The organism is Chitinophagales bacterium (assembly GCA_013816805.1).
Lineage (GTDB): Bacteria > Bacteroidota > Bacteroidia > Chitinophagales > UBA10324 > MGR-bin340.
The window spans coordinates 57,672-108,606 of sequence record JACDDS010000014.1; the positions used below are offsets into that span (position 1 = coordinate 57,672).

The following is a 50,935-nucleotide window of genomic DNA, read 5'->3' on the forward strand; positions in this document are numbered from 1 at the left end:
TTTGGTGGTTTTATTTCTATTACTGGTTATAAAGTATGGCGCAAAGCTGTGGGAGGTATTATGGATGAAGCTGATTATGACCTTTTAAGCACTATAATATCGAGGGTAAATGAACACCGACGGGAGCCCTGGATGGATTTGCACAATATGAGAGTGATCAAATATGGCAGTGTGCTGCACATTGATTGTCACTTAACAGTGCCGTGGTATTTCACTATAAGGGAAGGTCATAATGAAGTAGACCGTCTTGAAGCACTTATAAAAAATGAACTGAAGAATCCTGTAGAACTATTTATCCATACTGACTATTGCGTGCCTCCGTTTTCTTGTACCATTTGTATTATGAGTAACTGTAATGTTCGGGAGGCTGTTTTTCAAAAACGTATTGAATGGGATCTTAAAAATGTATTGCAGGATAAAAAGCACGGACTGTAAATTTGCTCTGTCTGAACATCCATTGCAAACCCTTGCTTAATTTATAATTCACGATCAGATCATCAGTTCAAATCAATTCTTTATATGGCATTTTACTCTCATCAATCCCTAATTTATTCCTTTGAAATAATATTAATCAACATGAATCCCTCAGAGTAAGTCATATTTTCTGAATACTGATTTCAGGAAAATATTGTCTCTTTGTTTCCAATTTAAAAAGTTATGCGCATATTTTTTTTACTTCTCTTCTCTATTATTTTTCCCCTGGTTTCATTGCATGCGAATGCTACTTGTAATCCCGAACCACCAAAGAATTTATATACTACCAATATCTCTTCCTCCAGCATAACCCTCCACTGGTCACCGGTTAAGCATGCTGATTATTATAAGGTGAAGTATAAAACTGAAAATGGGTCATGGATAAACATCAAGGATAAAATCTATGATACATTATATTCTTTTAAAGAATTAGGGGTTGATACCAAATATACATTAGGAGTTAACAGCTACTGTCCTGACGGTTCTAAAAGCAGTTATTCAACAATTAACGAGGTAACTTCCGGATGCGAGATCCCTTCACTGAATCCGGTAAAATCAGACCCTGATAATAACGTAACAGTTAGCTGGTTTACACGTTCGCCTGCTAATACCAATTTTATCCGGTACAGCTTTGGAAAAGGATCTCAGTGGATTACTATTGCCACAGGCAACAAACAGTATTATACTTTTATAAATGTGCCTGAAAAAATATCTTTTTATTACCAGGCATCTGCTTGCAGTGATACTCAAAGCTGGTCGAAGCTGGATTCATTTCGCCTAAGCCTCTTGCCTAATATATTGCTGATAATACTTGATGACTCCCGGAATGATTCATACAGCTGTAATGGTGGCCCTGATTTTTACAATTCGCCCAATATTGATTTTATTGCAAATGAAGGCGTGAATTTTAAAAATTCTTTTGCTACTTATTCTTTGTGTGCTCCGGGAAGGGCAGCAATTTTCACAGGATTGTATCCACATAACAACGGAGTTCTCAATAATAATATGAACCTGGATACTTCTTATGCAACCATTTCAAAAATCCTGCATGGTGTTGGTTACTATACTTCTCTAGTCGGGAAATACCTTCATCCAACCTTAATAAATACACCTCAGCCCGGCTGGGATTTCTGGATGGCCAAAGATGGAGGAGGTAAGGTAAATCCCTTCTATAATTACAATGGAGAAGAGATAGAGATTAACGGCCACGAGCTGGATATTGTTACCGATACAGCCATCCGTGTATTTTCATCGCATCTGAATAAGCAACCTGTGATGATGGTTGCGGCATTCAGCACCCCGCACAGCCCTTACGTGCCGGAAGACCGGGATAAAGGAACTTTTGCAGGTGATTCAATGCCATTCCCTCCAAATTTTTTTAAGCCCTTGAAACCGTATCCCAGCTATTTTCAAAATGGAATTAATTACTATGCTGATTCAATCAACTGCCGAAATGATATTCAAGCCTATTATGAATGTTTGGTAGGCTTAAACCGTGTAATGGGTCAGCTCCGTGATACCATTTCAAAGCTTGCATCGCTCGATAACTTTTTGATTTTATTCACCAGCGATAACGGCTTTATCCTCGGTGAGCACATGATAAGCGGAAAGCAGCTTGCCTACAATAACTCTGTTCGCATCCCTATGTTTCTGCGCTATCCTAAATGGTTTTCAGGGGCTGTAAATTATAAAGACATGGCGCTCAATATTGATTTTGCCCCCACCATTTTAGAAGCGGCAGGAATTAAAAGAGACTATCATATGGATGGTATTTCGCTTCATCAATTTTACACCGGCAAGGCACACCGTGATGTAATTTTTGTAGAAGATTTGCCATCCGGCGCAAATCCAGATATAAATTCAGTACGGACTAAAGACTATTTGTACAATTGGTATTCCTGCAACAGCCTCACGGAAGAATTCTATGATCTGACAGTAGATTCATTAGAGGATTTTAACCAGATAAATAATCCTGCATACGCTTCCCTGATCAATGAATACCGGAATAAAAAAGACAGTCTGAAGAATGTATTTAATTACACTCTAAAGCCTGACACTAAAACATGCAATCTTATAACCAATGAACCTATTGCCCGGAAATCGACAGTTGAAAAAAACCTCATTCATATTTTCCCAAACCCGGCAGATCAGGCATTTTATTTAACTATTTCACCTGTGAGTGATGCGGCAACTGTGCAAATTTTGAATAGTAGGGGAGCCGTATGTTTGTCAGAAACCATTCAGCCTTTGGATCTTTTACAAACCATTACATTTAATACTGCCTCCTTTTCAGATGGTGTTTATTTTATTTCATTGAAAAGCAAGGCTCAGAATAAATGGCAAAAAATGGTAATTGCGCATTGATATGATCCTAAAAAGCATTTTAACAGCGAATTAAAATTTAAAAAAGGCGATAAAATAAAGTCCTTTGAATATGTGTCAAGATTCCTTATTTTTGTTTTTTAAATGAATCGTCTTTTTATTTATGTATTAGGAAGCATAGTGATGGCAAGCTCGGTTTTTGCCACCTACGGTTTATTATTTAATATCAAGCAGCAAACTATAAATCACCGCTCCGTAATAAGTAACCAGGCAGATCAGCTAAAGCATACTGATTTAATTGTTATCACACTACAACAGTACAATTTACTACCTAAATCTATAAATGGAAAATTGAAGGAGGTTAATTGGAATGGGAATCGTTATGATATTCTTGATATTCATATAAAGAATGGAAATGTTTATCTGGCGTGCTTTAATGATATTACAGAAAAAAGATTACTTGATAGCGCATCTTCCATTGCCAATGACTTTGGCAATCCTGAATCTGCAAAAAATTTTCCCTGCAATTTAAAAATAAAGATTCCTGATTTTTTCTTTGAGAAAGGAACCTCTGCTTTATCCACCCCAATTAATGCTATTGCTATAAATGCTTTGCCATTACAGCAATTTACACAGGGTAATTTTAATTTTTACCACAGCCCTCCTCCTAAAGTTTAGCCCCCATTCTGAATAGCTTTCGGCTATTAAAAACTGATTCTGTCTTAAAAAGCAGTAGAGATGGTTTCCATTTCCTTAATTGCTAAAAAAAATGTACCCGGAAAAGTCTGGATTGTATTTGGTTACTCTAATAATGCTGCTGGCATTTGTAAGCCATTGCAGCATCCTGCAGGGACAGAACATCTTAAGCGGAACCATTACTGATTTGGATTCTCAAGAACCAGTACGGGACGTAAGCATTTTTATTCCTGAGCTTAACCTTACTACTTCTTCTGATTCTAATGGAAACTATAAATTATCATCAATTCCTTCTGGAGAAATTACTATAAGGTTTGCCAAAATCGATTATCACTCCGTTATTCTTACAGTAAACATTAAGCAAGATCAGTCCCTGAATGTTTCGATGAGTGTTTCGCCGGTAGAGGCACAGGAAATTGTAGTTACCGGTATACGTCAAAGCTCAGCAGAAGAAACATCATTGCAGGTAACCTCAGTGAGTCAGATTCAGATGCGGCAAACAGGATCTTTCAGCATTTCAGATGCACTTGCAAAAATGCCGGGTATAAGCCAGTTAACTACCGGAGCCGGAATTTCTAAACCAGTAGTCCGGGGTCTGTTTGGCAATAGAGTGCTTATTTTACTTTCAGGTCTTCGGTTTGATAATCAGCAATGGCAGGATGAACACGGATTAGGCCTTTCAGATGTGGGTGTGGACCGTGCAGAGGTAATTAAAGGCCCGGTATCATTGCTTTATGGTTCTGATGCTGTTGGAGGAGTAATTAACGTAATAGAAGAAAAAGCTGCGGAAGAGAATAGTAAAACAGGTGATGTAAGCGCCCGCCTGTTCAGTAATACACTTGGCGGGGAAACAGATTTTGGGTTTAAAGGTAACAATAGTAAAATGCACTGGCGGATTCGCGGCGGCGCAGAATCCCATGCTGATTATAAGGCTGGAAATGAAGTACGAATAGTTAATTCACGCTTTAATACATTTACAGGAAAAGCTTCGCTGGGATGGAATAACAGGTCCCAGGCCCATGAGTTCAATTATTTTTTCTCCCGGAATTACTACGGATTCATAGCTGGTAACCTTTTGGAATCTCTTGATACGGATGCGCGGTTTAGTCGCAGCATGGAGGGACCACATCATGTGGTAATGCTGAACACCTTATCTTCTCAAAATACCTGGTTTTATAGTGGCTCCAAATTAGTTTTTAATGCTGGTTTACAGTCTAATCTGCGGCAAGAGCAGGAAGGGGGAAATAAAATTTCTCTCAACATGCACCTGTTCACGGTGCCTTATAATATTCATTGGGAAAAACAGCTGACTGAAAAAACCGATTTAATACTCGCGAGTGACGGCATGGTTCAAACTAACCGTAACCTTGGATCACGTGTAATAATCCCCGATGCCAATACGGTAGAAGGTGGTATATCTGTTTTTTTAAAGAGAGAATCAGGCAGGTTTATTCTCGAAGGTGGTATTGGCGGGTTGGTCCGAAATGTTAAGACATTAACAACAAAGAATTTTAACGCTCCCGATGACGGCATCAGCCGTCCATCGGGAGATTCTTTATTTCCTTTTACTTCCACACTCCCGTCCGGCAATGCTTCAGTTGGAATGGTGGCATCACTGATTAAAGGTTTTCACCTTAAGATCAATGTCGGAACGGGTGTGCGGTCGCCTAATCTCGCCGAGCTGTCATCGAATGGCCTGCATGAAGCTACCATTCGCTGGGAAATAGGTGATCGTGATTTAAAAGATGAACAAAATATCAACCTTGAAACCTCTTTGCAATATGATCTTTCCTGGCTATCAATAACTGCCACGGCCTATTACGATCGCTTTTTTAATTACATCTATCTTCAAAAATCTGCCCAGCAATTTGTTGGATTCGATATCTACAATTATGTTCAAAAAGACGCTTATCTACGGGGAGGAGAGGCCACTCTTGACTTTCGCGTTCCAGGTTTGGAATGGTTGGACTGGAATGCAACGTATGCAACTTATTACGGTGTTTTAGTCAATGATAATGGCCACCTCCCTTTTATTCCTGCAGATAAATTTACTGCCAATTTAGCAATAGATTTCAAGGATGGAAAAAGAATTACCCAGTTGAATCTCAGCTTCGGCGGAGATTTTGTAATGGCTCAACGCAACCCTGGGCAATTTGAAACCGATACACCCAGTTATCAGCTTCTCAATATATCCTTGTCGGGAACGATTTACCTTGGAAACCAGGCATGCAATTTTAGCTTAACAGGCACTAATATTTTTAATGATGCATATGCCGATGCTCTTTCAAGATTAAAAGATTTTGGAATTAACAACATCGGCCGGGATGTCAATTTAAGTTTAAATTTTCCTTTTACATTTTAACCACAACTAATAAATCCATGAAAAATCAAATAAAGATTTTAACCTTAGTATTATCCATCTCATTGTTTTTTGTTTCAGTCGTATTTTTTTCCTGTAACAAAAATTCGGATCCGCGCCAGCCACCTGATATGAGCTTGCAAACAGGGGCTGGATATACTTTTACAGATGCTACCGTAGCATTGGGTGATACTTTGAAAGTTGGTGTTGTAGTTATAAAAACAGAGGATCCTTTAAATACGTTTAATGTATCTTATGTTTATGATGCCGGTTCTTCATCCACTACAGTTTTAAACCAAACCCTGACCGGAAGTGAACAGAATAATGGTTTCAGCCGCGACATTACCATTGCAACCCGCAACCAGGCAGGAGTTGAAAAATACACCTTTACTGTAGTAGACCGTGATGGTAATATTGCGTCAAAGTCACTCACGATTACAGTACAATAATTAACCGTAATAAGGGGGTACCTTAATTTTTATTGCATCATTAATCACTTCTTTCCAATCTTTAATCTCATAATCATTCATTGATTTTCCATACCCGATTCTTTCGAGTGCTTGTACGTTCCACTCCTGTTCAAAATGACTGGTCAGGCAAAGCATATATACTCCTTTTCCAAGGCCATGATAAATAGTTCCGTTACCTCCATGGCAAATCATAACATCAGCGATTGTCAATACCTCATCTATATTAATAAAATCATAAGAAATAATGTGAGTACCATTTAATATTCTATTCTTATCTCCGGCAGTTATGATTGTGTAACCTGCATAATCCCGGTGGTTCATGAAACTTAAAAAGTTCCAATTTCCTGTACTCCCCATAGTTATAAAAATCACTGGACGGAGAACAGAAAAATTACCAAAGCTTAGAAGCGAATGATCTGTATTGGAATAGATAAGCGGTGGGATATAGTTATAATCAGATGGCAGATTTTTTTGGGGGAACAAATTGGGAAGGTCGCAGATCAGGTTTTCATCTCATTCCATTTCTTCAAGGTAATCATGGGTTCTCTTTAAACCGTATTTTTTTCTAAGTGTCCGAAATGGACGATGGACTTTTCGGAAAGAAATTTTTTCAGCAAAATCAATTATTTTATTAAAAATGTTTTCAGGAACTAATTAGAATATTTATAAGCCCTATGTGTTCGTGAAAGCCTCCTTTAAGAAATAATTTCCTGTAATAATAATATGCAAGATAAACACCTCTTCTCGAGCTTACAGGCAGTTGTTTAAGTCCAGTAAGGGCCTCCTGGAAATCTGATTCAATTTCTGCTTGTATTTTTCCCTTTTCCAAAGCAGAAAAGCAACGAAAATTGATGTCAGGGAAATAAGTTCTTCCAAGAAGATAGTAATCTGAATTCAAATCTCTTAAAAAATTTACTTTCTGAAATGCAGCTCCCAGTTTCATCGCGGATGGCTTTAGCCTTTCATATAGTTCTATATTATTTTCTGTAAAGACACGCAGGCACATTAATCCTACCGATTCGGCAGATCCAAATATGTACTGATTGTACGTATCCATATTGTGTTCATTGCGATACAAATCCATTTCCATGCTTTTTAGGAAATCATCTATCAGCTCCCATTCAATATTAAACCGATGCACTGCTTCCTGAAAGCTGTTTAAAATAGGGTTCAGGCTGATTTTGAATTCCAAAGCTTCAATGGTATCTCTCCTGAACTTCTGAAGCAGGTAGTGTTTATTATAATTATGAAAGCTATCCACAATTTCATCTGCTAAACGCACAAAACCATAAATGCCATAGATCGACTTATGAAATTTTCTATGGAGAAAAGAAATGCCGAGCGAAAAACTGGTGCTGTAAGATCGTGTGGTTATTCTGCTGCAGGCTCCTGAAACGGTATCAAAGATTTCCTTCATGGTTACTGATTTAAATATTTTAATAATTGGTTTGCAGCAATCTCGCCTGAAATAATAGCTGGTGGAACACCGGGTCCGGGCACCGTGAGTTGTCCTGCAAAAAATAGGTTGTCCACTTTCTTGCTTTTCATTTTTGGTTTAAATATGGCAGTTTGGTAAAGCGTGTTGGCGAGACCATATGCATTGCCTTTATATGCATGGTAGTCAGCAGCAAAGTCTGAAATGCAATAGCTTCTTTTTTCTATAATATGGTTCCGGATCTCATTTCCAGTAAAGTTTTCTATTCTTTCTATCAATAGATTGAAGTAATATTCTCTTTTATCCGGTGAATCCTTTAACCCGCTTGCAATTGGCATAAGCACAAATAGATTTTCACATCCATCAGGGGCTACAGCCGGATCTGTTTTAGAAGGGGCGCATACATAGAACAGAGGTTTTTCAGGCCATTTTTTAGCTACATGGATATCATTAGCATGCTTATCAATATCCTCATCAAAAAATAAATTATGATGGTTTAAGTGATCAATTTTTTTATTGATACCCAGAAAAAATAGAAGCGCGGATGGTGCTAATTTTCTCTTTTCCCAATATCTATTTGAATACGACCTTTCAGACTCCGCAAGAAGATCATTTTCCACGTGATGGCAATCGGCAGCGCCTATTACACCATCTGTTTTCAATTTACCATGCCTGCTTTCAACCTCAACAATTTTACCTGAACTTATATTAAAGCATTCTACTTCATTATCTAAGAGCAAAGTCACACCTTGCTCTTCAGCAATTGTTTTAAAGGCTTTGACAACCTTACCAAAGCCCCCCATTGGATACAACGTTCCCTGCTTTAGTCCCGCATAATTCATTAGTGAATACAATGCAGGAGTACTTTCCGGCATGGCTCCTAAGAAAAGTATCGGAAATTCTATAAGTGCCAACAACCGCGGATTCTTAAAGAAGGCGCGGACATGTTTTTTGAAGGAAGAAAATAACTGTAGCCGAAATATTTCCTTTAAAACATCGAAGGTTATGTACTCCCTTATCGTTAAACCCGGATTAAATACAAGACTCCCCATACTTAGGCTGTATTTATGTTCGGCTTCCTTCATAAACGTTCTGAGCTTTTCTGCACTGCCCTCTTCAATCGATTCGAACAGGGAACACAGCTCCTGGAAGTTTGCCGGGATATCGATAGCATCATCTTTTCCAAAAATTATGGTAAATCCGGGGTCAAGCTTTATTAACTTATAGAAATCGGAAGCAGTATGGCCAAAGCAATTATAAAAACGTTCAAAAACATCAGGCATCCAGTACCAGCTTGGTCCCATATCGAATATAAACCCGTTGTTCTCATAAGTTCTGGCCCTGCCGCCGCATTGAATATTCTTTTCGTACAAGGTTACCTTATGACCGTGAGCTGCCAGGTAAGAAGAAGCACTAAGACCGGAAAATCCTGATCCTATAACAGCCAAATCTAAACTTTTGTTTAAAATTTTATTAGTTTTATTAAACATTCATCGGTCTTCTTTTATTTGTATTGAGATAGCGAATCTTCGTTTTACTATAAGTAATTAGTAAGCATAAATTCAGAGGTGCTGCTAATTCATTTTAATTATTGTTTAATAATATTCGAAAATACATAAACAAAACCTTAAAACAAAAGATATTGGATTTCATTATTGTGTTGATTAATTTCACAGATATTTTTATCCATTTTATCTGTTATTTAATTGATTTTTAAGGATCAAATATTAACGATTCAGATTAATGGTTAATTTGCTTATCTGCCTGCGGATTCGTTTCTTTGCACCCTATATATAGGAGTGATTTAATTTCTGATAATGATTTTTTTAGAGGCTAAAACGGCATCAGGTACTTCTGCAATCACTTATCTGCCTATACTACTTCAGTTTCTCTTTGCAAGCGGATTTGTCGCTACCACTATGGTGGTAACGCATCTTGTTGGGCCAAAGCTTAGCACGAAAAAGAAATTAAAATCCTTTGAAAGCGGCATTCAATCGGTTGGCAATGCACGTCAGCCATTTGCTATTAAATATTTCTTAACAGCCATACTATTTGTATTATTTGATGTGGAGGTAATTTTTCTTTATCCATGGGCAGTAAATTTTGATGTGCTTGGAATGCAGGGATTAATAACGATGGCACTCTTCATGGGTCTTTTATTGGCCGGATTTTTTTACATAATAAAGTCCGGTGCATTGGATTGGGAATAAAAGGTTCAGAATGAAACAAGTTGTATTCTGTAATTGTTACCCATTTACATAACAAAGAAATTGGAAACTATCACCATTTCGGACAAAAAAATTACCGTATCTGCATCGCCTGAAGGCCATGCAGGCTCCGGCTTTTTTGCTACCAAATTGGAGCAGGTAATTGGTTTGGCAAGGAAAAATTCTATTTGGCCATTGCCTTTTGCTACTTCTTGCTGCGGTATTGAATTTATGGCGACTATGGGATCTCATTATGATTTTGCGCGTTTCGGTGCCGAAAGGGTTAGCTTCTCTCCACGCCAGGCAGATTTGCTGATGGTGATTGGAACCATTGCAAAAAAAATGGGACCCATTCTCAAGCAGGTATATGAGCAAATGGCGGAACCTCGCTGGGTAATAGCCGTAGGCGCTTGCGCAACCAGTGGTGGTATTTTTGACACTTATTCCGTTCTTCAGGGAGTAGACAAAATAATTCCGGTAGATGTGTATGTCCCGGGATGTCCTCCACGGCCGGAACAGATCATTGATGGCTTGATGAAAATCCAGGAATTGATCCAGAATGAACCCCTAAGAAGAAGAAATTCTCCCGAATATAAAGCACTGCTGGAATCTTATGGAATTGAAGTAATTAAAGATTTAAATTAATACAATAGGCAATTAGCATAAAGTTATGGTTGATAATGAGCGGGTTCTGGAAAAACTAAAATCTGCATTTGGTGAATTGATACATTCTCCGGAAGAACCGTGGCAATTGCTTACTATCCGAACTGATCCACTGCACATTACTCCTATTATAGAATTTTTGAGCAAAGATGAAGAGCTTGCCTTTACATTTCTTACTGACTTATGCGGTATTCACTGGCCGTATCGCAACGAAAAATTTGAAGTAGTTTACCATCTTCATAGCTTCATCAATAACATTAGATTGAGAATAAAAGTGGCAATTCCAGGAGATCAACCAAGAATCCCTACAATGACTAACTTATTTCTAGCTGCTAACTGGATGGAACGGGAAACATTTGATTTCTATGGGATCATCTTCGTAGGACACCCTAACCTTGTGCGAATATTGAATGTGGATGAAATGACCATTTTTCCCCTTAGAAAGGAATATCCGTTAGAAGATAATACCCGGGAAGATAAAAATGATGAAATGTTTGGAAGAGATCCGAAATTAATACAAGCTGGTATATAATGAATTGAAGATAAATCAGATAGGAATTTAAAAGTGAACAGAGAGAAAGAGCACATACAATTACCAGATCAGGATCTTGAAAAAGAAACGGTCACCCTCAATTTGGGACCTACTCATCCTGCAACGCACGGGGTATTTCAAAACGTAATTGAAATGGATGGGGAACGGATTGTGAGTGGGTATTCCACCATCGGTTATATCCATCGGGCGTTTGAAAAAATTGCAGAGCACCGTCCCTATTACCAGATTACCCCGCTTACAGATCGACTCAATTATTGCTCTTCGCCAATTAACAACATAGGCTGGCATTTGACAGTAGAAAAACTGCTTGGCATTAAAACTCCGAAACGGGTAGATTACCTCCGTGTAATAATTATGGAATTAGCCCGCATAGGGGATCACCTGATCTGTAATTCTATACTGGGAGTCGACACAGGTGCTTATTCGGGATTTTTATACCTGATGCAGTTCAGGGAAAAAATTTATGAAATATGGGAAGAAGTTTGCGGGGCGCGATTAACTACTAACATTGGTAGAGTAGGTGGATTCGAACGCGATTTTAATGACATTGCTTTTCGCAAGCTGGAAATTTTTTTAAGGGAATATCCAAAAGCATTAAAGGAGTTTGAAAACCTTTTTACCAGGAACAGGATATTTATAGAGCGTACGGTTGATGCGGGACCGATCAGCGCCGAGCGTGCTCTCAATTACGGTTTTACCGGCCCGAATCTTCGTGCTGCGGGAATTGATTATGATGTTCGTGTAATGAATCCTTATTCCTCTTATGAAGATTTTGATTTCACAGTGCCTGTGGGGACGAAAGGGGATACTTACGACCGTTTCCTGGTTCGTAATGAGGAGATGTGGCAATCACTTAATATTATAAACCAGGCATTGCAAAAGCTGGATCAGCTTGAAGATAAGACCTCCTTTCATGCCGATGTACCTCAATATTATCTACCCGATAAAGAAGAGGTGTATCACAATATGGAAGCGCTGATATATCATTTTAAAATAGTAATGGGTGAAATAGATGCTCCCCGCGGTGAAATATACCATGCTGTAGAAGGAGGAAATGGAGAATTAGGATTTTACCTGATCAGTGAAGGCGGACGAACACCATACCGGCTGCATTTTCGCCGCCCTTGCTTTATTTTTTACCAGGCTTATACAGAAATGATTAAGGGCCAGCTGCTTTCTGATGCCATCGTTACTTTAAGCAGCCTGAACGTGATAGCCGGTGAACTCGACGCTTAATTAAAAACATTTGCAAGTCAACGCTTAGCATACAAACCTTTTTCCTTACAATGCTTTCAATAAAAACAGGACAAAAGCAGGAGTTTTCTTCTCAGGCACTGCAGCATGCTAATGAAATAATTGGCCGTTATCCTGAAGGAAAACAGAAATCTGCCATCCTTCCAATCCTTCATTTGGCGCAGGATGAGTTTGGGAATTGGTTAAGCGCTGAAGTAATGGATTACGTTGCCGGCTTATTAAAAATTCAACCGATAGAGGTATATGAAGTGGCAACCTTTTATTCTATGTATAACCTGAAGCCCGTTGGAAGATTTTTGCTTGAAATTTGTCATACCGGTCCTTGTGAAATTCGCGGAGCAGAAAAACTGATCGATACGCTGAAGAATAAATTAGGAATCGAGGTTGGCGAAACAACAGCGGATGGATTATTTACTTTAAAAAGAGTGGAATGCCTTGCTGCATGCGGATACGCGCCAATGCTGCAATGCGGTGAACATTTTCATGAGTTTTTAGATTCTGAAGAAAAGGTTGATCGGTTGCTCGAAGAGCTTAGAAATAGAGCAGCAGCAAACAATTAATTGCAATGGCAAAAAAATTTCTTCTCGATAAGATAGATGTACCTGGAATAAACACTTTTGAAGTATATAAAGCCAATGGCGGCTATGCTTCTGTTGAAAAAGCTTTGAAAGAAATGGCTCCGGCTGATGTTATAGAAGAAGTTAAAAAATCAGGGTTACGAGGAAGAGGAGGTGCAGGATTTCCTACAGGAATGAAGTGGAGCTTCCTCGATAAAAAATCAGGTCGGCCAAAATATCTGGTATGTAACGCCGATGAAAGCGAACCCGGCACTTTTAAAGACCGCTTCCTCATGGAGCGCATTCCTCATATGCTGATTGAAGGAATGATCATATCAAGTTTTGCCCTGGAAGCGAACCTCTCTTTTATTTATATCCGCGGGGAATTCCGGTGGATCATCAAAATATTGGAACAGGCAATTGCAGAAGCAAAACAGGCTGGTTTCCTAGGACAGAATATTTTGGGGAAAGGATACAACCTGGAGATTGTAGTCCATCCCGGTGCCGGCGCATACATTTGTGGTGAAGAAACAGCGCTGCTCGAGTCTCTCGAAGGCAAGCGCGGACTTCCCCGGATCAAGCCACCTTTTCCTGCAGTTTTTGGCTTGTATGGAATGCCAACTGTGGTGAATAATGTGGAAAGTATTGCAACGGTGCCTTGTATTATTCAAATGGGAGGCGAAGAATATGCTAAAACCGGCACTCCGAAAAGTACAGGAACCAAATTAATCTCTTCGTGCGGAAATATAAATAAGCCCGGTGTGTATGAGATCGAATTCGGTCTTACTGTTGAAGAATTTATTTTTTCAGATGAATACTGCGGCGGAATCGCAAATGGAAAAAAGATGAAAGCTGTAGTTGCCGGCGGTTCTTCAGTTCCAATTCTTCCCTCAGAATTAATTTTAAAAACTGCAGCAGGAGAAAAAAGATTGATGAGCTATGAATCGATGAGCGATGGAGGCTTCATTACCGGTACTATGCTGGGTTCGGGAGGATTTATAGTGTATGATGAAGACCAGTGTATAGTGCGCAACACCTGGAATTTCACAAGGTTTTATCACCATGAAAGCTGCGGTCAGTGTTCTCCGTGCCGTGAAGGAACAGGTTGGATGGAGCGTATTCTCCACAAATTAGAATTTGGTCATGGGCAATTGAGTGATATCGATTTGTTGTGGGATGTTCAGAGAAAAATAGAGGGTAATACTATTTGTCCGCTCGGTGATGCTGCAGCATGGCCTGTAGCTTCGGCTATCCGACATTTCAAAGACGAATTTGAATGGCATGTTTTAAATCCCGAAGAATGTCAGAAAAGGAATTATGGAATCAAAGAAGAAGTTTTAAGCCAAAAGCGTGGAAGATATTAAGTATCGTGCTTATAGATTCGCAGTAAGAGTAATTAAATATTTAAGGGAACAGGATTGGACAAAACGTATGAATGAGCCGCTTTTCCGGCAACTACTGCGATCTTCAACATCAATCCGAGCGAACAGAGCAGAAGGTAGATCATGGAAACCCGAATGGGAGATAATGAAATATTATCGAATTGCTTTAAGATCAGTTAAGGAAACTAAATATCTGGTTATGTCTATTACGTGATGTGCTGGCATGAAAAATGAAATAGTTGAAGTTCTCGTTAATGAAACCAATGAGCTTTCTAAAATTATTGCTGCCCGTGTTATTGCAATTACGAAAAACGAGGCAGCTTAACTTTTGGCTTTTAGCTTAGTGCTTAATTTTGTAAAAGATGATCAAAATCACTATAGACACCCGAACGGTTGAAGTAGAGGAAGGAACCACCATTTTAAACGCTGCCCGTAAGATCGGTGGTGAGATTGTTCCTCCTGCAATGTGCTACTACACTTCATTAAAGGGTAGTGGCGGAAAGTGCCGTGCATGCCTGGTGAAAGTTGCACAGGGATCATCCAAAGATCCCAGGCCAATGCCAAAATTAGTAGCCTCGTGTTGCACCCCAGCCCAGGATGGTATGGTAGTTCAAAACATTACTTCTCCGGAAGTGATTGAAGCGAGGCGTGGTATTGTTGAGATGCTTCTTATTAACCATCCCCTTGATTGCCCCATTTGTGACCAGGCTGGTGAATGCGATCTGCAGAACTTTGCCTTCGAGCATGGCTTACAGAAAACCAGAAGCGAATTTCACCGCAGGGAATTTGATCCCATTGATATCGGGCCGCACATTAAGCTGCACATGACCCGGTGCATCCTGTGTTACCGGTGTACTATGGTGGCCGATCAGCTTACAGATGAAAGAGTACACGGAATATTGTGGCGCGGAGAAGCTTCTGAAATTTCGACCTACATTCAAAAAGCGGTTGAAAATGATTTCTCTGGAAACGTGATTGATGTTTGTCCTGTCGGTGCACTTACTGACCGGCATTTCCGTTTCAGAAACCGGGTATGGTTTTTAAACCCGATGAGCGCCCATCGTAATTGTCCCAGGTGCACCGGAAAGGTGGTATTGTGGATGCGGGGTGATGAAATTTATCGGGTAACTGCCAGAAAGGATGAATATGGAGAAGTACGCGAATTTATTTGCAATGAATGCCGCTGGGATCATTACGATGTAAAAGACTGGACTGTGGAAGGCCCGCGGGAATTTGAAAAATGGTCGGTTATTACAGCTAATAAATATGCTAAAGAATCCGTTGAATTGCCGGATGAATTGTATTCTAAAAATGAAAATGCAAAATGGGATACCTTTGAAGGAGTGACATAAATGTTGAAATATCAAATTCACCAATTACCCCTTCGGCACACTCAGGGTGACAATCCAGTGTAAGGGGGAAGACACTTGCAAACATGAATTATAAGTATCTGTAATGGATTTTTTTAGTTTGATCCCTACTGTTGTTTTAATAGTCATTCTTTTTGGAGTAACAATGCTTATAGCATTGTATTCCACGTTCGCTGAAAGAAAAGTAGCGGCCTTCATGCAGGATCGCCTTGGTCCGAACCGTGCAGGTCCGGGAGGTATTTTTCAGCCTCTGGCAGACGGATTAAAAATGTTCACCAAGGAAGAATTTATCCCTATTGCTTCCAATAAGTTTCTATTTGTAATGGGCCCTTGCGTGGCCATGATCGCAGCCCTGATGACTGGTGTTGTAATTCCCTGGGGCGGTATGATTTCCTTTAATAACAAAAGCTATGCCCTGCAGATTGTCGATCTCGACATCGGCATCCTGTACATATTCGCAGTAGTTTCTATAGGAATTTATGGAATCATGATTGGCGGCTGGGCTTCGAATAATAAGTTTTCACTGATGGGTGCAATCAGGGCTTCCTCCCAAATTATCAGTTATGAGCTCAGTATGGGTCTTGCCATTATTGCGCTCATAATGACTACCGGCACACTTAGTCTTCATCAGATTGTTCAGCAGCAGCATGGCTTCCACTGGAATATCTTTTATCAGCCCGTTGGCTTCCTGATTTTTCTTATTTGCGCCTTCGCGGAAACAAATAGAACTCCCTTTGACCTTCCTGAATGTGAAACGGAGCTGGTTGGCGGTTTTCATACCGAATACAGTTCTATGAAACTTGGTTTCTATCTCTTTTCGGAATATATAAACATGTTTATCTCGGGAGCTGTAATGAGCACTTTATATTTTGGTGGCTATAATTTTCCTTTCATGGACAATCTGCTGCAAGCTACCGGATCACAAAACCTGGTAACGATTATTGGAACGGGTTTTCTTTTTATGAAGATTTTCTTTTTCATCTTTTTCTTTATGTGGGTGCGGTGGACCATACCCAGGTTTCGTTACGACCAGTTAATGAATCTGGGCTGGAAAGGTTTAATACCGCTTGGGATTTTCTGGATTGTTGCCACTGCAGCAGGGCTTTTATTTTTTAGGAATTAACAGCGCGCAGATTTTGTTTACGCAGAATAAATGAGAACAAAGTAACAATTGAATAATGCAACCATTAACCAGTAAACGTAAGGTGCTCGAGCAAAAGAAACTGACGCTGGCAGAGCGGCTGTACCTGCCTGCCATCACACAGGGGCTCGGAATTACACTGAAACATTTTTTTAAAAAAAAGGCCACCATTCAATACCCGGAAGAAATGCGGTCGGTGCCGCCGGTATACCGTGGCCTGCATGTACTGAAGCGTGATGAAAATGGTGCAGAGCGCTGCACCGCTTGCGGCTTGTGTGCGCTTGCTTGTCCTGCCGAAGCCATTACTATGGAGGCCGGAGAACGGAGACAGGGAGAAGAAAACCTTTATCGTGAAGAGAAGTTCGCAGTGAAGTATGAGATCAATATGCTTCGTTGCATCTTCTGTGGTTTTTGCGAAGATGCCTGTCCGAAAGAAGCAGTTTTTTTAGAAACAACCTTTGCACCTGCAAACTTCGATCGTAATGATTTTATTTATGGAAAAGATCGTTTGGTAGAAGGCTTTAAGCGGGAAGAAATTGTTCCTCCTGTTGTGAGGACGCTCGCAGAGGCGAATCTTTAAATATTTACCAGCTTATGCTCACCTCCTCCTTTTATTTTTTATCCTTTATTACCATATTTTTTGCCATCATGGTGGTAACAGCAAGAAACCCTATCCACAGTGTACTTTATCTCGTGCTTACCTTTTTCGGGATTTCTGCCAACTATATTCTTTTGCTGGATGCGCCTTTCATCGGCATCGTAAACCTGATAGTATATGCCGGTGCAATCATGGTATTGTTTTTATACGTGCTTATGATGATGAACCTGAATGCAGATGCAGAGCCGAAAAAGCCCAAGCCCTTTATTTTTGCTGGTATAATTACAGGAGCCATGCTCTTACTGATTCTTGGTGCGGCATTAAAGCAGGCGCATTTATCTGTGATGCATCAATCCGGCATTAGTCAGATAGGTACTATTCAAACACTGGGTAAGGTGCTGTATACCGATTACATTTTACCTTTTGAGGTAGCATCTGTTCTGTTCCTGGTTTCGATGGTTGGCGCCGTGTTGCTGGGAAAGCGGGACAGCTCTTCCCAAACTATAGGTCACGAAGAAATAAGTTATAAAAGAGATAATAGTAGTAATAGTAGTAATAGTCAAAAAACAAGAGAAGTTATACACCGGTAGGTTCAAATTAATTAAAAAAAAATATTTGCGCCTGGCATCCTGAGCTTGACGAAGGATGTAGGTCACGTCTAGAAATTTACTGATTTAAAAGATGCCTGAAATATTCAGAACGGTCCCAATAGAACACTTTGTCTGGCTGACAACGGTATTATTTGTAATAGGAGTAGTTGGAGTTATCACCCGCCGGAATACGATCATCATTTTTATGAGCATAGAGCTGATGCTGAATGCAGTGAACCTGCTGCTTGTTACTTTTTCAGCATACCATCACGACCCGGCAGGACAGATCTTTGTTTTTTTCATTATGGCAGTAGCAGCGGCCGAAGTAGCAGTAGGGCTTGCTATTATCACGATGATCTACAGGAATACGCATTCGGTAGATATTAATGAAATGAGCCGGATGAAGGGTTGAATGCTTTTTGATCTGAACTCTTATTTGTTATCAGCGAAAGCAAATTCTTTTATTTCATGCCAAACATATGAAATTTCAATGGGATGAAGGGAATATTGAGAAGAGTTGGAAAAAGCATGGTGTCCCTGTTGGTGAAACAGAAAGTATTTGGTTGGATAATGATCGAAAAATTTTCTTAAGTAGAATTAATACTGATAATGAACTTCGTTTTGCGTGTATAGGAATGAGCAATGAAAATCGTTTGCTTTCCGTAATTTTCACTTTCAGAAATGAAAATTTTATTAGACCGATAAGTGCAAGACCTTCGAATAAAAAAGAAAAAAAAGTTTACTATGGATTCTAAAAAAAGAAAAGTGATTTCACTTCCTGAATATAAAGGAGACTTGAATAAACTGTTTGATTTTGAACACCCGGTAACTGCAAAGGAGGCATTTGGACTTCAGAAAAAGCATGAACAGGTAATAAAAAAACTTAAGAGAGAGTTTCGGAAACGATACGTTGAAGAGATGACCAGGGTGAATTGAGTTACAGCCGGTCGGGATTTGCAATCCCGACCAAATAATGGTGGATTGTAATCCAATCTAAAAAACATCATCCAATTTGAATTATCTCAATTAATCTTTTTCACCTGCATAGTCAACTGCTGGTCGCAATTTGCAATCCCGGCCAGGTAATATTGGATTTGTAATCCAATAAAACTATCATTCAATCAGGATTACATCAATTAATCCTTTTTTAGTCCCAAGCCGTGTCTCCACCAGATTGCCTTTGCGGGTATGCGTGGGACACGGCGATGTTGCTTATCGTATCTTTCATTGATGTCTATAAAAACACCCCATAATTTTCCGGGTGAAATGTATTTCTGCACTTTCACCTGTTGCAATTGGATAAACCTCTTTGAGATAACCCGGTCGTACGACGAGGTGTATAAGTGGTTTTGCATTGCTCAGGGTAAGAGTTATAAGATTATCGCATATGTCATTATGTCTAATCATGTGCATTTTATAATAGCTGCTCCACGGGCTAATGCAAACCTAAATGTGCTGGTAAGCAATGGAAAGCGCTTTATCGCTTATGGAATAGTAGGCAGGTTGAAGAAAAGCCACCGCGATGGAATTATTGCTGAACTTTCTGGTACTGTGAAACCCGGTGATAAGAAAAGAGGAAAGCTGCACCAGGTATTTGAACCGTCATTCGATGCAAGATTAATTTATAACGAAAAGATGCTGATTCAAAAGATCGATTACATACATCACAATCCTGTAAGCGGCAGGTGGAGCTTAGTGAGGGATTTTGTGTTTTACCCTCATTCAAGTGCGGCATTTTACGAACTGAATAAGCCTTGCATGTTTCCAGTTGTTCATTATAGTGAGATTTTACATGGAGAACAGTGTTAAACAGGACGAATTAATGATCTTACAACCGCAGTGTCCCACGCTCACCCGCAAATCTTCGGGTGGAGACACGGCTTGAGGGTAAATTTATAGATGAAGACAACAATACTTTTCTTCCTGTTTCAATTTTTTGCTTTTCAAATGGTCTATGCTCAGGTTTGGTCACCGTTAGGAGCTGGCGTACGAGATGAAAAGGTTCCTACCGGAGGTATAGTCAATACTTTCTTACAACCGCCGTGTCCCACGCTCACCCGCAAATCTTCGGGTGGAGACACGGCTTGTGGGAAAAATTACGTAGCGCAATGGGACGGAGTAACATGGCATCCTATGGATGGATTATGTGACGAAGTGGTGGATTTGTTTGCAGATGGAAAGCATGGTGTGTATGCCTGCGGATGGTTTGGGATGAATAGAAGTGGTAAGTGTGCTGCCAATAGAGTTGCATACTGGAATGGTAGTGAGTGGTCAGATTTAGATTTTGGTGAAATCAATCCGGTACTTTGCATGAACTTCTTTGATAATGATTTATATGTTGGAGGAATTTTTACAAGCGCAGGCGATGTAGATGCCAACCATATTGCGCGGCTTGAAAATGCAATAGCTACTTCTTCACCATCGATCACGAATAACCGGACCATAAAATTCTATCCCAACCCCGCCATCGATCAACTACATATTGAAGCACCAAACATCCACAAAGCAACCATCACCATTTTAAACCTATTTGGCCAAGTTGTGTTGAGGCAGCGGCAGTTTTCTGATAACGCTTCCTTTGATATTTCAAGCCTTCCAAAAGGAATGTATCTTATAAACATTAAGGATGAAAGAGGAAATATTTTGAAGACGGGAAAAGTGGTAAAGGAATAGCTAATAGCTTTACTCCTATTTTCTTCCATTAAACTTCTGATCTATATTACGGTCTTAGGACTGATATTAAATTTCTGAATGAAAAGAACGCTGCTTTACTTTTTACTACAGTTTTTTACTTTTCAAACTTCCGCACAGGTGTGGCGGCCACTTGGTGAGGGGCTTAATGCAGCTGCACTTGCTTTAAGTGTTGATTCTCAATCAAACTTATTATATGTAGGAGGTGATTTTACGCGCGCCGGAGGACTTCTTGTTCATAATTTAGCAATTTGGGATGGCATAGAATGGCATGTTGCTCCTGAAATGCCGGATCAGGTAAATGATTTACTGTATTATAAAGGGCAAATTTATGCAGCCTTGGATAATGGGTGGGTAATCTTAGTTCAAGACAGCAACTTCGAGATTTTAGGAGCTTTTAATAATATTGTTAAATGTCTTAAAGTTTATAAAGACACGCTTTACGCCGGTGGTTATTTTACAACCTCTTATGGTCTTTCTGGAAATGATGATACCCAGGTAAACCATATTGCAAAATATGCTAATAATGAAAAATGGCTCCCTGTAGGAAAAGGAATTAGTGAAAGAGCAGATCCCAATGTTAAAGCACTTCACGATTATAATGGTGATTTGATTGCAGGTGGAAGATTTGAAAAAGCCGGAGATAGTACTGCAAAAAATATTGCACGGTGGAATGGATATGCATGGTATCCAATGGAAAAAGGTGTTGTTATTCCGGGAGATGAATTTGCAGCTTATGTTATTGCTTTAGACACTTTTGAAAATGAACTGATCGTTGGAGGTGAATTTAAAAAAGCTGGAAATTTAAAATGCCATAGTCTTGCTACCTGGTCTGATAATAGATGGGATACACTAACTATACACCAACAGAATCTGTCCGAACTCTTTTTAGTTCATTTGGTAAATTGTACGTCTCAGGTATTATGAATGATGGAGTTATGGTATGGGACGGCTCTGTTTGGAGTAATTTGAACTGGGGTCCAGCAGGATTAATAGTTTCCTATCAGAATTTTAATGGAAATTTATACCTCTGTGGAGATTTTTCTAATTTAAAAGATTCTCTAAATGATATTGCTTATTTAGATTATCCAACATTCTCTAATGACAAAATATTACCACTATCATTTACAATCTTTCCTAATCCGGCGAGTAATCTTGCTACCGTTAGTTTTAATATTAGTGAAGAAAGCCAACTATTAATTATTAACCAATACGGTAAAAGAATAAAGTCATATGCACTTCCCCCATCTTTAAAAATCAAAACAGTAGATGTCAGTGATCTTTCAAATGGGATGTATTTGATGACACTTCAGTCGGTGGCTCAGCAAATCAGTCAAAATGTAATGGTGCAGCGATAGTATATATCACAACTATTAAGTCAGTTACTAAACTATGCGTTTTGTCCGTGGCAAGGATGTTCCATCTTTCTGGATTTTTTCAACCGTTGTTGATTATAATTCTAACTCTGCCAGCAGTTGTACTATAATGCTATGTGGTTAAATCGGTGCGTCTTTATGGTATTACCTCACTACCGCCACCTTTCCCTCCGCCACCCGCTCATTTCTCTGCGTGACGCTCCATTCATACACTCCATCAGGTAGCGCACTTACATCGAGCATACGGCTTTTGAAATAGTGGTATAAGCTAACGGCAGCAGCACGTTTACCAAATGCATCATACAGCTCAAAAATGCCATCATCATTCGTTTGATAAATAATATTAAGCCAGGTTGAAACCGGATTTGGTGAAACTCTAAATGAACCCTGGTTTTGTGGTTTCGGCATATGCACTGCATCAGCAATATCCACAAACACGGTTACGGTATCTTCTCTCACATTACAACTGCTGTAAGTGGAAGTGTCTGTGACGGTAAGGTAATACGTGGTAGTGGTATCCGGTGATGCAATAGGCTGTGCAACGGCGGTATCGCTTAAAGTGGAATCTGAATGCCACAGATACATTACTCCTGTAACCGGTGGGATACCAAGCTGTATGCTTTGACCTTTGTTGATGGTATCATTTGCCCCTGCATCGGCTAAGTAATTGCCAAGAAGGCCGAGATCATAGTTGGGAAAATTAGGTATGGTAGCATTATCTACAGGAAGCTTAATATAGTTTTGTAGCACATTACATGCAATGTCTAATGAGTCTGGTTTATCAATAACGTGCAAGACACTATCTGCGCCCCAAGTGCACAAATAGATTTTGTTATCTAAGGCTTGCTGCATAATGTAAAACCAGGTCGAAAAAGGTGAATAAAATGTTTTCCATTCGGCAACCAAAACTTTGGAATTAATTACGTTAGATGCAATAAGATCAAATTGAAAAATTTGCAGTAATGACCCGACATATAAAAAACGACCATCGGGTGAAAAGGATAATTCCGCCCAAAAGTTACTTGGTGTGAGAGGCATGTGATAAGATATAGGACTACTGAATAAGCCAGTACAGCGGTCAAAATCAAAAATATCAAGCTTTCCGTCATAAGGACTAATAGTTGCATATTTACTGCCATTCGGCGAAAAAGCAGATTGACCATCGACATCATTTTTAATTGTTTGGCCAATCTTTTGACTATATGGCCCAATTATAGAATCGGAAGTGATTAGAAAAGTGTAATACCGGGCGGTAGAAAATTCATGAGTAATTATCCACCAATCTTTTCCATTTGAATTCTTACATGCGGTGAGTCGACCTGTAAGAATTGTGTCATCTACTAGATGGATATTTTTTACTCCAGGTAAAATTCCTCCTAATCCATTATCTAAATTCATATCTATTTTACTTAAACTCAAATGAGAAGGTTCGCCAGTTGCTGAGTCTGCAGTAAGATAAATAACATCATAAATATTACCATACGAAAGATCAGGCAGGACAATAGCTCCTTGCTCAAATCCAAGGCCAGATGAATAATAAACATCCGTATAATAACCAGGATTAAAATCTTTACTATTCAAAAGTGTATCATGATTCTATTAGCAATATACTGCCCGTTAGTATAAAAAAGAAGATTACCTGATGTGTCACATATTGAAGCATCTGTTATAAAAAATTCCATTTTTCTCTGTAAACTAAAGGTATCTGCCACCCCTCTACTAAAATCAATTCCACAATAATGTTCAGTTTGAAATGGATTTCCTGCTAATTCCCAAACATTTGTCCTATTTGAGCTAACCCAATTTCAGCAAAGAGTAACCAATATGAAAATAGAAAAAGCTTTCTTTTCATTATTTTTTCTCCTCCACTTTCGGCATTAATAGTTTTGCGATTAACCCTGTCCAGCCAGTCTGGTGTGAGGCGCCGCAGCCGCGCCCCGTATCTCCATGGAAATATTCATGAAATAAGATATAATTATTAAAGTGCGGATCGCGCTGCATCTTTTCACAATCGCCAAAAAACGGCCGGTTATTTTTTTCATCCCTTCGGAAAATTTTTAACAGCCGCTGGCTCAGCTCGTTGGCAATTTCCTGGAGTGATAAGTGGTTTCCGGAATTGGTCGGGTACTCTATTTTAAAGTCAGGGCCATAGTAATAATGAAACCGTTCCAGGGATTCGATGATGAGAAAATTTGCAGGCATCCATATCGGTCCTCGCCAGTTACTGTTACCGCCAAATAGCTGTGTATCGCCCTCGCCGGGAGTATATTTCACACTGAAATTAACGCCGTTGAAATGAATTTCATAGGGATGATCCTGGTGATATTTACTAAGCGCACGCACACCATAGTCCGATAGAAATTCGCTTTCGTCCAGCATGCGCTTAAGAATCTTCTTTAATCGGTGGCCCCGCAGCAGTGACAGCAGATGCTTTTCATCGATACCTTTTTCATTCCACCTTGAAACAAGCGAGGCGAGATCAGGCCTGTAGTTGAGGAACCAGTTCAGCCTTTTAGAAAATTCCTTCTGGTCGCGAAAGACCTCATGATCGAGCACCTCTATTGCAAACAAAGGAATCAATCCCACCATGGACCGGACCTTTAACTTCATTCCGGTGTGATCGGTCATCCTTAAGGCATCATAAAAGAACTGGTCTTCATCATCCCATAACCCGTTTTCACCCATGCTCTCCATAGCGCAGGCGATATAGAGAAAATGCTCAAAAAATTTCGAAGCCATATCCTCGTACACCGGGTTTGTTTTCGAAAGTTCCAGGGCAATACGCATCATGTTGAGTGAAAACATCGCCATCCAGCTGGTGCCATCTGATTGCTCAATAAAACTGCCGTTTGGCAGTTTTGCATCCCTGTCAAAAACCCCGATGTTATCCAGCCCCAGAAATCCGCCCTGGAAAATATTATTGTCATTATTATCCTTTCGGTTCACCCACCAGGTGAAATTTAAAAGCAGCTTGTGAAAAATGGATTCCAGGAATTCGATATCACCTTTCCCATCATTATTCTTCTGATCAATTTTATATACCCGCCAGCTGGCATAAGCATGCACCGGCGGGTTCACATCTCCAAGTGCCCACTCATAGGCGGGCAACTGTCCATTCGGATGCATGTACCATTCGCGGGTGAGCATGATGAGCTGATCTTTCGCAAAAGCTGCATCAATAAGTGACAAGGTGATGCAATGGAAGGCAAGGTCCCAGGCGGCATACCATGGAAATTCCCAGTTATCCGGCATGCTGATAACATCCGAATTGTTCAGGTGCATCCATTCATAATTGCGGCCCTGCTTTCTCTCAGCAGGCGGCGGTGGCTGAGCCGGATCGCCTTTAAGCCATAGGTTTACATCATAAAAATAGAATTGCTTGTTCCAGAGCATTCCTGCAAAGGCTTGCCGCTGAATCATTTTTTCGTCTTCGGAATGTATGCCTTTCTGCACTTCAGCATAAAATTCATCCGCCTCTTTCACCCTCATCAAAAGTATTTCATCAAAATCTCTGAATGGATTTTGCAGTTGTTCTGATGATAACCGTAACCGTATGGTCTTTGAGCTTTCTGCAGGTATTATAAAGTCGTAATTAGCGGCAGCCTTTGTGCCCTCCATTTTTGGATTTACCGCCACCGCATCATTATGGATCAGATAATTATTGATTCCGTCTTTAAAGAAGCCAGGATCGTTTTGTACACCGTATAACCGCTGCATGTTCGAATCATTATTACAAAAAAGAAGAGAAGGTTCATTGTCGAAATACAGAAAATAGTTTCCAAGCTTTTGATGCGCTATGTTAATAGAGCCTTTTTGTAAAGAGGATAAAAGAGGCTTGTTTTCATCATAACCCCATGACCATGTATTGCGAAACCATATAGTAGGCAATACATTCAAGGGCGCATCCTCTTTACCACGGTTAGTGACTTTTATGGTAATTAAAATGTCTTCGGCAGCTTGTTTTGCATATTCAATAAAGACATCGAAGTATTTATTTTCATTGAAGATTCCCGTATCTATCAATTCAAATTCGGGGTCAAGCTTAGTTAGCCTCTGGTTTTCCCGGATTAATAATTCATATGGATATGGATCCTGTGGATACTTGTAAAGCATCTTCATGTAAGAATGGGAAGGGGTATTATCCAGAAAATAATAATACTCCTTCACGTCTTCGCCATGGTTGCCTTCTTTAGCATTTAGTCCAAAGAACCGTTCTTTAATAATTGGGTCTTTTTTATTCCAAAGTGCAACGCCAAAACATAGAAACTGCTTGCGATCGCAAAACCCTGCAATACCTTCTTCTCCCCAGCGATAAGCTTTCGATCTTGCAATATCGTGGGTGGTATAATCCCAGGCGGTGCCATGGGGGCTATAGTCTTCTCTAACGGTTCCCCATTGACGGTTAGATAGATACGGTCCCCATTTCCTCCATTCCCGATGATCGATACGCAACTTTTCTGCAGCCATATTTCAATATAAAGTTTCTGATCCAGGCATAATTTTAATCATAAAATTGTCACAAATTGCCTCCGATGGTAAAGTAGCCTGTTCCTTAGTGACACTACAGCTATAATTTAAGAGCATATTTTTCACTTTCAGGAAAGAATATTATCTTTGCCGTTCGTTAAAACCCGAGGTATTTTCCAAAATTGGTTTTTATTCGTTTTTCCTTTTCCATTTTTTATACTGAATATAACTCTGATATCTGTAGTGCAGGTAGCAGGAATGTATTTTCCAATTATCCGATTCTTACCTCTTCTATTGACTGTTAATTATAACTGATAATTCAAATATATGCCTTTCAAAAAAGACCTTAAGATTAAACCCAACTTTACCAGGATTACTCTTGCATTGGCATCTCCGGATTCCATACTGGAGCGATCATATGGCGAAGTATTAAAGCCTGAAACTATAAATTACCGCACTTACAAGCCCGAGCGCGACGGATTGTTTTGTGAAAGGATCTTTGGGCCTGTAAAGGATTATGAATGTTACTGCGGAAAATATAAGCGCATAAGATATAAAGGAATTGTTTGTGACCGCTGCGGTGTAGAAGTTACAGAAAAGAAAGTGCGCCGCGAGCGCATGGGACATATTAAGCTGGTAGTGCCCGTTGTTCATATCTGGTATTTTAAATCCCTCCCAAATAAGATTGGTTATCTGCTCGGCTTGTCTTCAAAGAAGCTGGAGACCATTGTCTATTACGAAAGGTACGTGGTGATTCAACCCGGTGTGCGCGATGATAAACAGTATCTGGATCTTCTGACTGAAGAAGAATATTTGGAAGTGCTCGATCAACTACCTAAGGATAATCAGCACCTGGATGATATGGATCCGAATAAGTTTGTTGCGAAGATGGGTGCCGATGCAGTGCGCGATTTATTGGCACGTACTGATCTGAACAACCTTTCTTATCAGTTACGCCATCAGGCGGCTAATGAAACTTCACAGCAGCGTAAAGCAGAAGCCCTTAAACGGCTTGGCGTAGTGGAATCTTTTCGTGAAGCAAATGACAGAACTACCAATCGCCCTGAATGGATGGTAGTGCAGTATCTTCCTGTTGTTCCTCCCGAATTGCGTCCCCTTGTTCCTCTGGATGGTGGTCGTTTTGCCTCTTCTGATCTCAATGATCTTTACAGGCGGGTTATTATCCGTAATAACCGTTTAAAGCGATTAATTGAAATAAAAGCTCCCGATGTAATTCTCAGGAATGAAAAAAGAATGTTGCAGGAAGCGGTAGATTCTCTTTTCGATAATTCCCGCAAATCAAATGCTGTAAAGGCAGAGGGCGGACGCGCATTAAAATCTTTAAGTGATGTATTGAAAGGCAAACAAGGCCGGTTCCGTCAAAACCTGCTCGGTAAACGCGTGGATTATTCAGGGCGTTCTGTAATTGTAGTAGGGCCTGAATTGAAATTGCATGAATGTGGCTTACCGAAAGATATGGCTGCCGAATTATTCAAGCCTTTTATCATCCGCAAACTGATTGAGAGAGGTATTGTAAAAACCGTAAAAAGCGCCAAGAAGTTAGTTGACAGAAAAGAACCGGTAATATGGGACATCCTTGAAAACATCCTTAAAGGACATCCTGTAATGTTAAACAGGGCACCTACTTTGCACCGGCTTTCCATACAGGCATTCCAGCCTAAGCTCATTGAAGGTAAAGCCATCCATCTGCACCCGCTTGTGTGTGGTGCCTTTAATGCAGACTTTGACGGTGATCAGATGGCAGTTCATGTTCCTTTAAGTAATGCTGCGGTACTGGAAGCGCAGTTACTGATGCTTTCAGCACATAATATTTTGAATCCGCAGAATGGCTCGCCCATCACCCTTCCTTCACAGGACATGGTTTTGGGCTTGTATTATACTACGAAAGGTAGAAGAACCGATGCTGATAATAAGGTTAAGGGAGAAGGTAAGGTTTTTTATTCTTCCGAAGAAGTAATCATAGCCTATAATGAAGGCAAGATTGATCTGCATGCTTTCATTAAAGTGAGGACCGCAGTTCTGGAAAACGGGCAGTTGGTGGATAAGATTATTGAAACAACTGTAGGCCGGGTTTTATTTAATGAAATGGTTCCTGAAGAAGCGGGATTCATAAATCTGTTGCTAACCAAGAAAGCCTTGCGTGAAGTGATCGGTGATATTATAACATTAACGGATATTCCGCGAACTGCGAAGTTCCTTGATGATATAAAGCACCTTGGATTTACGATGGCATTCAAAGGCGGGCTTTCTTTCAATCTTTCTGATCTTATTATCCCGGATAATAAACAGGAATTGCTGGACTCAGCTCAAAGAGAGGTGGATGATGTTATTTCTAATTATAACATGGGGTTCATTACCAATAATGAGCGTTATAACCAGGTGATTGATATCTGGACCCGGGCAAATAACCGTATTTCAGAAACCTTGAATAAGATGCTCGAGCATGACAAGCAGGGCTTTAATTCAGTGTACATGATGCTGCATTCGGGCGCACGTGGCTCTAAAGAGCAGGTACGTCAGTTGGGAGGCATAAGGGGTCTTATGCAAAAGCCGCGTAAGTCAGGAAGCTCGGGTGGAGAATTGATTGAAAACCCCATACTTGCAAACCTTAAAGAAGGCTTGAGCGTATTGGAATACTTTATCTCTACTCACGGTGCCCGCAAAGGTTTGGCAGATACCGCATTAAAAACAGCGGATGCTGGTTATTTGACGCGTCGTTTGGTTGACGTAGCACAGGATGTTGTAATTACGGAAGATGATTGCGGCACATTGCGGGGTATCCCAATTTCGGCTTTGAAAGACAATGATGAAGTTGTGGAACCGCTTTATGATCGTATTATCGGCAGGGTCAGCTTATACGAAATTATAGATCCGCTTACAGATGAAATAATTGTAAAAGCCGGGGACGACATTAATGAGGAAATTGCTTCGAAAATTGAAAATACCGCGATAGAAACAGTGGAAATTCGCTCCGTGCTAACGTGCGAATCGAAGAAGGGAGTTTGCGTAAAATGTTACGGAAGAAACCTGGCAACCGGGCGTACCGCAGAGTTTGGGGATGCGGTAGGGATCATTGCTGCACAGTCTATCGGAGAACCTGGAACACAGTTAACCTTAAGAACTTTCCATACAGGAGGCGCTGCTTCAGGCATGGCTACTGAATCGGAGCTGCGATCTAAATTTGATGGAGTAGTAAAATTTGAAGATTTAAGAACAGCAACTTATACGAGTGCTTCGGCCGATACTAAGGTGACTGTAACCATTGGGCGGGCAGGTGAAGTTCGGATAGAAGACCCTAAAAGCGGAAGAACACTTATTACGAATCACGTTCCATACGGCGCGTATTTAAATGTTAAGGAAGGAGATAAGATTCAAAAAGGACAGGCCATTTGTACATGGGATCCATACAATGCCATCATCCTTTCAGAATATAGGGGGATTATAGAGTTTGAAAATATAATCGAGGGAATTACTTTCCGTGAAGAGATGGATGAGCAAACGGGCCATAAAGAAAAAGTAATTATCGAAACCCGGGATAAAACAAAAATTCCTACTATTAAAGTGGTTTCTAAAAACAAGGAAATAAAATCTTATAATATTCCGGTAGGTTCACATATCAATGTTGATGACGGGGAGGGTGTGGAAGGAGGAATGATTCTCGTTAAGATTCCAAGAACACTTGCAAAATTAAGAGGTGATATTACAGGAGGTTTACCGCGGGTAACAGAATTGTTCGAAGCACGTAATCCATCAAATCCTGCGGTAGTTTCTGAAATAGATGGCGTAGTGAGCTTTGGTGCCGTAAAGCGTGGAAATCGTGAAATAATTATTGAATCAAAAGATGGTGATCAACGGAAGTACCTGGTTCCTCTTTCAAAGCTGTTTTTAATTGCTGAAGGGGATTACGTAAGAGCAGGACAGCCACTATCAGAAGGCGCTATAACCCCTAACGATATTTTGGCTATTAAAGGCCCCAATGCAGTGCAGGAATATATGGTTAATGAGATCCAGGAGGTTTATCGCCTGCAGGGAGTGAAAATAAATGATAAGCATATTGAAACCATTGTGCGCCAGATGATGCGTAAGGTACATATTGAAGATCCGGGTGATACCATATTCCTGGAAGGTGAAGGCGCAGATAAGTTTGAGTTTTTAGTGGAGAATGAAAATATTTATGATAAGAAAGTGATTACTGAAGCGGGCGATTCAGCAACCCTCAAAGTAGGACAAATTGTTACCCTTCGTCAGATCAGAGAAGAAAATTCACAATTAAAGCGAAGCGATAGAAAGATCGTCCAATTCAGAGATGCCATGTCTGCCACATCAAGTCCCCTGCTTATGGGTATTACACGTGCTTCTCTTGGAACGGCGAGCTGGATTTCGGCAGCTTCCTTCCAGGAAACTACTAAGGTGTTGAGTTCTGCATCGATCAATGCTAAAATTGATCCGTTAGGAGGATTAAAGGAAAATGTAATTATTGGTCATCTTATTCCGGCTGGTACGGGAATGCGGGAGTACGAAAATATCGTGGTGGGTTCACAGGAAGAATATGAAAAACTCATTGCTTCCAAACGGGAGCTGATCGGTGAGGTTCCAAGCCTGGAAGAATAATAGCGGACATAATGTATTAAGTAAAAGCCGTCCCGGAAGCTGGGGCGGCTTTTTAGCTTTGTATATGGAAGTATTATTTATTTCTCTTTCTTATTACATCGCCGGAATTAAGGATATACACAAGGAGAAATGGTAAAAAGGTGAGAATAATGCCGTGAGAATAATTTTTAAATACATAAGAAAAGATTAACTTTATTTTCTAATCTATTTCACGGCTTCAACTTTTTTCGTGAAAAAAAAATTTGCTCCTGCTGTAATTTTTTTTGGTGTCTTCTTCAGCATTGCAACTGCTCAGGTACGGATTTTAAACCATGATACAAGACCACCCCGAAACTGCGTAAATGCCTCTAATAACTTTGGAGGCTACATAATAAGCAATTTGGTTTCATTTGATAATGATGGAGGCATAAATAATATTGATGCTATTCCATCTTATCAATGCATTGATGCAATAACGCCTGCAATTGTTTTGGAAAATTTTGGAGTTAATCCTCTGGAAACTGCAATTATTCAATATACGCTTGATAATGATATTCCACTGTTCTATCAGTGGAAGGGTTTACTGAATCCGGGTGAATCTGATACCATTATCTTACCTACGCTTCAGGCGAATGCAGGGTCTCATGAATTAAATGTTTTAATCACACAGGCAAACGGATCAACGGATGTAAATAATTCAAATGATAAAAGCATCTTTTTTACAATTATTGGAACGAGTGTACCATTGCCGTTTTCTGAAAAGTTTGAAAATGCAAATCTCCCATTAGGATTTTTTATTAATAATTCTGATAATGGACCTACCTGGAATATTACTGATTTATCCATTAAAGGCAGTGAGCATAATTTTGCTTTACAAATGGAATTCCACAATGGCCTGAGTTTAGAAGGGGAAGTAGATGATTTGTTTTTGCAGAACCTCGATTTAACCAATGAATCGCAGGTGGAGCTGGGTTTTGATCTGGCATATACATATTACAGCGATCACTATTTTGACGGGCTGAAAGTTCAGATTTCTGAGGATTGCGGGTCAAGCTGGTCCACTGTGTACGATAAGCAAAAAGAAGAATTACAGACCGCCCCGGTAAGTGACATCTATTTTATTCCTGCACCGGAACAGTGGCGGCATGAACAGGTAAACATTAGTAATTATGTCGGAAATTCAAATGTCCTTGTCCGATTAAGGGCTATAAGCGGTTTGGGAAATAATCTTTATATCGATAATATAACCTTAAATGAGACTACAGGAATAGAATCTTTACCCGCGGCTGGAACACTTAGATTAGCTCCGAATCCTGCTGATGACATGTTCTCCATTTTATTACCCGGTAAACCAAATATTATTGGACAGATACAGATTTTTAATCTTCTTGGTCAGCAAATTCTTGTAATAGATAGCAGTAAACCATTCCCTGCTTCCATAAAAACTTCCGATTGGCCGGAGGGCATTTATATGGTAAACATGATCCATAAGGGCTCAATTGTAAACCAGCAGATGCTGGACATAATACACTGAGATCATTACTTCAATAACTCCGGGAAAGCGGTAATCATAGCATGTTAAGAGTCCTGTTTCTTTTTTTGCTCACTTATCCATTTGTTCATTTTAGCTTCCAGAACTGCAATTGGCAGGCAGCCGTCCTGTAATATCTCATCATGAAATTTGCTAATGCTGAAATGTTCACCCAATGCATCCTGAGCATTTTTTCTAAGCTCTAAAATTTTTAACTGCCCGACTTTATAGCTCAGGGCCTGACCGGGAATAGCCATATATCTCTCTATTTCACTGGTTATATCAGCCTCACTTTCTGCCTCATTTTCTTTCGAAAATTCAATTGCCTGCTCACGCGCCCACCCCTTAGTATGGATACCTGCATCTACAACCAGCCGTATTGCCCTATGCATTTCTTCACTTAACATTCCAAAATACTGGTAGGGATCATTATAGAGTCCAAGATTTTTACCCAGCGATTCACAGTATAAGGCCCAGCCTTCACCGTACGCACCGTACCAGATAAAACGCCGGAAATTGGGTAATGCTGTATTTTCCTGCTGTAATGAAATTTGATAATGGTGGCCCGGTATTGCCTCATGGGAAAATAAATCTTCCATAGAAATATTATTAAATGTCTTTGGATCTGTTATCGGAACATAAAAAATTCCAGGCCGTGATCCATCCGGAGAGCCCTGGTTATATTCTGCGCTTGCACTCGCCTCGCGGAAAGCTTCCGTTTCGCGCACTTCAAATGGTGTCTTCGGAAAAACACTGAAAAGATTTTTGAGATATGGCTTTTCTTTATCCTGTATTGCGCGGTAACCATTGAGCACATCCTCTTTTGTCTGATATGGAAAGAACTTCGGATCGGAATGCAGGTAATTAAAGAAGTCTTTTAAAGATCCGTTAAAGTTCACCTGCTTCATAGTTTCCCCCATCTCGCCTCTTATTCTATTTACTTCACGCTGACCTAATTCGAAAATGGAATCAGCACTCATGGAAGTTGTAGTCCACTGTTTAATAAGAAAGTTATAGTATTCTTTTCCATCGGGTATATTTGAAATTCCTGCGGACGATCTGCAACCCGGAAGGTATTCAGTACTGATAAAAGTATAGAGCTTCTGGTAAGATGGATTAATTTGCCCGTCGATTGCCCTGACAAATAAATCAGTCAACCGCTTGTTATCATCCTCGGAAAACTTCATTGAATCAAGCTTACCTATGGGCTGATAGAAAACACTTTTTTTTACATCACCGGATATGATCCCCTTCAGCTCAGGTAACACACGCTCCATCAGCACTTTTGGGTATACGTATCCTTGTTTCATGCCCGTTCGCATATTTGATATTGCAGTATCGCACCAGGCGGAAAATGAATTTATCCTTTCTAAAAAATTTTGATAGTCCTGTACTGTTTTAAAAGGCTGATTTCCGCTTCCTGATCCGAGCTGTGCCATCGTCAGTGGCAGGCTCCAGAACTGGTTGATTGGCATCAGGTTTTCGTGAAAATGCAGCCTTTCAAGATTAATGCTTGTCTCCCAGCTAAGCACATCATAGCTCATTTGATCGGTCCCGGCCATCTGCGGCCTGTCAAATTTTTTTAGAGAATCCTGAAACAGCTGATAGAACGCTTTTTCTCTTTCACGGAATGAAACCGTTAAATCATTATTTAAAATATTATTGTAGCGGTTATCCCCGTTTTGTGTTGCTTCCAAAGGATATAATTGCATTCGCTGATCGTAATAATCCAGCAGCAACCGGTTAAATGAGTTTGAATTTGCAGACGATAATTTTTTTTCCTTTTGCATTGGTGAACATGCTGCAGTTAAAAGCAGTGCCGTAACTAATAAAATTTTATTCATGGAAGAACCGACCGTATTAATGATTAAAATGAAAACCGAAGTTGAAGCTTCTTTTCAAGAAAAGGTGAATAATATCAATAATTCTTCACCAATTAAACTAAACGGCAGACGCTGTCACTACCATCAACAATCTGCCGCTTAGCACTTTCAAACCAACCATGACTATTATTCATGATAATGCAAATGAAAATTATAGGACTATCAGCAGAAAAAAATTTAGACAAAAGAAATGATTGACTAGACTAATGAATAAGAAGTCGCACCTATTAACCCCTTTATTGTACCTGCTGATTTGTATGATTATGGCAGGCTTTAGAATTGGTCGACCTTTCACATAAGTTGATCTATTAACTTATTTTCGTTTAACGATCTTAAGTTATTTTAACAGGTGCTCCTGACCAGACAATTTAGATTTTTACCTGACCCTGAAAAATGGTTTGAAGCGCGCGGTGTTAACCGATTTTTTCTCCACCTGCTTTTTTGGGTCGTTTGGCTTTCCCGCACCTATTATGATTTAGTATCCCTGTATGGATGGGATGGATCTCTTCTTTTTCTTGGAGTATACGCGTGCTCACAGGTTCCTATGGTCTATTTTCATTTGTATGTATTGGCTCCCAGGCTGCTTCACAGAAGGAAATACTTCATTTATATCCTGGCCACTATTTCACTTCTCTTTGTTTATTCCTATGTAAATTTCTCCATGTTAAAGCTGATTCCACATAGCTTACTGCCCGTTTCATTAGAAGGTTATATTAAGCTTTTAAACCCGCGATACGATGTCTTTGAAGGTTTCTTCACTCTTATAATCACCTATTCTCTTAAATATGCATGGCAGGCTGTTGCTACAAAAAACAAATTATTAGAGCTTCAGAAAAATAACCTGATGCTGGAATTAAATGCTTTGAAAGCCCAGATCAATCCTCATTTTTTATTTAATACACTCAATAATATTTATTCATTATCAATTAAAAAATCAGATCAGGCCCCTGAGATGATTTTAAAGCTAAGTGATATGATGCGCTATGTTTTATATGATTGCAACAGCGGGCCGGTGCCGGTAGAAAAGGAAATACAGTTTATAAATAATTATATAGAGCTTGAAAAAATCCGGCATGGAGAGCATATAGATATCCGTTTTTCGTTGTCGGGGAAATTAGATAATAGCAAAATTGAACCGTTGCTGCTTATTCCTTTTATTGAAAATAGCTTTAAGCATGGCGTAAATGCAAAGATGGAAAACGGATGGGTAGATGTAAACCTGAATATTTTCAGAAAAAAAATTACAATGAATGTGATCAATTCACTGCCGGACGCTTCCTTCAATAATAATGGGAAAAGCGGAATAGGTTTAATAAATGTAAAGAAGCGGCTCGACCTTATTTATCCTCATCAGTATCAGTTGCAGATACAGCCAATGAACGATCATTTTGAGGTTAACCTCGAAATCAATTTAAATTGAAACCATGCTAAAAAGCCTGATAGTAGATGACGAGCCTCTGGCTCAGGAAGTGCTGGAAAATTATATGCAAAGAGTAAACGAGCTGCAGCTTGTTAGAAAATGCAGTAATGCGATGGAGGCATTTCAGATACTGCATAAAGAAAGAGTAGATCTTCTGTTTCTTGATATTCAAATGCCGGTAATAGATGGTCTGTCTTTTTTGAAGTCATTAAAAAATGCTCCTTCGGTAATTTTAACCACCGCTTATCCAAACCATGCCCTTGAAGGCTATGACCTGGATGTAGTAGATTATTTATTAAAGCCAATTTCGTTTGAACGGTTTTTAAAGGCAGTTAATAAAGCAATTGATCACCGGAAACCTCCGGTTAATAATGACAATACTCCTTCTGCCGAGTATATATTTTTGAAGGTAGATAATAAGCTTGTCAAGGCGAACTTTTCAGACATAGTGTACATAGAAGGAATGAAGGATTACCTGAAAATTTTTGTAAAAGATAAACTACTGGTGATCCACCAGACCATGAAAAAAATAGAAGACCTTTTACCCAAAAATAAATTCATCCGGGTCCATAAATCTTATATTATTTCTTTAGATGCTGTTACTTCCATCACTGGAAACTTTGTAGAAATAAACGGCAAAGAAATTCCTATTGGTGCCAACTATAAAGATCAGTTGATAAATATGGTGTTTAGGCTAAACTCCTGATTTAATATTGTTTAATTTTTCAGAAATTTCTGAATGGTTGTATTGTACCCATCGGTAATCTTCAGTAAATAAGACCCTGCAGGAAGACTTTGAATATTAATTGTCCACGCTGATCCGTTGTTCAAATCAGGATACTTGTTTGTATACATTATAGTTCCCATCATGTTAACAACAGATACATGGGCTGCCATTTTCGTTGTGTTCCTGATTTCAACATTGATCTGATCCGTGGCAGGATCGGGGAAAATCAAAACAGAAGTTCTATTGAAAAAACTGATCTGCGTGGCCACAGGCGTTGTGAATGTATCTGACTGAGAAGCGGCGGAAGAGACATAAGGAGAGTCCGAACAAACGGTGGTAACTCTCCATTCATAATCTGTAACAGGCATTAAACCTGTAAGAATTACGGAATTAGAATCCGTGGTAGTGGCCGTCCAGGTTTGTGCACCCACAGGGCGGTATTCCACGATATAAGACTCACCTCCTGTACCTGCACCCCAGCTCAGCGTGGTTTGTAAAGTATCCGGAAAAGAATGCATGGTATAACCGGTAATTCTGCTGCATGGATCCCAAACATATTTGTGGACGCGGTAACTTTTTTCACCTGAGGAATCAAAGGTCATTTCCCAAACTATATTATTATTGGAATCAATTTCTGTTTGATTTGGTAATCCCACGTTGTTGTAAATAAGTCCCCAGTCAATCATCGTATTACCATCGGGCAAGCGCTGTGTACTGCCTGTTGCACTTCCGTAAACGTGGTAACCATTAACGTCAGGGTGTTCATAATGCCATATCAGCGAAGCCACCTTATTAACCTGATCGAGCGCATATTCTTTAGCACTGGAAATAAGAGGGACCAAATGGTTGCCATTGTTAAAAAGAGTTATATTTCCATTGGCAAGCCGGCGTAAATCATGTTGATTGGAAAAATGCTCCGGGATGTTGTCGTTAACGAATGTAAACTGATTATTTTCTCCATTCATTCGCCAGATGATATCTCCTGTTTCATGATCTATCTTGGTTAGCTCATCCATATTTCTATTCGAGATCAAAAGATTATTGTCTGAATCTTTTTCAATGGAATTCGTGTGCGCAAAATCTATAAGTGCATTGGCTAAAGACACATATTTGTCTGCATCCGTAATTTGAAAATGATCCATTGTTCTCCATTCAAAAACCACTTCATGATTTTGATCAATTTCCTGAATAACGGGAAATTGAACTACGGCATCCGGTAATCCGCCATATGCAGTCATATCCGTAGTAACATTATCATATGCAAGAAGGAAAGAATGTCCGTCAGGATACATCATAAATTCATGGTTATTAGTTGCCATTTCAAGACCGTTCCCGCATTGCACAGAATCGATAACATTATAGTTTGAATCCAACACTAAATAAATTGCGCGATCATTCACGAAGTAGGTAAGATATCCATTCACGTTAAGTTTAAAATCCCGCCCCCCACTTCCTACATCTCTTGCCCAAACAATAGAACCGTCATTATTAATAATTGTATTAAATGAGTTTGTTCCTAAATGACCTAAAATATCCTGATCCTGGTGGTTGGCATAAAAAATCTGGCCTGGTGCAGGGTTATTATTCACATTAATCCTGAAGGTAGGCATGGAATCTAAAGGATAGATAGAAGAATCACGTACCTGAAAGTTTTTTTTAAAATTTTTAAAGGCCTGATTGTTTTCAGGATCATCAGTTAGGCTTTGAAGATTTGCAATAAAAAATCGTTTTCGTTCCTCTCCAGTTAGTTGGTTCCTTATTTGAAAGCTGAAAGAAACTCCTTCTATGCTCTCTCCACTGAGTTTTTTTAATCCAGGATAAACCGTTACATACACCGTTTCACCATATGCAAAATCAGGATGAGGCTGGATGGTAACTGTTTTATTATCAACGGATAGCCGCGCTGTCCAGGAATGGTTTCCACTTATCGATCCTGAAACAGTAAATAAATTCTTATTGCTGATGGAACTCTTGTCTATCATATTTCCATTTTTCAGAATAATGTTTGTTTCAGGATAATGAAGTGCAGATCCGGGAAGCGGACTAATGTATTTAAACTGTGCAACTATTGATTGTGCCGCTAAACAAAAGAACAATAAGGCTGTGCTGAATTTCATGGAATTTGTTATCTGTCAGTAAGGTGAATTTCTTCGTGCGAAAGTAATTATTACTATAATCGTTTACAAAACTACTGTGTGTGGGTTACATGTTCCGTTGTATAAAATTTTTTACAAGCTCTTTAGAAAAATAATAATTGCGTTTTGTTTTCAATCCCTGAATAGCATATTGAAATGCTGCCTATTTTTGCGACCTTAATAGTTATTGAGTTTCTCAGTTATTATACGGTTAAGAAATTATATGGAATTTTTATCTGAAAAAGGGAGCGGGGGCCGATGACCGATCTATATCAATCGAGACGTTACACCATTCAGTTAATAATTATTGTAATAACGCTGATTTTTATTGCCCGGCTCTTTTACCTGCAGGTAATTGATAAAGATTACAAGCAGCTGGCTAAAGCCACTGTATTAAGGCAAACCACCGTTTTCCCGGCAAGAGGTCTCGTTTACGACCGCAATGCGAAACTTATAATAGATAATCAGAAGGAATATGATTTATGGGTAACACCCGGACAGGTTAAAGAAATTGATACGGTTGGCTTTTGTGACCTGGTAGGAATCTCCGACACCTTTTTCCGTGAAACCTTAAAAAAAGCCCGCGAATATTCCCGCTTTAAATCATCCCTTTTTGTGAAGGGAATTTCGGTTGATAAATATGCGGCCATCCAGGAGGAATTGTATTTGTTCCAAGGTTTTTTTGGCCAGGTCCGTACGGTTCGGGCCTATCCTTATCATTCAGCAGCACATGTACTCGGTTATATCAGTGAGGTTACCCCAAAGCAAATAGACCAAAGTGATGGATATTACAAGCGTGGTGATTACATAGGTACTGGTGGCATAGAACAGTCATATGAAAAAGCATTGCGTGGTGTAAAAGGAACCCGTTACGTGCTGGTGGATGTGCACAATAAAGAAATGGGTCCTTTCAATGAGGGGAAGTTTGATACAGCGGCCGTACCCGGAAAAAATATTAACAGCACCATCAGCATCGACCTGCAGCAATACGGGGAAAAGCTGATGAAGGGAAAGATTGGAAGCATCGTGGCCCTGGAGCCAAGAACCGGTGAAATATTATGTATGATCAGCAGCCCGGAGTATGATCCTTCATTATTAACAGGCCAGGACCGTGGTAAAAATTTCAGGCTACTATTAACCGATAGCTTAAACCCCTTATTTGTAAGGCCCTTAAAGGCGGCTTATCCGCCGGGCTCCACCTATAAGGCCACATTATCGCTGGTTGGCCTGCAGGAAGGGGCTATTACACCTTCCAGCTCTTACAATTGCCCCGGGGCCTATTATGTGGGATCGCTTCGTGTGAAATGCGATCACAGCGGATTTGTTCCCGACCTGGTTGCTGCTATCCAGCATTCCTGCAATAGCTATTTCTGTAACTATTTCAGACGGACTATCGATTATGATGAAGATCATTCCGTGGCCCAGGGATTAGATGACTGGAAGAAAGGGCTGGGATATTTTTCACTCGGGCAGAAAACAGGCATTGATTTACCTAATGAAGGCTATGGCTTTGTTCCGGGTTCGAAATATTACGATAAAATTTATGGCGAAAAAAGATGGAATTCTGTAACCGTAGTTTCACTGGGCATCGGTCAGGGGGAATTGGGTGAAACGCCCTTACAAATGGTAAACGTAATTTCTGCTATAGCGAACAGGGGATATTTCTATCCGCCTCATATTTCCCGTGAGATTATTGGCGATGATTCCATGTTAATAAAATACAAAACAAAGCATGTAATCCCTATTGATTCCTCAAATTTTAATGTAGTGGTTGAGGGACTCAGGCAGGTAGTGCTTGCCGGCACGGCTGCTGCATCCCAGATTCCGGGAGTTACCATGGCAGGTAAAACCGGAACGGCGCAGAATCCGCATGGCAACGACCATTCCTTATTTGTAGCATTTGCCCCGGTAGAAGATCCGAAAATTGCCATTTCCGTAGTAGTGGAAAATGCCGGCTTTGGTGCTCAATATGCGGCGCCTATTGCAAGCTTAATGATAGAGAAATATCTGAATGATACTATTTCTGCTTCGCGCAAACCTGTGGAACAAAGGATGATTGAAGCCAACCTTATTAAACATGCTGCAGCAGGAAAGAGCCATAAATAAGGGGACTGACTGGCTCTTGATCGGCATGTGGCTCACGCTGATGCTCATTGGCTGGATGGCCATTTTCTCAGCTACCTATGATGAAAGTCAGCCGGGCATCTTTAACCTGAACCACTCTTATGGCCGGCAATTACTATGGATGGTGGGCTCATTCATTCTTGCAGGGGCCATGATCATCACTGATAGCAAATTCTATGTTGCGTTTGCCTATTTGATTTACGGTATCATACTGTTGCTGCTTGCCTCGGTGTTTATAATCGGAACCTCTGTAAATGGTAATAAAAACTGGATTGACATTGGAACATTTCAATTACAGCCATCAGAGTTCACCAAGTTTGCTACCAACCTGGCATTGGCAAAGTATCTCAGCGGGCTGAATATAAATATGAAGATTTTGCGGACGCGGCTCATAGCTCTTGCATTAATTGCTATTCCGGCAGTTCTGATTCTGATGCAGGGTGATACCGGCTCAACGCTCGTTTTCGGGTCTTTCATGCTGGTGCTCTTTCGCTTTGGCCTGCCCGGCTCTTACCTGGTAGTGGGATTATATGCAATCTTATTATTCATTTTATCTATGGTAATACAAAAATATCTGCTGATCGGTATTCTTTTTTTAATTGGCGGAGTATTTTTATTTCTTTCGAAAAGAAACCGCTCCATCACATTCATTCTGGTCGCGATGTTTGTGTTATCATCGGGATATGTGATGACCACCGATTATGTTTTCAATCACCTGCTGGAGCCCCACCAGCAGGAGCGTGTGAACGTGCTTCTCGGAAAAAAAGTGGAACAAAAAGATGCAGACTACAATGTACGTCAGAGCAAGATTGCAATAGGCTCCGGTGGGTTTTTAGGAAAAGGTTTTATGCAGGGAACGCTTACCAAATATAATTTTGTTCCCGAGCAGAGCACTGATTTTATTTTCTGCACCATAGGAGAGGAGTTTGGGTTTTGGGGAGCAGGGTTGCTGCTGCTTTTTTATTCTGCCTTTCTTTTCAGGATTATCTATGTGGCGCAGCGGCAGCGCTCCCGCTTCTCCATGATTTATGCCTACGGCGTGGTGGCTGTTATTTTTTTTCACATCCTCATTAATGTCGGGATGACGATGGGCCTTATGCCTGTGATCGGCATACCGTTACCTTTTATAAGCTATGGAGGCTCTTCTTTATGGTCTTTTACCATTTTGCTTTTTATCCTTATCAAGCTGGATGGCGACAGGCTGGCGATATTGAGGTGATCTCTGGTTGAATAATGTTTATTGCTTCAGAAGCTTTTCAGTTTGCAGGAGTTTTTCCTTTCCATCTGTAATGTTTATCAGTGAGATTCCTCAATTCTCTCCGCAGCTTCACTCCGTTGATATTACTTTTTATATATCACTTTCTTTAGAAGAAAGTAATCAAAGAAGCGCGATTGCTGAATGGCTCCGCCCAGCAATCGCAGGCCAGCGCCGGCATTGGTTAAGTATATCTTAGAGCAGGTTTTATACTTTAATTAAGGTCTTGCACGAAGAGGAAGTGTAGTCCGTCACATCCTTCTCCCAGTAGCTTCACTCTGTTAAACTTATAACGTTGGCGGGGAAGCTGCGGTATCAGAAGTTCACGTTTAACGTGTTTCTGCAGCTTCCTCTGCTTGTGCACATACACTCTATTGGAGTGAAGCTGCAGGGAGGGTTGTTTCTGCAACTTCCTCTACTTGCGCAAATACACTCTTTTGGAGTGAAGTTCTAGGGAGACATGTTTGGTGCTTCAATATGCGGTTAATCGGTGACAGGGTTGAATAAAAGCTTGATAAAGGATTGTCTTCTATTCTTGCACTTTTTATTGAACAAAGAGGACTATACGTATCTTTTATTAAAGTAGGTATTTTTGTTTCATTGAATCAAAGCTTACTCTGAGCATCGTATCCGGTTTGTTTGAGGAATTTGTTCAGCGGGAAGATAAAATTGATTCCTATCATGAAGCGGAATCTTTAGTTGATAAACTGACCGGCATTTTGCATGATAGTAAAATGCCCTATAGTAAAATGAAAGAGCAATACCGGAAACACCGTTCAAAATAATGATACGTGCCTTTCTAGACGCCAATGTAATCCTTGAAGTACTGTTAAAGCGCAGGGAATATGAGGCGGCAGCAAATATTCTTAAAAGTGGTGAGCGTCACCATATAAATATTTATACATCTTCATCTGTAATCGGGTTTATTGCCTATTGGCTGATTAAAGAGGCAGGTACTAAGAAAACCAAAGATATCTTAACCGGGTTGTTGGGACTTATCCGAATTGCTGACATTTCACATGAACAGCTTTTGCTTTCGTTAGCTGCTGATTTTAAAGATATAGAAGATGGCATTCAATATTATACAGCACTGCAGCACAAGCTTGATTATTTTATCACCCTAAACAAGGGGGACTTTCGCAAAGCCAAAGGAGAAGTTCAGATTGCTGCTCCGGCTGAGGTACTTAAGATACTTACAGGTTGAGTGTTTATCCGTACTGGTAGCGTTACAAACAGGAAGTTTGGCGTTGTTGGTCCTGGCAAAGGTTTAAGTAAAGGGTGAGCAACAACGGTGCTAAAAAATTTTATTCTTAACCATCCATTCTTCTCTTGTAAATCATCACTCTTTTGCCTATCTATTTACCATGACCAGTTTCCTTATTGCTTCATGATTATTGCAGAGCAGTTGCATAGAATAAACTCCGGGCTGAAGTGTTGAAAGATTAAGGAATTTATCATCTGAGCCTCCATTTACCCAACCATCAGAGTAAACAACTCTTCCTGTCATATCATATATCTTCAGTATAATGGGAATACTGTTATTTGAAGTAACGGTGATATTAACTTGTCCATCACCCGGATTAGGACGTATGGAGAAATTAAATGGAGAATCATCTTCTGATAATGATTTCTTTTCCGCGAGGGTTGTAAATTCATACCGCTCCGAAAAGTCGGAATGTGCCGTATCGCATTTTGAACCCACCATCCAGGAATATGTGGTGCCAGCAGATAGTCCTTTTAATGTTTTGCTCTTAGTCGGGGAATGCGCCTTTTGCCACCCGGTAGTGTTTTTTACTTTGTAGTAAACACGGTATCCCGTGGGCGTGGTGGAAGAATCTTTCCAGGAAAGGCTTGCGGAGGTGGCAGTGATGTCATTTGACTTCCCTGCGTACGGAGAGAAGCATTCAGTTACGCTATTACCATAGTCTAAATAGGCAATTGAATTTAAGCTATCCATTAATTGGTAGAAAATTCCACCTGCATACAAATGGCCTTGATATGTGCTAAAAGAAAAAATATCTCCTTCTCCACCCCAATTAAGTTGGTACCAGTTAACCCCATTCCAAGCGGACAAACCATCGTCGATAATTCCGGAAACATATAGATTACCAAATGCACTATAAATTGTCCTTACAGAGTTTGTTGAAACATAATCTAACGTATCCCAGGTATTATTCGACCATGTGGCAATACTATGACATGGTATTGAGCCAGCCTGGTGAAACTCTCCGCCAACTACCAATTCATTCTGAAAGGTATCCATGGCATCTACATAAGCTGAATTTTCATTGTCAGGGTCGTACAATCCTGTTTTCATCGGATGCCATTTCTTTCCATCCCATCGGGCTATATTTTTAACGGGATTATCGCCTGCTGTATTAAAAAAACCTCCAGCAATTAAGTCGCCATTATATTCATGCATGGCTTCTACTTCAGAGCCATTAATTCCATCTCCCAATGGCAGCCATCTGCCTATGGTATCCATTCTTGCAATGTGATTGACCTCCCGGTCTTTCTCTCCATAAAATCCGTACGCCATTTCAAAATGTCCTCCTGCGTACAATGCTCCTTTATATATGGCAAAGCAGCTGACATCATTGTCAAACGATCCTGCAACCACAAAAATATTGTCTTTTATATATCCCACAACTCCATTGTCCAAGGCTATATATACCCGACCGTTGAAATAGATCAGGGCATTAACTTCATCTTGCATAGTTGGTGCTTTATGCCAGTTTGACCCATCCCACGTGGCTAGATTCTGAACCGTTAAATTACCTGCCTGGTTAAACCTACCACCCACATACAATTGGTTATTGATGGAATCAACACACATCGCGAAGACTGCATTGTTGATACCTTCTCCCAAGGGTCGCCAGACCTGTGCGGACATTTTCTGAAAAATAAGAAGCTGTAGTAAACTGTAAAGTATTGTTTTCTTCATTCAGAATTTATTGAGATGACTAAGATAACAGATATACAAAGTGAAAAATTAATATGAAACTAAAGACTGAGATATCTGAGATTATTCCTTCACCACTTTCCCCTTCTGCAAAACATTTCCTCTTTCATCCCTAATATTTATCAGATACATTCCTTTTGGCAGAAATGAAATATCAATCGATCCATTATCTGAAAACTGCTGCTTCAACACAACCTGTCCGAACAGGTTTAAAATGGTGACGGTTGCATTATGGATGTTTAAAGCTTCAATATGCAGTTGATCGGTGGCGGGGTTGGGATAGATTGATACTTGTACAAATTCTATTGGCCCCATATTACCAGTTGCAACATCACAAGCAGTATCTGGAACATATTTCCAGAGATCGTTGAGAGTCTGGTCATCTAATAAATGATAATTTCCCGTTCCTCCAAACATCCATACATTGTTACTGCTCGAGTCATACCAGATAGTGCAACCAAAGCGTGTGTGAGGATAATTTTCTGGTGAACTTATTCCTTGCTTACCGTAATGGTAATGATAGAAATCATAAGATCCATCGAGCCATGACCATGTATTATTGTATGGATTATATTTCCATAATTCATTAGTGATACTAACACCACCTTTGGAAAGGGCATCACCTGCAAAGAACCAGAAAATGCCGTTCTTATCAACCCATCCTGTAGCTTGCTCCCGTGCACTTGCAGTATTACCGGGAGCACAATGATCTGTATAAATACCCTCATCCCCCCATATATCTGAGCCACCAATCCATGTCCATTCATTAGTTATGGAAGTATATTTCCAGAGATCGTTAAACATGATCACTTTAGGGTAAAGGGTATTGCCACCATATAAATAAAAATTACCTATAGAGTCAACCCAATGCAGTTGGTTGTTTTCTCTTGCTCCGGGTGTATTGAGTGAATCAGCTATTCCTTTAATCCCATAAATGCCTGGTTGGTCAATCTGAGAGCTGCCATTCATCCACGTCCATTGATTAGTTTTGATATCGTATTTCCATAGATCATTAAGATACTGACCGTTGGGTCCATCGCTGCCATGCCAGCCTCCGAAAAGCCAGAGATTACCTTCTTTATCTATCCAGTTGTCGGCTAAGAATCTGGACGAGGGTGCATTGGCTGTATCAGGAACTCCTTTCATCCCATAGGTACCCACATCATTTATTAGATTAGTGCCGCTTACCCACGTCCAGATTTTTGTTTGTATGTCATATTTCCAGAGATCGTTCACCGGAGCATAATAAACACTGGAAAACGTTCCACCAAATAACCAAAAGTTCCCATCATTGTCTACCCAAGTGCAACTCCCATAACGACCACCCGGGTAGGTCAAATTATCTCCGCTTCCCTTTGTTCCATAGATAACTGTTGCTCCTAGCCAACTATTTCCTCCTACCCACGTCCAAGTATTTGTATTAATATCATAACTCATAAATGCATCATTCGACTGCCATCCGAATTGCGGATTACCTACAGCTCCGCCCCCTAATAGATATAATAATCTGTCTTTCCCAATCCATGACATAGGTGCGTAGACCTTTGGAGGAGTGTTCGCAGAATCAGGAACATCTTTTACTCCATAGCTATTAAAGGTTTGATCTGTATTTCCATAAGTTGAATCTCCCTTCATCCAGGTCCATTGTCCGGATTGAGCCTTAGTAATAGCTATCATTCCATTTAGAAAAAAAGCAAATAAAAATATTAACCTTGCCCACTTATTCATGAAGTCATTTTATATTATAGTTATTTATATATTCTTACAGACCTAATGCAGGGCTGAAGGTTTAATGGATCAAAGGTTTTATGTAATCAATTTATTCCTTCACCACTTTCCCTTTCTGCAAAACATTTCCTCTTTCATCCATAATGTTTACCAGGTAGATTCCTTTTGGCAGAGTTGAAATATCAATTGATGCGTTATCTGAAAACTGCTGCTGCAACACAACCTGACCTAACAAGTTTGAAATGGTGACGGTTGCATTGTGGATGCTTGATGCTTCAATATGTAATTGATCGGTGGCAGGGTTGGGGTAGAACTTAATATTCTGATCAATTTTCATTGTCGAAATACCTGTAGATATGCAAGTCGTGTCTGGAATATATTCCCATAAATCTGCTTCAGTAAAGCTATATACTCCCCAATTGCCACCATAGAACCAGAGATTGTTATTTATATCCATCCACCCAACTGCACCCATTCTCCCCCGGGGATCATTACTTGGGTCTGGGACACCTAATTCTCCGTATACACCTTCAAAATGTGAATCATCTCCCCATATTCTTGACCATTGATTTGAAGGAATATTATATATCCATAAATCCCGGCCTGTAACTGCTCTGGAATTAGCTTCATTCACATAACCTGAAAAAATATATACATTGTCTTTTTGTTTCAGACACACTGCCTCATTGCGGGTTGTAGGATAATTATTACTGTCGTAAACACAGTAAGACCCGAAATTACCTATTACACTCCTTTGTTGTTCTCCATTCATCCATGTCCATTGGCCGGTAGCTGTTGTATATTTCCACACGTCACCCAATGTATATTCATTTAATATGCCATTTGTTCCGCTGTAGAGATAAAAATTGCCGGTATCATCTGCCCAACTGCAAGTGCAAGCACGGGCAGAGGGAATATTAGCTTCGTCGGGAATTAACTTTGTTCCCGCATGGCCTACTGCATCCAGAGAATCGGTGCCTCCCATCCACGTCCATTGGTTAATAAGAGGATCATACTTCCACAAGTCATTATAAAATTTATCACCATAGCAATAACAATATCCTCCGAACAACCATAGGTTATCATTTTCATCAATCCAGGAGGCGCTTTCCATTCTCGGCGGCGGAAGATTTGCCGAGTCAGCTAACCCTTTTATTCCATAGTTGCCAGAGTATACTCCCGTGGTATTGGGCCCTTTGACCCAGGTCCAAATGTTTTTCCTGACATCATATTTCCACAGGTCATTATAGTTGCCCCAATACTGATTATATCCACCGAAGAGCCAGATGGTTCCCTGGTGATCCTTCCAAATCGATTCTCCGGTTCTGCTTCCGGGATAATTATTAGTATCCGGCACTCCCCGGATGCCATATATCCCTACCGAATTTAGATATTGAGAAGCTCTCACCAGCATCCAATTGTTTGATTTGGTATTAAACCTCCAGATATTATCATAATATTGAGCGCGCTGCTGAGCATACTTTAGACCTCCAAGCATATAAAAGTATCCGCTGTCATCTGCCCAGCTGCCGGCAAGATATGCTGAATAGGGATGGCAATTGGCAGTCTCGACTCCAACTTGACCAGCTTCCCAGCCGTGGTTATAGGTGGTGTCACCCTTCATCCATATCCATTGTCCGGATTGAGCCTTAGTAATAGCTATCGTTCCATTTAGAAAAAAAGCAAATAGAAATATTAACCTTGCCCACTTATTCATGAAGTCATTTTACGTTATAATTATTATATATTCTTACAGACCTAATGAACGGCTGAAGGTTTAATTGATTGAATGTTATACGCGATCAATTCACTCCTTCACCACTTTTCCTTGCTGCTTAACATCTCCTTTTTCATCCGTAATATTTACCAGGTACATTCCTTTTGGCAGAAATGAAATATGAATTGATGCGTTATCTGAAAACTCCTGCTGCAACACAACCTGACCGAACAGGTTTAAAATGGTGATGGCTGCATTGTGGATGTTTAAAGCTTCAATATGCAGTTGATCGGTGGCAGGATTGGGATAGATCTTAAGATCAGGCTTTGAAATTGGATTTATAGCAGTAACTGTAGAATCAATGGTTACACTCACATCATCTATATAATAATAACTATAGTCTACCCAAAAGGAATCTTTAACTGCCATTGTATCTGTCATTGCATCATTACGGAAATTACCAATGGTAATATATTGCTCCCCACCTTGGGCAATGAAGGATCCACTAATTTTCATCCAATCCGTTTCAGACTTCAAAAAATTACTTTGATTATTTTCTATTTGCGGAACATATGGCAGGTAAAAAAGATTATCTGAAGCAATGGGAAATTTTGAGAAACAAACCCCAATTTGATTAATTGCATAAGGACTTCCTTCTGCTAAGCTTACAAAAAAATCTACTTTATAATACTTTCCATTTTGCAGACTATCCAATAATTTCGTTTGAATATATTCCCTTAAATCAATGAAAGTATGACCAATAATTCCCGCATATGCTATACCCGTATGTGCATTTTGTATTCCATAATAGTTATTAGGAACATTCATAGCACATGAATTAAGATAGTCCGGACTATAATGAGTAGGATTAATCCAACCTTTTGCAAACTCTATCGGTCCTCCATATAATGGACATTGGACTGTATCCTCAAAGCCTGGATTAGGTACAAGATTTTGAGATATGCCAACATTAAATGAATGTATGGCAATGAAAAAGAATAGAATTTTTTTAAGCATAAATCCTGGCCTTAATTAGAAATAAATCACTTCATCAGAGCATTTAAATTATTCCCTCACCACTTTTCCTGTCTTCAAAACATTTCCTTTCTCATCTATAATATTTACCAGGTACATTCCTTTTGACAGAGTTGAAATATCAATCGATGCATTATTGGAAAACTCCTGCTTCAACATAACCTGACCGAACAGGTTTAAAATGGTGACGGTTGCATTGTGGATGTTGGGTGCTTCAATATGCAGTTGATCGGTGGCGGGGTTGGGAAATATTGAAATTTGTTTTTTGTTTTTAATATCTGTAAATCCCGTGAAATTTGCAAGCATTGCAATTCGATTGATTGGATTATTTGCAATCGTTTCAAAATACCCTCCAGCAATTAATTCATCATTAAAAAAGGACATGCAAAGCGGCCCTGAGTCATAAATTGTGAACCCTAGGTTTACCCATGTATCTCCATTCCAGAACGTAATCCTATTTGCAATGCATTTTCCATCACCGGATTCGCCAAAGTCACCACAAGCGTAAAATCCTTTACCTTTTGTAATAAGATAATTTACTTGACCGCAAAGGCCCGGCATTGCATTCCATTTGCCTTCACTCCATCTTGCAATTCCATCTGCAGTATCACCTCCTGCCATATTAAAAAAGCCGCCTGTTATTAAATCATCACCATACACAGTTAAAGCAAGTACATTACCAGAGTAGATCGTACCGGCAATGGCAGTTCCACTTCCGAAGCCTTGCCACACTTTTCCATCCCACGCAGCGATATTGTTCACTTCTTTTCCATCTGCATATTTAAACAAGCCCCCGGCTATGAGCTGATCATTATACACACAGAGCGCATCAACATGTCCCGGAGTTAAAGCGCTTAACCCTCCACCAAGTGTTTCCCATTTCCTTCCCGTCCATTTTTTTAAATACCCTCCAAAATTTCCACCTGCATAGAGTGTATCATGGTAAAACTGCATGCAAAGAACTTCATCACCTAAGCCTGGCAGTCCTGTTCCTTCGATATAGGTATTTTCTTTCATGGCCGCAACAATACCACCTGTTGCGTAATAGATAGTATCATGCTTTGCTAATAATGCTGCAACCGGACTTCCTAAATAAGCATTAGGTTTTTCAGTTGAAATCCAGCTAGTGCCATTCCAAATTCCCATCATTCGAGATACCTTATCACCTGCATAGTAAAAATCACCACCTACATACAACCATT

General features: G+C 39.9%; 45 protein-coding genes (1 of these 45 running past the window's edge). 32 read left to right on the top strand and 13 right to left on the bottom strand.

What is annotated here, in order from left to right; translation table 11 throughout:
• The 5 genes from H0W62_12205 to H0W62_12225 all read left to right on the top strand — a co-directional run.
• Positions 1-435, top strand: the 3' portion of a protein-coding gene (locus H0W62_12205; protein MBA3649291.1) for a cation transporter. It extends 552 nt beyond the left edge of the window; the window shows 435 of its 987 coding nt (coding positions 553-987); its start codon lies off the left edge, out of view; it ends in the stop codon at positions 433-435.
• Between the two features lie 222 nt (positions 436-657).
• On the top strand, positions 658-2,838 hold the full coding sequence (locus H0W62_12210) for a sulfatase-like hydrolase/transferase (GenBank protein ID MBA3649292.1): 2,181 nt from the start codon (positions 658-660) through the stop codon (positions 2,836-2,838).
• Between the two features lie 102 nt (positions 2,839-2,940).
• The gene (locus tag H0W62_12215) at positions 2,941-3,474 is read left to right on the top strand and encodes a hypothetical protein (GenBank protein ID MBA3649293.1); all 534 of its coding nucleotides are present in this window, start codon (positions 2,941-2,943) and stop codon (positions 3,472-3,474) included.
• Positions 3,475-3,565: 91 nt separating this feature from the next.
• Positions 3,566-5,854, top strand: a complete 2,289-nt coding sequence (locus H0W62_12220) for a TonB-dependent receptor (protein ID MBA3649294.1) — start codon at positions 3,566-3,568, stop codon at positions 5,852-5,854.
• A gap of 17 nt (positions 5,855-5,871) precedes the next feature.
• Positions 5,872-6,300: a hypothetical protein gene (locus tag H0W62_12225; protein MBA3649295.1), complete on the top strand. Its 429-nt coding sequence runs from the start codon at positions 5,872-5,874 to the stop codon at positions 6,298-6,300.
• On the opposite strand, the gene H0W62_12230 is transcribed toward H0W62_12225, so the two are convergent.
• The 3 genes from H0W62_12230 to crtI all read right to left on the bottom strand — a co-directional run bounded on the left by H0W62_12230 (position 6,301) and on the right by crtI (position 9,246).
• On the bottom strand, positions 6,301-6,642 hold the full coding sequence (locus tag H0W62_12230; protein MBA3649296.1) for a hypothetical protein: 342 nt from the start codon (positions 6,640-6,642) through the stop codon (positions 6,301-6,303).
• 322 nt (positions 6,643-6,964) lie between these two features.
• Entirely contained in the window at positions 6,965-7,738 is a 774-nt protein-coding gene (locus H0W62_12235) for a squalene/phytoene synthase family protein (protein ID MBA3649297.1), read from the bottom strand.
• 2 nt (positions 7,739-7,740) lie between these two features.
• Entirely contained in the window at positions 7,741-9,246 is a 1,506-nt protein-coding gene (crtI, locus tag H0W62_12240) for a phytoene desaturase (protein ID MBA3649298.1), read from the bottom strand.
• A gap of 327 nt (positions 9,247-9,573) precedes the next feature.
• On the opposite strand from crtI, the gene H0W62_12245 reads away from it, so the two are divergent.
• From H0W62_12245 to H0W62_12310, 14 genes are all read left to right on the top strand, one after another.
• On the top strand, positions 9,574-9,966 hold the full coding sequence (locus tag H0W62_12245; protein MBA3649299.1) for an NADH-quinone oxidoreductase subunit A: 393 nt from the start codon (positions 9,574-9,576) through the stop codon (positions 9,964-9,966).
• A gap of 75 nt (positions 9,967-10,041) precedes the next feature.
• Complete coding sequence (locus H0W62_12250) at positions 10,042-10,608, top strand: NADH-quinone oxidoreductase subunit B (GenBank protein MBA3649300.1); 567 nt, start codon at positions 10,042-10,044, stop codon at positions 10,606-10,608.
• Positions 10,609-10,633: 25 nt separating this feature from the next.
• Positions 10,634-11,158, top strand: coding sequence for an NADH-quinone oxidoreductase subunit C (locus H0W62_12255; GenBank protein MBA3649301.1), 525 nt, complete (start codon positions 10,634-10,636; stop codon positions 11,156-11,158).
• A 33-nt stretch (positions 11,159-11,191) separates the two neighbouring features.
• Complete coding sequence (locus tag H0W62_12260; protein MBA3649302.1) at positions 11,192-12,415, top strand: NADH-quinone oxidoreductase subunit D; 1,224 nt, start codon at positions 11,192-11,194, stop codon at positions 12,413-12,415.
• A gap of 50 nt (positions 12,416-12,465) precedes the next feature.
• A complete protein-coding gene (locus H0W62_12265; protein MBA3649303.1) occupies positions 12,466-12,993 on the top strand; it encodes an NAD(P)H-dependent oxidoreductase subunit E in 528 nt (175 codons plus the stop codon).
• Between the two features lie 5 nt (positions 12,994-12,998).
• Positions 12,999-14,354 (top strand): NADH-quinone oxidoreductase subunit NuoF, encoded by a 1,356-nt coding sequence (nuoF, locus tag H0W62_12270; GenBank protein ID MBA3649304.1) that lies wholly within the window; start codon positions 12,999-13,001, stop codon positions 14,352-14,354.
• The gene (locus tag H0W62_12275; GenBank protein MBA3649305.1) at positions 14,341-14,586 is read left to right on the top strand and encodes a four helix bundle protein; all 246 of its coding nucleotides are present in this window, start codon (positions 14,341-14,343) and stop codon (positions 14,584-14,586) included. Before nuoF ends, H0W62_12275 begins: the two co-directional genes overlap by 14 nt.
• 148 nt (positions 14,587-14,734) lie before the next feature.
• The gene (locus tag H0W62_12280; protein MBA3649306.1) at positions 14,735-15,724 is read left to right on the top strand and encodes a (2Fe-2S)-binding protein; all 990 of its coding nucleotides are present in this window, start codon (positions 14,735-14,737) and stop codon (positions 15,722-15,724) included.
• A gap of 103 nt (positions 15,725-15,827) precedes the next feature.
• The gene (gene nuoH, locus H0W62_12285; GenBank protein MBA3649307.1) at positions 15,828-16,865 is read left to right on the top strand and encodes an NADH-quinone oxidoreductase subunit NuoH; all 1,038 of its coding nucleotides are present in this window, start codon (positions 15,828-15,830) and stop codon (positions 16,863-16,865) included.
• 55 nt (positions 16,866-16,920) lie between these two features.
• Complete coding sequence (locus H0W62_12290; GenBank protein ID MBA3649308.1) at positions 16,921-17,463, top strand: NADH-quinone oxidoreductase subunit I; 543 nt, start codon at positions 16,921-16,923, stop codon at positions 17,461-17,463.
• 14 nt (positions 17,464-17,477) lie between these two features.
• Positions 17,478-18,071 (top strand): NADH-quinone oxidoreductase subunit J, encoded by a 594-nt coding sequence (locus H0W62_12295; protein ID MBA3649309.1) that lies wholly within the window; start codon positions 17,478-17,480, stop codon positions 18,069-18,071.
• A gap of 91 nt (positions 18,072-18,162) precedes the next feature.
• Positions 18,163-18,483 carry an NADH-quinone oxidoreductase subunit NuoK gene (gene nuoK / locus H0W62_12300; GenBank protein MBA3649310.1) on the top strand — a complete coding sequence of 107 codons (321 nt, stop codon included), beginning with the start codon at positions 18,163-18,165 and terminating at the stop codon, positions 18,481-18,483.
• A gap of 67 nt (positions 18,484-18,550) precedes the next feature.
• On the top strand, positions 18,551-18,826 hold the full coding sequence (locus H0W62_12305; GenBank protein ID MBA3649311.1) for a BrnT family toxin: 276 nt from the start codon (positions 18,551-18,553) through the stop codon (positions 18,824-18,826).
• On the top strand, positions 18,816-19,007 hold the full coding sequence (locus tag H0W62_12310; GenBank protein MBA3649312.1) for a hypothetical protein: 192 nt from the start codon (positions 18,816-18,818) through the stop codon (positions 19,005-19,007). The genes H0W62_12305 and H0W62_12310 overlap by 11 nt, the downstream gene beginning before the upstream one ends.
• Positions 19,008-19,207: 200 nt before the next feature.
• On the opposite strand, the gene H0W62_12315 is transcribed toward H0W62_12310, so the two are convergent.
• Positions 19,208-19,426 (bottom strand): hypothetical protein, encoded by a 219-nt coding sequence (locus H0W62_12315; GenBank protein MBA3649313.1) that lies wholly within the window; start codon positions 19,424-19,426, stop codon positions 19,208-19,210.
• Between the two features lie 40 nt (positions 19,427-19,466).
• Between H0W62_12315 and H0W62_12320 the strand changes: the two genes are divergently transcribed.
• From H0W62_12320 to H0W62_12335, 4 genes are all read left to right on the top strand, one after another.
• A complete protein-coding gene (locus tag H0W62_12320; GenBank protein MBA3649314.1) occupies positions 19,467-19,880 on the top strand; it encodes a hypothetical protein in 414 nt (137 codons plus the stop codon).
• Positions 19,881-19,970: 90 nt separating this feature from the next.
• Positions 19,971-20,744, top strand: a complete 774-nt coding sequence (locus H0W62_12325; protein MBA3649315.1) for a T9SS type A sorting domain-containing protein — start codon at positions 19,971-19,973, stop codon at positions 20,742-20,744.
• Between the two features lie 78 nt (positions 20,745-20,822).
• Positions 20,823-21,689: a hypothetical protein gene (locus tag H0W62_12330; protein ID MBA3649316.1), complete on the top strand. Its 867-nt coding sequence runs from the start codon at positions 20,823-20,825 to the stop codon at positions 21,687-21,689.
• Positions 21,686-22,120: a T9SS type A sorting domain-containing protein gene (locus H0W62_12335; protein ID MBA3649317.1), complete on the top strand. Its 435-nt coding sequence runs from the start codon at positions 21,686-21,688 to the stop codon at positions 22,118-22,120. The genes H0W62_12330 and H0W62_12335 overlap by 4 nt, the downstream gene beginning before the upstream one ends.
• 162 nt (positions 22,121-22,282) lie before the next feature.
• Here H0W62_12335 and H0W62_12340 read toward each other — a convergent pair whose 3' ends face one another.
• Both H0W62_12340 and H0W62_12345 read right to left on the bottom strand, forming a co-directional pair.
• A complete protein-coding gene (locus H0W62_12340; GenBank protein MBA3649318.1) occupies positions 22,283-23,719 on the bottom strand; it encodes a hypothetical protein in 1,437 nt (478 codons plus the stop codon).
• A 270-nt stretch (positions 23,720-23,989) separates the two neighbouring features.
• Positions 23,990-26,605, bottom strand: coding sequence for a glucosidase (locus H0W62_12345; protein ID MBA3649319.1), 2,616 nt, complete (start codon positions 26,603-26,605; stop codon positions 23,990-23,992).
• Between the two features lie 327 nt (positions 26,606-26,932).
• Between H0W62_12345 and rpoC the strand changes: the two genes are divergently transcribed.
• Positions 26,933-31,237, top strand: a complete 4,305-nt coding sequence (gene rpoC, locus H0W62_12350) for a DNA-directed RNA polymerase subunit beta' (protein ID MBA3649320.1) — start codon at positions 26,933-26,935, stop codon at positions 31,235-31,237.
• 229 nt (positions 31,238-31,466) lie between these two features.
• The gene (locus tag H0W62_12355; protein MBA3649321.1) at positions 31,467-32,750 is read left to right on the top strand and encodes a T9SS type A sorting domain-containing protein; all 1,284 of its coding nucleotides are present in this window, start codon (positions 31,467-31,469) and stop codon (positions 32,748-32,750) included.
• A gap of 44 nt (positions 32,751-32,794) precedes the next feature.
• Here the strand turns inward: H0W62_12355 and H0W62_12360 are convergent, their stop codons facing one another.
• A complete protein-coding gene (locus tag H0W62_12360; protein MBA3649322.1) occupies positions 32,795-34,591 on the bottom strand; it encodes a DUF885 domain-containing protein in 1,797 nt (598 codons plus the stop codon).
• Between H0W62_12360 and H0W62_12365 the strand changes: the two genes are divergently transcribed.
• From H0W62_12365 to H0W62_12375, 3 genes are all read left to right on the top strand, one after another.
• A complete protein-coding gene (locus tag H0W62_12365) occupies positions 34,590-34,733 on the top strand; it encodes a hypothetical protein (protein MBA3649323.1) in 144 nt (47 codons plus the stop codon). The genes H0W62_12360 and H0W62_12365 overlap by 2 nt on opposite strands.
• A 246-nt stretch (positions 34,734-34,979) precedes the next feature.
• Positions 34,980-36,050, top strand: a complete 1,071-nt coding sequence (locus H0W62_12370; GenBank protein MBA3649324.1) for a sensor histidine kinase — start codon at positions 34,980-34,982, stop codon at positions 36,048-36,050.
• A 4-nt stretch (positions 36,051-36,054) separates the two neighbouring features.
• Complete coding sequence (locus H0W62_12375; protein ID MBA3649325.1) at positions 36,055-36,756, top strand: response regulator transcription factor; 702 nt, start codon at positions 36,055-36,057, stop codon at positions 36,754-36,756.
• An 11-nt stretch (positions 36,757-36,767) separates the two neighbouring features.
• Here H0W62_12375 and H0W62_12380 read toward each other — a convergent pair whose 3' ends face one another.
• Complete coding sequence (locus H0W62_12380) at positions 36,768-38,894, bottom strand: aryl-sulfate sulfotransferase (GenBank protein MBA3649326.1); 2,127 nt, start codon at positions 38,892-38,894, stop codon at positions 36,768-36,770.
• 276 nt (positions 38,895-39,170) lie between these two features.
• On the opposite strand from H0W62_12380, the gene mrdA reads away from it, so the two are divergent.
• The 4 genes from mrdA to H0W62_12400 all read left to right on the top strand — a co-directional run bounded on the left by mrdA (position 39,171) and on the right by H0W62_12400 (position 43,495).
• Positions 39,171-41,018, top strand: a complete 1,848-nt coding sequence (mrdA, locus tag H0W62_12385) for a penicillin-binding protein 2 (protein ID MBA3649327.1) — start codon at positions 39,171-39,173, stop codon at positions 41,016-41,018.
• Positions 40,990-42,255 carry a rod shape-determining protein RodA gene (locus H0W62_12390; protein MBA3649328.1) on the top strand — a complete coding sequence of 422 codons (1,266 nt, stop codon included), beginning with the start codon at positions 40,990-40,992 and terminating at the stop codon, positions 42,253-42,255. Before mrdA ends, H0W62_12390 begins: the two co-directional genes overlap by 29 nt.
• Positions 42,256-42,586: 331 nt before the next feature.
• Positions 42,587-42,745, top strand: a complete 159-nt coding sequence (locus H0W62_12395; protein ID MBA3649329.1) for a hypothetical protein — start codon at positions 42,587-42,589, stop codon at positions 42,743-42,745.
• A gap of 330 nt (positions 42,746-43,075) precedes the next feature.
• Positions 43,076-43,495: a PIN domain-containing protein gene (locus H0W62_12400; protein ID MBA3649330.1), complete on the top strand. Its 420-nt coding sequence runs from the start codon at positions 43,076-43,078 to the stop codon at positions 43,493-43,495.
• Between the two features lie 147 nt (positions 43,496-43,642).
• Here H0W62_12400 and H0W62_12405 read toward each other — a convergent pair whose 3' ends face one another.
• The 5 genes from H0W62_12405 to H0W62_12425 form a co-directional block, all read right to left on the bottom strand.
• On the bottom strand, positions 43,643-45,235 hold the full coding sequence (locus tag H0W62_12405) for a T9SS type A sorting domain-containing protein (GenBank protein MBA3649331.1): 1,593 nt from the start codon (positions 45,233-45,235) through the stop codon (positions 43,643-43,645).
• An 81-nt stretch (positions 45,236-45,316) separates the two neighbouring features.
• Entirely contained in the window at positions 45,317-46,981 is a 1,665-nt protein-coding gene (locus H0W62_12410) for a T9SS type A sorting domain-containing protein (GenBank protein MBA3649332.1), read from the bottom strand.
• Positions 46,982-47,072: 91 nt separating this feature from the next.
• Positions 47,073-48,698 (bottom strand): T9SS type A sorting domain-containing protein, encoded by a 1,626-nt coding sequence (locus H0W62_12415; GenBank protein ID MBA3649333.1) that lies wholly within the window; start codon positions 48,696-48,698, stop codon positions 47,073-47,075.
• A 90-nt stretch (positions 48,699-48,788) separates the two neighbouring features.
• On the bottom strand, positions 48,789-49,715 hold the full coding sequence (locus H0W62_12420) for a T9SS type A sorting domain-containing protein (protein ID MBA3649334.1): 927 nt from the start codon (positions 49,713-49,715) through the stop codon (positions 48,789-48,791).
• 48 nt (positions 49,716-49,763) lie between these two features.
• On the bottom strand, positions 49,764-50,935 hold a 1,172-nt coding region (locus H0W62_12425; GenBank protein ID MBA3649335.1), incomplete at its 5' end, for a T9SS type A sorting domain-containing protein.

What these genes read in the sequence shown, in the direction of transcription:
- H0W62_12210 (MBA3649292.1), top strand. Translation starts at nt 658, where the DNA reads ATGCGCATATTTTTTTTACTTCTCTTCTCTATTATTTTTCCCCTGGTT.
- H0W62_12215 (MBA3649293.1), top strand. Translation starts at nt 2,941, where the DNA reads ATGAATCGTCTTTTTATTTATGTATTAGGAAGCATAGTGATGGCAAGC.
- H0W62_12220 (MBA3649294.1), top strand. Translation starts at nt 3,566, where the DNA reads ATGTACCCGGAAAAGTCTGGATTGTATTTGGTTACTCTAATAATGCTG.
- H0W62_12225 (MBA3649295.1), top strand. Translation starts at nt 5,872, where the DNA reads ATGAAAAATCAAATAAAGATTTTAACCTTAGTATTATCCATCTCATTG.
- H0W62_12230 (MBA3649296.1), bottom strand. Translation starts at nt 6,642, where the DNA reads ATGAACCACCGGGATTATGCAGGTTACACAATCATAACTGCCGGAGAT.
- H0W62_12235 (MBA3649297.1), bottom strand. Translation starts at nt 7,738, where the DNA reads ATGAAGGAAATCTTTGATACCGTTTCAGGAGCCTGCAGCAGAATAACC.
- crtI (MBA3649298.1), bottom strand. Translation starts at nt 9,246, where the DNA reads ATGTTTAATAAAACTAATAAAATTTTAAACAAAAGTTTAGATTTGGCT.
- H0W62_12245 (MBA3649299.1), top strand. Translation starts at nt 9,574, where the DNA reads ATGATTTTTTTAGAGGCTAAAACGGCATCAGGTACTTCTGCAATCACT.
- H0W62_12255 (MBA3649301.1), top strand. Translation starts at nt 10,634, where the DNA reads ATGGTTGATAATGAGCGGGTTCTGGAAAAACTAAAATCTGCATTTGGT.
- H0W62_12265 (MBA3649303.1), top strand. Translation starts at nt 12,466, where the DNA reads ATGCTTTCAATAAAAACAGGACAAAAGCAGGAGTTTTCTTCTCAGGCA.
- nuoF (MBA3649304.1), top strand. Translation starts at nt 12,999, where the DNA reads ATGGCAAAAAAATTTCTTCTCGATAAGATAGATGTACCTGGAATAAAC.
- H0W62_12280 (MBA3649306.1), top strand. Translation starts at nt 14,735, where the DNA reads ATGATCAAAATCACTATAGACACCCGAACGGTTGAAGTAGAGGAAGGA.
- nuoH (MBA3649307.1), top strand. Translation starts at nt 15,828, where the DNA reads ATGGATTTTTTTAGTTTGATCCCTACTGTTGTTTTAATAGTCATTCTT.
- H0W62_12290 (MBA3649308.1), top strand. Translation starts at nt 16,921, where the DNA reads ATGCAACCATTAACCAGTAAACGTAAGGTGCTCGAGCAAAAGAAACTG.
- H0W62_12295 (MBA3649309.1), top strand. Translation starts at nt 17,478, where the DNA reads ATGCTCACCTCCTCCTTTTATTTTTTATCCTTTATTACCATATTTTTT.
- nuoK (MBA3649310.1), top strand. Translation starts at nt 18,163, where the DNA reads ATGCCTGAAATATTCAGAACGGTCCCAATAGAACACTTTGTCTGGCTG.
- H0W62_12305 (MBA3649311.1), top strand. Translation starts at nt 18,551, where the DNA reads ATGAAATTTCAATGGGATGAAGGGAATATTGAGAAGAGTTGGAAAAAG.
- H0W62_12310 (MBA3649312.1), top strand. Translation starts at nt 18,816, where the DNA reads ATGGATTCTAAAAAAAGAAAAGTGATTTCACTTCCTGAATATAAAGGA.
- H0W62_12315 (MBA3649313.1), bottom strand. Translation starts at nt 19,426, where the DNA reads ATGCAAAACCACTTATACACCTCGTCGTACGACCGGGTTATCTCAAAG.
- H0W62_12320 (MBA3649314.1), top strand. Translation starts at nt 19,467, where the DNA reads ATGTCTAATCATGTGCATTTTATAATAGCTGCTCCACGGGCTAATGCA.
- H0W62_12325 (MBA3649315.1), top strand. Translation starts at nt 19,971, where the DNA reads ATGAAGACAACAATACTTTTCTTCCTGTTTCAATTTTTTGCTTTTCAA.
- H0W62_12330 (MBA3649316.1), top strand. Translation starts at nt 20,823, where the DNA reads ATGAAAAGAACGCTGCTTTACTTTTTACTACAGTTTTTTACTTTTCAA.
- H0W62_12335 (MBA3649317.1), top strand. Translation starts at nt 21,686, where the DNA reads ATGAATGATGGAGTTATGGTATGGGACGGCTCTGTTTGGAGTAATTTG.
- H0W62_12345 (MBA3649319.1), bottom strand. Translation starts at nt 26,605, where the DNA reads ATGGCTGCAGAAAAGTTGCGTATCGATCATCGGGAATGGAGGAAATGG.
- rpoC (MBA3649320.1), top strand. Translation starts at nt 26,933, where the DNA reads ATGCCTTTCAAAAAAGACCTTAAGATTAAACCCAACTTTACCAGGATT.
- H0W62_12365 (MBA3649323.1), top strand. Translation starts at nt 34,590, where the DNA reads ATGGAAGAACCGACCGTATTAATGATTAAAATGAAAACCGAAGTTGAA.
- H0W62_12360 (MBA3649322.1), bottom strand. Translation starts at nt 34,591, where the DNA reads ATGAATAAAATTTTATTAGTTACGGCACTGCTTTTAACTGCAGCATGT.
- H0W62_12375 (MBA3649325.1), top strand. Translation starts at nt 36,055, where the DNA reads ATGCTAAAAAGCCTGATAGTAGATGACGAGCCTCTGGCTCAGGAAGTG.
- H0W62_12380 (MBA3649326.1), bottom strand. Translation starts at nt 38,894, where the DNA reads ATGAAATTCAGCACAGCCTTATTGTTCTTTTGTTTAGCGGCACAATCA.
- mrdA (MBA3649327.1), top strand. Translation starts at nt 39,171, where the DNA reads ATGACCGATCTATATCAATCGAGACGTTACACCATTCAGTTAATAATT.
- H0W62_12390 (MBA3649328.1), top strand. Translation starts at nt 40,990, where the DNA reads ATGCTGCAGCAGGAAAGAGCCATAAATAAGGGGACTGACTGGCTCTTG.
- H0W62_12400 (MBA3649330.1), top strand. Translation starts at nt 43,076, where the DNA reads ATGATACGTGCCTTTCTAGACGCCAATGTAATCCTTGAAGTACTGTTA.
- H0W62_12405 (MBA3649331.1), bottom strand. Translation starts at nt 45,235, where the DNA reads ATGAAGAAAACAATACTTTACAGTTTACTACAGCTTCTTATTTTTCAG.
- H0W62_12410 (MBA3649332.1), bottom strand. Translation starts at nt 46,981, where the DNA reads ATGAATAAGTGGGCAAGGTTAATATTTTTATTTGCTTTTTTTCTAAAT.
- H0W62_12415 (MBA3649333.1), bottom strand. Translation starts at nt 48,698, where the DNA reads ATGAATAAGTGGGCAAGGTTAATATTTCTATTTGCTTTTTTTCTAAAT.
- H0W62_12420 (MBA3649334.1), bottom strand. Translation starts at nt 49,715, where the DNA reads ATGCTTAAAAAAATTCTATTCTTTTTCATTGCCATACATTCATTTAAT.